This window comes from Alcanivorax sp. DSM 26293, assembly GCF_900107995.1.
Classification (GTDB): domain Bacteria; phylum Pseudomonadota; class Gammaproteobacteria; order Pseudomonadales; family Alcanivoracaceae; genus Alcanivorax.
In genome coordinates this window covers 2,501-59,000 of sequence record NZ_FNUM01000007.1, presented here as the reverse complement: position 1 = coordinate 59,000, position 56,500 = coordinate 2,501, and the positions used below count along the sequence as shown (strand labels likewise).

Below are 56,500 nucleotides of genomic sequence, written 5' to 3'. Positions count from 1 at the left end.
GAGCTGGAGAAGCTGAAGCGGGAAGATCGCCCGCGCATTACGGCTGCCATTGCCGAAGCTCGTGAGCATGGCGATCTGAAAGAAAACGCGGAATACCATGCGGCCCGTGAGCAGCAGGGTTTCTGCGAGGGGCGGATCAACGAGATCGAGTCAAAGCTGGGCGCCGCGCAGATCATCGATATCACCGAGCTGGAAAACACCGGCAAGGTGATCTTTGGCGTGACCGTCACCATCATTGATGTGGATACCGACGAAGAGAAGGTTTACCAGATCGTGGGTGACGACGAAGCCAACATCAAGCAGGGCAAGTTGAGCGTCAATTCTCCCATCGCCCGCGGCCTGATCGGCCGGGAAGAAGGTGATGTGGTGCAGATCGATACTCCCGGTGGCACCCGCGAGTATGAGGTCGACAAGGTCGAGCACATCTGAGTTGCAAGTTGAAAGGTTCAAGTTGCAAGGGAAAAGAAAAGGCGACGTTTAACGTCGCCTTTTTCATAAGGCCTGCGGGGAAGTCAGGCGGCAGTTATGCGTCCTGATAGCGCAGGATATTGGATAGTTTCGGGTTGGGTTTCTGTGCCGGTCGGTAGAGCAGGGCAATGTTGCCGATGCGCTGGATCAGCTCGGCGCTACCCTTTTCGCTCAGGGCCTGGACGATGGCAGCCCGGTCGTCACGGGTTTCCGCATTGACCTTAACCTTGATCAATTCGTGGTCTTCCAGGCGCAGGTTCAGCTCTTCGATAAAGGTTTCGGTAAGGCCTTTGCCACCGAAAATGAGCACGGGCTTTAGGTGGTGGCCAATACGGCGCAGCCGTTTGATGTCCTGTTGCGATAGCGGCACGGTGTGGCTCCAGAGCTGCAAGGTGTCGCCAGCGGGGCGACACAGGAAATAAGGGAATGTCCGGGTTGCCCCGACAGTGGGCGTATTCTACGGGTTAGCAAATTGAAAAGCAGCCGTTACGCACAGGAACGGCAAACCGGGTGGGTGAGGTAATCTCTTATGGCGAAATCGAGCCGTTCCAAAACCAGCAAGGCCTGGCTCAAGGAGCATTTCAGCGACCAGTGGGTGGCGAAGGCCCAGGCGGAGGGCTACCGCTCCCGCGCCAGCTTCAAGTTGCTGGAAATGCATGAGAAGGACCGCCTGTTCCGGCCCGGTATGACAGTGCTGGACCTGGGGGCCGCGCCGGGCGGCTGGTCCCAGGTGGCGGGCCGGCTGATGGGTTCACACGGCACTGTCATCGCCAGCGATATCCTTCCCATGGACGCCTTGCCGGATGTGACCTTCATCGAAGGGGATTTCCGCGAAGATGCGGTGTATGAGCAAATCCTGGCGGCCCTCGGGGATCGCAAGGCAGACCTTGTAATGTCCGACATGGCCCCCAATATGAGTGGTAACAAGGGCGTGGATCAGCCGCGGGCCATGTATCTGGCGGAGTTGGCGCTGGATATGGCCGAGCGGGTACTGGAACCGGATGGCCAGTTTCTGGTCAAGGTATTCCAGGGCGAAGGGTTTGACGAGTACCGGCAAATGCTGCTGCAGCGCTTTGACCGGGTTGTCAGCCGCAAGCCGGCCGCCAGCCGGGCCCGATCCACCGAGGTGTACCAGCTGGCAAGTGGTCTGAAATAAGCCGTAAAATGGCCGTTTTGCTGTCCGAACCGGCATTACTCAGGGTTCGGCAAATGGTGTAAGGTGTAAGTTCGTTATTGTGCGCGTCAAGCGCCCGGAATTGATCGAGGTCTCCCTTGAACGACATGACCAAGAATATTGTGCTGTGGCTGGTTATCGCCGGCGTCCTTTACGTTGTGGCGTCCAGCATCAGCACCCAGCCTGCAACAACCAGTATTCCCTACTCTGACTTCATCTCGCGGGTAGAGAGTGGTGACGTGCAGGAAGCCAAGATCGGCGAAAGTGCGATTACCGGCACCTACAAGGATGGCAGCCAGTTCAAGACGGTCAAACCGCCGACTCTGGACACCAACCTGATGCCCACGTTGATCCAGAACAAGGTGAATGTGGTGGGTGTGGAGCCGGAGCGCCAGGGTTTCCTGATGCAGCTGTTCCTGTCCGTACTGCCGATTCTGATCATCCTGGCTATTTTTATCTTTTTCATGCGCCAGATGCAGGGCGGGGGCCGAGGTGGCAGTGGCCCGATGACCTTTGGTAAATCCAAGGCGAAACTGCTGGGCGAAGACCAGATCAAAACCACCTTCGCCGATGTGGCGGGCGTGGAAGAGGCCAAGGAAGAGGTGCAGGAGCTTGTGGAGTTCCTGCGCGATCCGGCCAAATTCCAGCGCCTGGGCGGCAAGATTCCCCGCGGTGTGCTGATGGTTGGCTCTCCGGGTACCGGTAAGACCCTCCTCGCCAAGGCGATTGCCGGTGAGGCCAAGGTACCGTTCTTCAGTATTTCCGGCTCTGACTTCGTGGAAATGTTCGTGGGTGTGGGTGCCAGCCGTGTGCGCGACATGTTCGAGCAGGCCAAGAAGCATTCTCCCTGCATTATCTTCATCGACGAAATTGATGCGGTGGGGCGCTCCCGTGGCGCCGGCCTGGGCGGTGGTCACGATGAGCGTGAGCAGACGTTGAACCAGCTGCTGGTGGAAATGGATGGCTTTGATGGCAATGAGGGCATTATCGTGATCGCCGCCACCAACCGTCCCGACGTGCTGGACCCGGCGCTGTTGCGCCCGGGCCGTTTCGACCGTCAGGTAACGGTGCCGCTGCCGGATATCCGTGGCCGCGAACACGTGCTCAAGGTGCACATGCGTCAGGTGCCTATCTCCGAAGATGTGGACCCCAGTGTGATTGCCCGTGGTACTCCCGGTTTCTCCGGCGCGGACCTGGCCAACCTGGTCAATGAAGCTGCGCTGTTCGCTGCCCGTGCCAACAAGCGCATGGTGTCCATGGAGGAGTTCGAGAAAGCCAAGGACAAGATCCTGATGGGCGCCGAACGCCGCTCCATGGTGATGAGCGAGAAAGAAAAGCTGAATACTGCCTATCACGAGGCGGGTCATGCCATTGTCGGGCGTCTGGTGCCGGAACATGATCCTGTCTACAAGGTCAGCATCATTCCCCGTGGCCGGGCCCTGGGTGTGACCATGTACCTGCCGGAAGAAGACAAGTATTCCCAGTCCAAGCGCGGTCTGGAATCTTCCATCTGTTCGCTCTACGGCGGTCGTCTGGCCGAGGAAATGACATTGGGCTTCGACGGTGTCACAACCGGTGCCTCCAACGACATTGAGCGTGCTACCAAGCTTGCCCGTGCCATGGTGACCAAGTGGGGGCTGAGCGAGAAGCTGGGCCCGCTGGCCTACGAGGAAGAAGAGGGTGAAGTCTTCCTGGGCAAGCAAATGTCCCAGCGCAAGAGCATGTCCGAGCAGACCGCTGAAGAGATTGACCGCGAGGTGAGGGCCATCATTGATAGCTGCTATGGCCGAGCCAAGCAGATTCTCGAGGACAACCGCGACAAGCTGGACCTGATGGCGGAAGCCTTGATGCAATACGAAACCATTGATGCCGGTCAGATCGACGACATCATGGCTGGCCACAAGCCTCGTCCGCCGAAAGACTGGCGCGATCAGGGGCCGGGCAATGGTGCCGCCACCGGCGATAAAGAGCCGGGTGACGATGCCATCGGTGGGCCTGCCAATACTCACTGATCCATGATTGAAACGCTGACCTGTGGGGCGCGGACACTAGACCTGTCCGCGCCTGTCGTTATGGGGATACTGAATGTAACCCCGGATTCCTTTTCCGATGGTGGCCGCTTTACCGAGCGGGATGCTGCCCTGCGTCAGGCGGAGCGAATGCTGGCGGATGGTGCGGCCATTATTGACGTGGGCGGCGAGTCCACCCGTCCCGGTGCGGCACCGGTGTCCGAGCAGCAGGAACTGGACAGGGTGGTGCCGGTCGTCGAGGCGCTGACGTCGGAGCTTGATGCCCTTGTGTCTGTGGATACCAGCACTGCCGCAGTGATTCGTGGTGCCGCGGCAGCAGGCGCAGGCATGATCAATGATGTGCGTGCCCTGCGCCGATCCGGGGCCCTGGGCGCTGCGGCTGCCAGCGGGTTACCTGTGTGTCTGATGCACATGCAAGGAGAGCCCGGCAACATGCAGGACGATCCCCGTTACCAGGACGTCACCGCCGAGGTGGTCGATTTCCTGCGCCAACGTATTGCCGCCTGTGGGCAGGTGGGCATTCCCCGCGAACGACTGCTTGTCGATCCGGGTTTTGGCTTTGCCAAAACCGTGGCGCACAACCTTACGCTAATGCATGAAATGGCCGCTTTGCAGGAATTGGCACTGCCAATTCTGATCGGTATTTCACGCAAGTCTCTGTTTGGTAAACTGCTCGGCCGGGACGTGAATGAGCGATTGCCCGCCAGTCTGGCAGCGGCCGTGATGTGTGTTGAGCGCGGTGCAATGATCGTTCGCGCACACGATGTGAAGGAAACCGTGGATGTGGTGCGTTTCGCACACGCCGTTCGGCAATCAGTCGATAGTGAGCGCACAAAATAACTGCACAAGGAGTCGTCATGGCGCGTAAATATTTCGGGACAGATGGTGTGCGGGGCACGGTAGGGGAGTTCCCCATTACTCCGGATTTCGTGCTCAAACTGGGTTGGGCGGCCGGTAAAGTGCTGGCTGCCCGCGGCGGCAGCAAGATTCTGATTGGCAAGGATACCCGTATTTCCGGGTATATGTTCGAGTCGGCCCTGGAAGCGGGCATTTCTGCGGCGGGTGTTGATGTGCGTCTGCTCGGCCCTCTGCCGACACCGGGCATTGCCTATCTGACCCGGACGCTATCGGCCCAGGCAGGTATTGTCATTTCCGCCTCCCATAACGCCTACACCGATAACGGCATCAAGTTCTTTGGCGCGGACGGCCGCAAGCTCAGTGATGATATCGAGCTGGAAATCGAGCGGCTGCTGGATGAAGAGATGTCGGTCGTGGCCACTGACCAGCTTGGCAAGGTGCGCCGGATTGATGATGCCCGAGGTCGGTACATTGAATTCTGCAAGAGCACGGTGCCCGGGCTGAACCTGAATGGCATGAAGATTGTGGTCGATACCGCCAATGGTGCGGCGTACCACATTGCCCCGGATGTGTTCGAGGAATTGGGCGCTGAGGTGGTGGCCCTGGCCAACACGCCGGACGGCTTCAATATCAACCGCGATTGCGGCTCCACGCATCCGGAAAAGCTGCAGCAGCGTGTGCTTGAGGAAAAAGCGGACCTCGGGGTGGCGCTGGATGGTGATGCGGACCGGCTGATCATGGTGGATCACAGCGGTAATCTGGTGGACGGCGATCAGCTATTGTTCGTAGTAGCCCGCGATCGCAAGGAGAGCGGGGCGGAACTGCCCGGCGTAGTCGGTACCCTGATGTCCAATTTCGGTCTTGAGCTGGCCCTGCAGGCGCTGGATATTGAGTTCGTGCGTGCCAAAGTGGGGGATCGTTATGTGATGGAGCAGCTTGACCAGCGTGGTTGGTTAATCGGTGGCGAGTCTTCTGGCCATCTGGTTTGTCTGGATCGCACGTCCACCGGAGATGGCACGGTTTCAGCCTTGCAGGTTCTGGCGGCGCTGTCACGTCGAGACCAGAGCCTGGCGGAGGCGGTGGCGGATGTGGCCTTGTTGCCCCAGACGATGATCAACGTGAGAGGCCCCAATCGTGACGGCTTTATGGACAAGCCCGAAGTCAAAACGGCCATGGCGGAAGCCGAAAAAGCGCTGGCCGGTAATGGCCGCATCCTGCTGCGGCCTTCCGGCACCGAGCCTTTGGTGCGGGTGATGATCGAGGGCAAGGATCCGGACAAGGTGGCTGCCCTGTGTCGCGAGCTGGCGGATGTGGTGGAAAAGGCGATTGCGTAATCGCCCTTGGCCTTGCGCCATTTTTCTATTCAAGGAAATGACAAATGAAATCAAGAACACCGCTGGTTGCCGGTAACTGGAAAATGAACGGGCGGGAGGCACTTCTGTCTGAGATGGCGGAAGCGTTGAGCAGCTATGAGGGTGTGGCGCAGGTGTTGATCTGTCCGCCCTTTCCCTACCTGGCTGCGGCCAGAAGCCAGCTGCCGGCGGCCATCAAGGTGGGTGGGCAGAATCTGAGTGATCAGGATGACGGGGCTTTCACTGGCGAGGTGTCCGCAGCCATGCTTGCGGAGGTGGGCTGCAGTCACGTGATTGTGGGTCATTCCGAGCGCCGTGCCCTGTACGGGGAAACCGATGCGGTGATCGCCGACAAGTTTTCTCGCGCCCAGGCCGCGGGCCTGGTTCCGATCCTCTGTGTGGGAGAAACCCTGGAAGAGCGTGAAGCCGGAAACACGGAATCCGTGGTCTGTGGACAGTTGCAGGCGGTGATTGATGCCGTAGGTATTGCGGCTTTCGGTAAGGCGGTGGTGGCCTATGAACCTGTGTGGGCCATCGGCACCGGCAGGACTGCCAGCCCGGAGCAGGCCCAGGAAGTGCACGCCTCGTTGCGGGCGTCATTGGAAAAAAACGATCCGGATATCGCTGAATCGCTGTGCTTGCTTTACGGCGGCAGTGTAAAGGCGGATAATGCCGCCCTTCTGTTTGCCCAGTCAGACATCGATGGGGGTCTGATAGGCGGGGCATCGTTAACAGCCGACAGTTTTATTGCTATCTGTCAGGCGGCGGAATAATAGAGTCATTATGGATATTGTTGTTCACGTAGTGCATGTACTGGCGGCCCTTGGCCTGATCGGTCTGGTGCTGATTCAGCACGGTAAAGGTGCCGATGCCGGAGCCTCTTTCGGTGGCGGGGGATCGCAGACCGTATTTGGCAGTGCCGGGTCAGCCAATTTCCTGACCCGTGCCACGGCGCTGCTGGCGGTGGTGTTCTTTGTCACCAGCATGGCGCTGGCCTGGATGGCGCGCCAGGAAGCCGAGGGTGTGCGCAGCTTCTTGCCGGAACTGGAAACTCTTGAGCAGCAGGAAGACGATGTGCCCGCGGCTCCAGTGGATTCTGATGTGCCCGCCACTCTGTCAGAGGTGCCTGTGGCATCCGATGAGGTGCCGGCGCAAAAAGAGGTTTCGGATGTGCCTCAAGCTGGGGTAGAATCCCCGGCCCCGACTGAAGTGCCTCAGTCGGAGCAGTAAGTAAAGCGTTCTTTGCCGAAGTGGTGGAATTGGTAGACACGCTATCTTGAGGGGGTAGTGAGCTTCGCTCGTGCCGGTTCAAGTCCGGCCTTCGGCACCAATTTGGAAGAGAGGTCCTGAGTGGATCTCGGTCCGGCCAGACAGCGTTTGACTGTCTTGATCGGGGTGATGGCGGAAGTCTGCGATCACCAAAAACGGCACAATGGGGTTGTGTATGCCGGCCTGGTTTCTGCGACAAAAAACGTCGCCAGCCGTGTCGGTAATGCGGGCACAGGAGTGCTTGCAACTGCACAGAAGGGGCGTGCTCCTTGTTGTGCTAAGGCAGCGAAAAATAAATGTTTTTTTCGTCTTTGCCTTGACAGAGTGAGCGCCTCTAAGTACTATTTGCGCTCGATATTTGAGGCCGGTTGAGCAGCTTTAGCGAGTCAGGCTCGGTCAGCTGGAACCAAAAGATCTGCACGCACCAGAATGCAGATCGAGTGCCGAGGGGCGCTTACGGTTCAACGGTTTATTGCGGGGTGGAGCAGTCTGGTAGCTCGTCGGGCTCATAACCCGAAGGTCGTAGGTTCAAATCCTGCCCCCGCTACCACTTAGAAGAACCGGCTACGGCGGGTTCAAAGCGGACAAAAGGCCCCTCTAGCAGGGGCCTTTTGTTATCCGCAGCAGTGGAATGGGCGGTGGATGTGCGGTCGATTGCATGGCTTCCTTGCAGTGGCTGTATTGTCCCCAGGCCCATTTTTTGTTTGTACTGTCGGAAAGGACATGTCGAAACGCGTAGAGCAATTGACGGAGCTGCTGGCTCCGGTCGTTGAGGACTTGGGCTTCGTGCTTTGGGGTATTGAACATATCCAGGGGCGCGGGGCTGTTTTGCGTGTCTATATCGACCACAGCGACGGTATCACAGTAGATAATTGCGCGGCGGTGAGTCACGAAATCAGCGGCGTGCTGGATGTGGAAGATCCAATACCTGGCGAATACAACCTGGAGGTGTCTTCGCCGGGCATGGATCGGCCCATGTTTGATATTGCGCAATATGCCGACTATATCGGTGAAGATGTTCAGCTGAAGTTGCTGGCGCCGGTATCAGGCAAGCGTAAAATGACGGCGGCCATTGTGGCCGTGGATGGCGAAACGCTGGTGGTGGAGCTTGATGGCGACACTCTGCGTATTCCTTACAGTCAGGTAGATCGTGCCCGGTTGCAGCCTCGCTTCGACTGAGCACGCCCTGAAGAACTTTGTCTTTGTAAAGGCTTGGCCATGAACAAAGAGATCCTGCTGGTAGCGGAAACCGTATCAAACGAAAAAGGCGTCAGCCGTGACGTGATTTTCGAGGCCATCGAGCTGGCACTGGCGGCCGCTACCAAAAAACGCTTTAAGGAAGAAGACGTGGAAATTCGCGTGGATATTGACCGGGTATCCGGTGATTCCCGCACGTTCCGCGTATGGCACGTCGTACCCGACGAAGAGCTTTATGAATTCGGTAAACAGCTGACCCTTGATGAAGCCCATGAGCAGGATCCGTCTCTGCAGATTGGTGACACCTGGGAAGAAGAGATCGAATCGGAAGCCTTCGGTCGTATCGGTGCCCAGACTGCCAAACAGGTTATCGTGCAGAAAGTGCGCGAAGCCGAGCGTCGCCAGATCATCGAAGAGTATCGTGATCGCATTGGTGAGTTGATCAGCGGCATCGTCAAAAAAGCCAACCGGGATTCCATCGTTCTGGATCTGGGCGGGAATGCGGAAGCGTTGATTACCCGCGAGCACATGATTCCCCGTGAAGCGGTGCGTCAGAATGACCGAATCCGTGCGTATTTGCTGGGCGTGAACGAAGAAAACCGTGGCCCGCAGCTGTTTGCCAGCCGAGCCTGCCCGGACATGCTGGTCGAGCTGTTCAAGATTGAAGTGCCGGAAATCGGTGAAGAGCTGATCGAAATCAAGGGCGCTGCCCGAGATCCTGGCTCCCGTGCCAAGATTGCCGTGAAAAGCAATGACCAGCGTATTGATCCGGTCGGTGCCTGCGTGGGTATGCGCGGTGCCCGTGTTCAGGCGGTCTCCAATGAGCTCGCCGGTGAACGTATCGATATCGTCCTGTGGGACGACAACCCGGCACAGTTGGTGATCAATGCCATGCAGCCGGCGGAAGTGGCTTCCATTGTTATGGATGAAGAAAGTCACTCCATGGATATCGCGGTGGAAGACGAGTCCGCTCTGGCTCAGGCCATCGGCCGTAGCGGCCAGAATATCCGTTTGGCCTCTGAACTGACTGGCTGGGAACTCAACGTCATGACCCTTGACGATGCCCAGAACAAACAGGAAGAGGAAGCTGCCCAGGCACTGGAAACGTTCATGAAAGAACTGGACGTGGACGAAGATGTTGCCGGCATTCTGGTGGATGAAGGTTTTACCACCCTGGAAGAAGTGGCCTACGTGCCGGAAGAAGAGATGCTCGCTATCGACGGGTTCGATGAAGATATCGTCGACGCCCTGCGCCAGCGCGCCAAGGATGTCCTGCTGACCAAAGCCCTGGTATCCGAAGAGAAATTCGAGCTGGCCGAGCCTGCTGAAGACCTTCTCAATATGGAAGGCATGGATCGTGACCTGGCTGTGGAACTGGCATCGCGCGGTATCCCCACCATGGAAGATCTGGCCGAACAGGCGGTGGATGATTTGATGGACATCAGTGGCATGAGCGAAGAGCGTGCCGCCGAGCTGATCATGACTGCCCGGGCCCCCTGGTTCGCTGATGAAAATGAAGCCGGGGCGTAACGGCCTTTAATCCTGGCGGATTGGACGCGGGCACCAACAGCAGGGTGTTGAAAAGGCCATAAGGTGCTTTTCAAGCTATCTTCGCGGTATGGCCCGCAAAGATAAGCACACAATGCGCTGACCGGAATGTGCCGGGCAGCGCGGTCATTCGCCCCGAGGGCAATGGCCCAGGCTATTTTCAATAGCCTGCTAGAGACGGACAGGAGAGTGTTGCTGACATGGCAGAAACGACCGTAAAGAAACTGGCCGACATCGTAGGGACCCCCGTCGAGAAACTGCTTTCGCAGATGAAAGACGCCGGGCTACCCCATGGCGATGCCAGCGAAGTGGTCTCCGATGAGCAGAAGCAGCAGCTTCTTGCCCATCTGCGCAAGTCCCATGGTGCCGCGGATACCGAAGCCAAGAAGATTACCCTCAAGCGCAAGTCCACCAGCACTATCAAGACCACCGGTGCGGCGGGCAAATCCAAGACCGTTAACGTGGAAGTGCGCAAGAAGCGCACCTACGTGAAGCGCGAAGCGCTTGAGGAGCAGGAACGCGAAGAAGCCGAACGCAAGGCGGCGGAAGAGGCTGCGCGTCTGGCGGAAGAAGAGAAACGCAAGGCGGAAGAAGCGGCCAAGCGTCAGGCCGAAGAAGAAGCGGCCAGCAAGAAAGAGGAAGAAGCCAAGGCTCGTGCGGAAGCCGAGCGTAAGGCTGCAGGTGAAAAGGCGGCGGAAGAAAAGACCAAGCGTGTCTCCGTGCCCAAGACGGCAACCGCCAAGAAGCCAGCCAAGACCGAAACCCCGGAAGAGAAAGCCAAGCGCGAGGAAGCGGAACGCAAGCAGCGTGAAGCGGATGAGGCCAAGCGCAAGCAAGAAGCCGAAGCTCGCAAGAAAGCGGAAGAAGAAGCCGCTCGCCGTACTGCTGAAGAAGCGGCGCGGATTGCTGCTGAGCTGGAAAAACGTGGCGATCAGGAAGAGAAAAAGCCTGAAGAAGAGGAAGACAAAGGGTCTTCCATTGTTGTTGCCGCCCAGGAAGCCAGTTATCAGCGTGAAGAGCGCCAGTCTCGTCGTCGTCGCCGCAAGCCGAAATCGGCGGGCGTTGCTCATGGGCAGATGAAGAGCTCCATGAACAAGCAGCACGGCTTTAAAACCCCGACGGAGAAGAAAATCTACGAAGTCGAAGTACCGGAAACCATTACCGTGGGCGATCTGGCCCAGCGCATGAACATCAAGGCCAAGGAACTGATCAAGGCCATGATGAAGATGGGTGAAATGGCGACGGTCAACCAGTTTATTGATCAGGAAACCGCGTTTTTGCTGGTGGAAGAAATGGGCCACAAGGCCGTCGCCAGCAAAGGTCAGGAAGAAGTTCTCGAAGATCACCTGGCCGATATGGTCAACCGTGACGATGTGGACCTGAATGATCGTGCGCCGGTAGTCACCATCATGGGGCACGTGGACCACGGTAAAACCTCCCTGCTGGATTATATCCGCAAGGCCAAGGTGGCCGACGGTGAAGCGGGCGGCATTACCCAGCACATCGGTGCTTACCACGTACAGCATGAGAAGGGCATGATCACCTTCCTGGACACCCCGGGTCACGCCGCTTTTACGGCCATGCGTGCGCGTGGTGCCAAAGCCACTGATATCGTGGTGATTGTAGTCGCCGCAGACGATGGCGTGATGCCGCAAACCGAAGAGGCGATCAATCACGCCAAGGCATCCGGTGCCCCGATCATCATTGCCGTGAACAAGATTGATAAAGAGCAGGCAGACCCGGACCGGGTTCGTAACGAGCTGGCCACCAAGGACGTGATTCCGGAAGAGTGGGGCGGTGAATATCAGTTCATCAACGTATCCGCGCACTCCGGCCAGGGCGTGGATGACCTGCTGGATGCCATCCTGCTGCAGTCAGAATTGCTGGAACTGAAATCGCCGGCCACCGGCTCGGCCACCGGTGTGGTGATCGAATCGCGCATTGAAAAAGGTCGCGGTACCGTTGCCTCCATTCTGGTGCAGGCAGGTGAGCTGAATATTGGTGACATGCTGCTGGCCGGTGCGCACTTCGGTCGCGTGCGGGCCATGGTGGACGAGAACGGCAAGCCGATCACCTCTGCCGGCCCCTCCATCCCGGTGGAAGTGCTGGGCCTGGACGGTGCCCCGGAAGCGGGTGAACAGGTACAGGTTGTTCCCGACGAGAAGAAAGCCCGCGAAGTGGCCGAGTTCCGTCAGGAGCGTGACCGTGACCTGAAGCTCAAGCGTCAACAGGCGTCCAAGCTGGAAAACCTGTTTGCCAACATGGGCAGTGAAGAAATCAAGACCGTCAACATCGTTCTCAAGACCGATGTGCGCGGTTCCCTGGAAGCCCTCACCGGTGCCCTTAATGATCTGGGCACGGAAGAGGTGAAGGTGAACCTTGTGTCTGCCGGTGTCGGTGCGATCAACGAGTCAGACGTCAATCTGGCAATGACCAGTGAAGCCGTGCTGCTGGGCTTCAACGTCCGTGCTGATTCCAAGGCCAAGAAACTGTGCGAGCAGGAAGGTCTGGATCTGCGCTACTACAGCGTCATCTATGAGCTGATCGACGACGTCAAGTCGGCCATGAGCGGCCTGCTGGCGCCGGAGAAGCGCGAAGAGATTCTCGGTACCGCCCAGGTTCGCGACGTGTTCCGTTCCTCCAAGTTCGGTGCCGTGGCTGGCTGTATGGTTATCGAAGGTACCTTGTACCGCAATCGGCCGATCCGCGTGCTGCGCGACGATGTGGTGGTCTTCGAAGGCGAGCTGGAATCCCTGCGTCGCTTCAAGGACGACGTCCAGGAAGTTCGCAACGGCATGGAGTGTGGTATTGCCGTGAAGAGCTACAACGACGTGAAGGAAGGCGACAAGATCGAAGTCTTCGAAGTGAAGGAGGTGGCGCGCTTCCTTTAAGGAGCGTGCCCCGTTAACCATGAGTCGCCATCGTCGCCCGCAGGGCTTTAACCGCACTGATCGGATTGCCGACCAGATACAGCGTGAGCTGTCGCGGTTATTGCAGTTTGAAATGAAAGACCCGCGGGTAAACCTGGCCACCATTCAGGATGTGACGGTGTCCCGGGACCTGTCCTTTGCCGACGTGTATTTCACGTTGCTTGGCAAAGGAGAGGAAGAGGGCGCGGAAGCGGAAGCCGTGCTGGTGAAAGCCAGTGGTTTCCTGCGCAGCAGCCTGGCGCAAAGCCTCAATACCCGCACTACCCCGAAATTGCGTTTCCATTACGACATGACCCCGGAGCGGGCGGCCCATCTTTCCCAGCTGATCGATGACGCCCGAGCGGAAGACCGGGAATTGCGTCCGGACAACGACGAAACCGAAAACGATTAGTGTAGCGGAGCTGTCAGGTGGCAAAACGTCGTCCCCGTGGCCGTAACGTCAACGGCATTCTGCTGTTGGATAAAAACAGTGGCGTCAGCAGTAATGGTGCCCTGCAGATGGCCAAGAAAATGTTTGCGGCAGCCAAGGCCGGCCACACCGGTAGCTTGGACCCACTGGCTACCGGGATGTTGCCGATCTGTTTTGGTGAAGCCACCAAGTTCAGCCAGTTCCTGCTGGAATCTGACAAGAGCTACCGGGTGACCGCCAAATTAGGCGTGATCACGGAAACCGGTGATGCGGATGGTGAGGTAGTCAGAACCGCCGACGTAACCGCCAGCCCGGCCCAGATTGAAGATGCCCTGATGTCCTTTAAGGGGGATATCGAGCAGGTGCCGAGCATGTATTCGGCGATCAAGTATGATGGCGTGCCGCTCTACAAGCTGGCCCGCGAAGGCAAAACCGTGGAGCGCAAAGCGCGCCCGGTAACGATTTATGATATCCGCATCCTGCGAATCGAAGGTGATGAGCTGGAATTCGAGGTGGATTGTTCCAAAGGCACCTATGTGCGCTCGCTGGTGGAAGATACCGGTGAAAAGCTGGGTTGTGGCGGCCATGTGACGGCGCTGCGCCGCTTGTCAGCCGGCCCCTACCCGGCGGAACGCATGCTGACCCTGGAGCAGCTGGGCAAGATCAAGGAAACCGGTGGTTTTGAGGCAATCGACGAGCTGCTCTTGCCTTTATCTACCAGCGTGGCAGACTGGCCGCGCATTGAGCTGGGTGACAATGCTGCCTATTACCTGCAGCAGGGTCAGCCAGTGATGAGCTCAGACCGTCCCGCGGACGGCTGGGTCAGTATTTACCAGGCATCCAGTGAAGAATTTCTGGGTGTCGGTGAAGTGCTGGAAGACGGGCGCATTGCGCCGCGTCGACTGGTATCGGGCTAGGGAGCCTCTGTATAACTCCTTGCATGCTCAGTCTTTCAGGCTGGCTCGCAATCTAGGCGCGATTTTGAAGGTGTATGTCCATCCATCAAAAAAGCGCAACAACGAGTGCGGGCCAGCCTGAAAGACCCGGAGGGCGCGGCCTGAAGGGCACATCTGCTGCGCTTTGTCGCTAGGAAAGGGAACCACCCTGTCCGTCGCGACAAAACACAACAGCTGAACCCTTCAGGCCACGCTGAGTACGCAAGGAGTTATAAAGAGGCTCCCCGAGCCCAATGAGCGACGGCAGCTATAAATATGCATGGCTGACCGCGTCTTTTTATTGAGCATATTGGAGAAATAGCATGGCATTAACCACTGAACAGAAAGCGGAAATCCTGAAAGAGCACGGCCAGAAAGAAGGCGATACCGGTTCCCCGGAAGTGCAGATTGCTCTGCTGAGCGCCAACATCAACGGCCTGCAGGACCACTTCAAGGGTCACAAGAAGGATCACCACAGCCGTCGCGGCCTGATCCGCATGGTAAACCAGCGTCGTAAGCTGCTGGACTACCTGGCCAAGAAGGACCGTACCCGTTACCTGCAGCTGATTGAAAAGCTGGGTCTGCGTCGTTAAAAGACAGCAGATCGGGTAACCCCCAACAGAAGCTCGGCAGCCGCCGGGCTTCTGTTGTTTCTGGCCTGCGGAAAATCAGGCGGTAAGATCGCGCCAAGGTATCGTGGGCCAGAGGGCTCAGGCGTGTCTCCAGGCCAATTTACGGTTGGGCCAGGCGCCCTGGCGGGATATGATGCCCGGGCAAAAGATGAATTGTTATCAGAGGCATGGGCCTCGAAGATTGTCGTGAAGAGAGAAGAGACGAGATATGTTCAATAAAATCACTAAACAGATTCAGTTCGGCCGTGACACGGTAACCCTGGAAACCGGGCAAATTGCCCGCCAGGCCACCGCCGCTGTCATGGTCCGTATCGGTGACACCGAAGTGCTGGTCACCGTAGTAGGCAAGAAAGAAGCGGATCCCAGCAAGAACTTCTTCCCCCTGACCGTTAACTACCAGGAAAAGACCTACGCCGCCGGCCGTATCCCGGGTGGCTTTTTCAAGCGTGAAGGTCGTCCCAGCGAAAAAGAAACCCTGACCTGCCGCCTGATTGACCGCCCCATTCGCCCGCTGTTTCCCAAGGGCTTCATGAATGAAGTGCAGGTCGTTGCCACGGTCATGTCCGCTGACAAGAACCAGGATCCGGATATCGCCGCCCTGATTGGCACTTCGGCCGCCCTGTCCATTTCCGGTATTCCGTTTGGTGGCCCTATCGGCGCCGCCCGCGTGGGCTTCAAGGATGGCATGTACATCCTCAACCCCAGCCGCAGTGAGCTGGAAGAATCCGCGCTGGACCTGGTGGTTGCCGGTACCGAGCCTGCCGTATTGATGGTGGAATCCGAAGCCAAGGAGCTGTCCGAAGACCAGATGCTGGGTGCGGTGCTGTTTGGTCACATGGAGATGCAGCCGGTTATCCAGGGCATCAAGGAATTTGCCGCCGAAGTGGGCACCCCGAAGTGGGATTGGCAGGCACCTGCCGAGAATACCGAGCTGAAAAATGCCATCAAGGAAAAGTTCGAAGGCGCTCTGGCTGAAGCCTATACCATCACCGAGAAGATGGCCCGTTACGCCAAAGTGGGCGAGCTGCGTGATGCCTGCGTAGACGCGTTTGCTACCGGTGAAGAAGGTGCTCCGGAAGCCGGGGAAGTGAAGGAGCTGTTCGGCAAGGTCGAGAAATCCGTGGTCCGTGAAGCGGTCGTGTCCGGCAAGCCACGTATCGACGGTCGCGCCCTGGATGCGGTGCGTGCTATCGAGTGTCAAGTGGGCGTGCTGGCCAAGACTCACGGTTCCGCCCTGTTCACCCGTGGTGAAACCCAGGCGATCGTTACCGCCACCCTGGGCGGCATGCGTGATGCCCAGTTTATCGATGCACTGGAAGGGTCCCGTCAGGACCACTTCATGCTGCAGTACAACTTCCCTCCCTACTGTGTGGGCGAAACCGGCATGATCGGCTCTCCCAAGCGTCGCGAGATCGGTCACGGCCGTCTGGCCCGTCGCGGTGTGGAAGCGGTCGTGCCCAACGAAAAAGATTTCCCGTACTCCATTCGCGTGGTGTCCGAAATCACTGAGTCCAACGGTTCCTCCTCCATGGCGTCCGTCTGTGGCACCTCCATGGCGCTGATGGATGCCGGTGTACCCCTGGCCGCGCCGGTGGCCGGTATCGCCATGGGCCTGGTGAAGGAAGAAGACGGCCGCTTCGCGGTACTGTCCGATATCCTCGGTGATGAAGATCACCTGGGCGACATGGACTTCAAGGTGGCCGGTACTGCCCGTGGCGTCACCGCCCTGCAGATGGACATCAAGATCGAAGGCATCACTGAAGAGATCATGGAAAAGGCGCTGGAGCAGGCCAATGCCGGTCGTATCCATATCCTCGGTGAAATGGCCAAGGCGATTGCTGAGTCCCGCACCCAGGTATCTGACAATGCGCCGACCCTGCTGACCCTGAAGATCAACCCGGACAAAATCCGTGACGTGATCGGTAAAGGCGGCGCCACCATCCGTGCGCTGACCGAAGAGACTGGCTGTACCATCGATCTGGAAGACGATGGCAGCGTGAAGATCTACGGTGAGACCCGCGAGAAAGCGGAAGAAGCCGTGCGCCGTGTGGAAGAGATCACTGCCGAAGCGGAAGTGGGTGCTATCTACGAAGGCAAGGTCACCAAGGTGGTGGATTTCGGCGCATTCGTGGCGATCATGCCCGGTACCGAAGGTCTGCTGCACATCTCCCAGATCGCTGAAGAGCGGGTGGAGAAGGTGTCTGACTACGTCAATGAAGGCGACCTGATCAAGGTGAAGGTGCTCGACGTGGATCAGCGTGGCCGTATCAAGCTGTCCATGAAGGAAGCGAAGGAAGACTAATTCTTCCTTTTCCCCATTCAAAAAGGCCGGCTTTTGCCGGCCTTTTTGGTTTTGGAAAAGTCGGTTTCTGATTGTGGCGGAATTGTTGCAAAAAAATGTTATGCAAATAGAATGCGCGACTTGGTCTGAAAATTAAATCTATGGAAGGGAAATAATAATGAGGAATGTCGCGTTTCTCTGCCTGCTTGCTCTGGCAGTATTCAGTTCAACAGGTTGTACATCGCTGAGCCGGGCTGATGAAGTTCGTTTGCGTGAGCTCAATGCTGTCGGTATTCAGGATACCGAGGTGAAAGTAAAGCACCCGGGCGTGGCTGGTGGCCTGAACCTGTTGCCGGGTTTCGGTAATTTCTATTTGGGCATTGGGACGAACGAAGGTGCCCAGTGGACGTATGGCTTTCTGAATCTGTTGTTCTGGCCAGCATCCGTTATCTGGGGTGTTCCACAAGGGGCCATTGATGCAAATACGATTAATAAGAAAGAGACGGTCTACTATTACACCTATGACCCGCATGGGAAGAAGGAATTCAAACAGCTAGAGGCCTCTCTGGCAGACCAGATGCTCGATGAGCAAGCCTCATTGTAAGACTGGATAGAATGAAAAAAGGCAGCCAGATGGCTGCCTTTTTTGTGTGTGGGAAACGGCCGGATGGCGGGGCTTACTGATTCAGCCGGGTATCGATCAGCTGATCCACCACCGCCGGGTCTGCGAGGGTGGAGGTATCGCCCAGGCTGTCCAGCTCGTTGGCGGCGATCTTGCGCAGGATGCGGCGCATGATCTTGCCGGAACGGGTTTTGGGGAGGCCGGGGGCGAAGTGGATCAGGTCCGGTTTGGCGATGGGGCCAATTTCCTGGGTCACCATATCCCGAAGCTCCTTGACCAGCTCCTCGCTGCTTTCCTTGCCGGCCATCAGCGACACGTAGGCATAGATACCCTGGCCCTTCACATCGTGTTGGTAGCCAACCACGGCAGCTTCGGAAATGCTGGTATGCAGTACCAGGGCGGACTCGATCTCGGCGGTGCCCAGGCGGTGGCCGGAGACGTTGAGTACGTCGTCCACCCGACCGGTGATCCAGTAGTAACCATCCTCGTCGCGACGGGCGCCGTCACCGGTGAAGTAGTAGCCCTTGTAGGCACTGAAATAGGTATCAATCAGCCGCTGGTGATCGCCATAGACGGTACGGATCTGGCTGGGCCAGCTGGCCTTGATGGCCAGATTGCCGGAGGTGGCGCCCTCCAGCTCGTTGCCGTCCGGGTCCATCAGCACGGGTTGCACCCCGAACATGGGCAGGGTGGCAGAGCCGGCTTTCAGATCCACGGCACCCGGCAGCGGTGCGATCATGATGGCGCCGGTTTCGGTCTGCCACCAGGTATCCACGATGGGGCAGCGGGACTCGCCCACCACCTTGTAATACCACTCCCAGGCTTCCGGGTTGATAGGTTCGCCTACCGTGCCCAGCAACTTCAGGCTGGCCCGGGAGGTTTTGGTGACCGGCTCGTCGCCCAGGCCCATGAGGGCGCGAATGGCGGTGGGTGCGGTGTAGAAGATATTCACCTTGTGCTTGTCCACCACTTGCCAGCAGCGTGAGGCGTCCGGGTAAGTGGGGACGCCCTCGAACATCAGGGTGGTGGCACCATTGGCCAGCGGTCCGTAGACAATATAGCTGTGCCCGGTGATCCAGCCCACATCGGCGGTGCACCAGTAGATGTCACCCTCGTGATAATCGAACACATATTTATGGGTCAGTGCAGTGTTGAGCAGATAGCCGGCGGTCGTGTGGACGACGCCTTTGGGCTTGCCCGTGGAGCCGGACGTGTAAAGGGTGAACAGTGGGTCTTCCGCTTCGACCCATTCTGGTTCGCAGTCGCTGGAGGCTTCCGCCATGGCCTCGTGGTACCAGACATCCCGGTCTGCCTGCCAGTCCACATCGCCGCCGGTGCGTTTGACCGTCAGGCAGGTATGCACGCTCTCGATCCCGGCCATGGCCTTGTCGGCATTCACTTTCAGGGGGACGGTTTTGCCACCGCGGACCCCTTCGTCGGCGGTGATGACGGCACAGGCACCGGCATCCTGAATGCGATCTTTCAGGGCTTCCGGGGAGAAGCCGCCAAACACGACGGAGTGAATGGCGCCGATGCGGGCGCAGGCCAGCATGGCGTAGGCGGCTTCGGGAATCATCGGCATGTAGATCACCACGCGATCGCCTTTCTTGACGCCACGGGTTTTCAGCACATTACCGAATTTGCTGACTTCCTCGAATAGTTGCTGGTAGGAAATGTGCTTGTCCTGATCCGGCTCATCGCCTTCCCAGATAATGGCCGTCTGGTTGGCCCGTTCTGGCAGATGTCGATCGACACAGTTGTAGCATACGTTGAGGGTGGCGCCCTTGAACCAGGCAGCACGGCCTTCGTGGAAGTCCCAGTCACTGACCGTGTCCCAGGGGGTTTTCCAGTCCAGTAATTCCCGGGCCCGGTCCGCCCAGAAGGTATCCGGGTCATTGATGGACTGGGCATACCATGTCTCGTAGGTATCGCGATCCATCAGGGTCTGGGCTTTGAAATCTGCGGGAACAGGGTGAATGTGGGTCTTGGACATCAGGGCCTCCTTGGGATACTGCCAGTGGGGAGCGCGCTTCAGGGGCTCCCGGCTTTCCCTTGATTATTGTGTGACGCTTCCCGGCTGGCTATTCAACCATGGTCGAAGGGGGGAAACGGCTAGGTTGCTACCAAGAGTAAACAATGTGTTGGTCAATGGCCAAGGACAGAACAGTGAACGACCGCAAATGCATGGCGGCGGGTGGGGAAGGGGCACGGGAAAGCGGAGGCATAAAAAAACGCCGGCAAAAGCCGGCGTTTCAGGAATTCCTTTTCAGGTTCCGGTATCAGGCGACCTGTACCGGAATCGCGTTGCTGGTGCCTTTGACTTCGTTGCCTTCCGCCATGTAGATCAGGCTAGGCTTGAAGTTGACCAGTTCGGCGCTGGAATAGCTGGCGTAGGCGCAGATAATCACCCGGTGGCCAGGCTGGGCTTTATGCGCAGCGGCACCGTTGACGGAGATGATCTTGGAACCGGCTTCGCCACGAATGGCGTAGGTTTCAAAGCGCTCACCGTTATCGATGTTATAGATCTGGATCTGTTCGTATTCCAGGATACCCGCCATGTCCATCAGGTCACCGTCAATGGCACAGGACCCTTCGTACTCAAGTTCCGCGTGGGTGACTCGAGCCTGATGGAGTTTTGCTTTCAGCATGGTGCACTGCATCTTGGTTACCTCTTGCGCTACCCGAAGCCTGCAGACACACGGTGTTGCCACCACACAGGCACTTCAAGGGGCCGGAAGTATGCATGAATCACCGGTCACGCACAACGGCCAGACTGACATTGTCTATCAATCGAGTATTCCCCAGTTTGGCGGCCACAGCGACCACCAGATCGGTATCCCCGGCGCTGGCGGGCGCCAGGCTGCGCGCGTTGGCGACAGTCAGATAGTCCACCTGGAAGCCGGCCTGGTTCAGGCTGTCCCGGTAGCGCTGTTCCAGGGCCCGATAATCCTGTTCGCCGCCTTCAATATCGGCTTTCAGGGTTTGCAGGGTTTGGTATATCTGTGGCGCGAGTGTGCGCTCACTTTCGGTCAAAAAGCCATTGCGTGAACTGCGCGCCAGACCGTCACTCTCCCGACTGGTGGGGGCGCCGACGATCTTGACCGGAAACAGCAGTTCTTCGCTCATGCGGCGAAGAATGGCCAGTTGCTGAAAGTCCTTTTCGCCGAATACGGCCACATCCGGCTGAACAATGTTAAACAGTTTGGCCACCACCGTGGTAACGCCCCGAAAGTGACCTTCCCGGCTGGCCCCGCACAGATGCTCGCCCAGAGCGTCCACGTCTACCCAGGTCTGGTTCTGGCCAGAGGGGTACATCTCGTCCACGGAGGGGGCAAAGAGCAGGTCTGTGCTCGCGTCCACCAGGGCAGCGGCATCCGCGTCCAGGGTGCGCGGGTAGCGGTCGAAATCCTCGTTGGGGCCGAACTGGGTCGGGTTGACGAAGATGGAGACCACCACCACGTCGCAACGGGCACGGGCTTCCTTGATCAGGCTGATATGACCGTCATGGAGGTTGCCCATGGTGGGCACAAACCCCACGGACAGACCTTTCTGGTGCCAGCCGCGCACATATTCACGAACCTGGGAGACAGTATGGACGGTTTGCATCGGGAATCCTCGGGTAAGAAAGCTGCAAGCCACAAGCTTCAAGCTACAAGGCGCGGGGGAGGCCAGTGCTGACTGACTGGCTCCCTGCCCGCGATTTTTTGCCGGGGGATTCTTCCCCAAGCGTTTGTGCGCGGACCAAAATGCTGCAGTTTTACGATGTCCTGACCCGCGTTGTAGCTTGAAGCTTGTAGCTTGCCGCTGGTTTTTCTAGAAACAATGCTCATCGGCAGGAAAGCTGCCGTCTTTCACTGCCTGGTCATAGGCCTGGAAGGCGGCACGAATATCGCCGGTTTCCGCCATGAAATCCTTCACGAAGCGGGCCGGTTTGCCGGGGCTGATGCCGAGCATGTCGTGCATCACCAGCACCTGAGCGTCGCACTCCGGGGCTGCGCCGATGCCGATGACCGGCACGCTCACTTCCTGGGTAATACGGGCGCTGAGCTCCCGGGGCACGCACTCCAGCAGCAGCATGGCGGCGCCGGCCGCATCCAGTGCTTTGGCCGCTGCCAGCAGTTCGCTGGCGCCGGCGTCATCCTTGCCCTGGACCCGGTAGCCGCCGAGAGCGTTCACCGCCTGGGGAGTCAGGCCCAGATGGGCGCAGACCGGGATGCCATTGCGATTGAGGATCTCGATGCTGTCCGCCAGCCAGGCGCTGCCTTCCAGCTTGACCATATTGGCGCCGGCCTGCATGAGCGCCGTGGCGGTTTCCAGCGCACGTTCCAGGGTGGCGGCCCCCATGAAGGGCACATCAGCAATGATCAGGCTGCCCTGATTGCCCCGGGCCACGCATTCCGTGTGGTAGGCCATCTGTTCCAGGGTCACCGGTACCGTGCTGCTCTGGCCCTGTATCACGTTTCCCAGGGAGTCCCCCACCAGAATGGCGTCTACGCCGGCTTCCGAAATCAGCCGGGAAAAACAGGCGTCGTAAGCGGTGAGTACGGAAAATTTCTCGCCGTCCTGTTTGCGTTTATGCAGGGTGCGGATGGTTACTGACATGGGAAACCTCCCAGGGAAATTCAGTTGAAAGGTGAAAGTTGAAAGTTGAAACGCGGTCAAGTCTGAAGCTGTGTACAGGTTGTGCCCGCGAGGCTGTCAAAAGTGTCGCGGGCAGGGCGTCATCAGAGAGGCGACATGCTATTCCGCGCTTTTGAGCTTTCAACTTTGAACTTTCAACTCAGTCGACCAGCGGCCGGGGGTTAAAATAGTGGCGCCCGGAACGGATGTCCAGCAACTCGCTCACCAGTTGCTGGTAGTCGCGATCGTGGTTGACCAGATCAATCTCCGCCGCATTGACGATCAGCAGCGGTGCGCGGTCATAAAAATGGAAGAATTCGGTGTAGGCATCGCTTAGACGGTCCAGGTAATCGCTCTGGATGCCCTGCTCGAAATCGTTGCCACGGCGCCCGATGCGCTGGCGCAGTACCTGGGAAGGCGCCTGCAGATAAATCACCAGATCCGGTTGTGGTGCATCGAGAGTGAGGTGGTCATCCACATTGCGGTATAGCTCGAATTCATCATCGTCCAGAGTGACCCGGGCAAACAGCCGGTTCTTGTCGATCAGGAAGTCGGCGATACGGGGCCCGGCGAACAGGTCCTGCTGCTGGATCTGGCGTAACTGGTCGGCACGCTGAAACAGGAAGAACAGCTCGGTTTGCAGGGCATAACGGGCCGGGTCTTGATAAAAGCGGGTGAGGAAGGGATTGTCGCTGGCCTGTTCCAGCAGCAGGTCATAGCCAAAGGTCATTGCCAGGCGTTTCGCCAGGCTGGTCTTGCCGGCACCAATAGGCCCCTCTACCGCGATAAAGCGCGGCAGCGTGCGGGCCTGGCGACGTTGTTCAATGCGTTCGGTTAGGGTTTTGTCATTCGATGAGTGCATCGCGATCCAGCTCTGCCAACGGTGAAATCGGTTGTTCAGCTACCTGACCGAGAAAACTACGCAGTGCGGTGCCATCCGGCAAGAGGGCATGAGGGCAAATTTCCAGGAGCGGTTCCAGGACAAAAGCCCGCCGGGTCATTTGCGGGTGGGGAACTTGCAGATCGTCACTGTCAATGTGGCTGTCGCCGATCAGCAGGATGTCCAGATCCAGGGTGCGTTCGCCCCAATGGCGCAGGCGTTGCCGGCCCGCCGCCAGTTCCAGGGCCTGCAGGGTATGCAGTAGGGCGTGGGGGGAGAGTGGGGTGTCAATGTCGGCCACGGCATTGACGTAGTCCGGCTGGTCCCGGGGGCCCACAGGAGCGCTGGCATACAGGCGCGAATGGTGACACAGGGTCAGGCCGGGTAGCCGTTGCAGCGCCCGCAGGGCCGAGATCAGCCGCTGCGAGGGGTGGTCCAGATTGCTGCCAAGGCCAATGAACGCGTGCATAAGGGCTCTCGGTTCTGATCAGGAAAGGGCAGGCTGGGAGTTGCGAGAAGCGAGTTTCGAAAACCAACACCGGGTTGCCTTTCGAAGCTCGCTCTTCCTCGCTCGCCTTGTTTTGTCAGCCTTCCGCTGCCGGCTTTTTCCGCCGCCGTCGTCGTTTGTTGCCACCGCCGGACGGGTTGCCCAGCTGGCTGATCATCTGCCGGCGGCCCTGCTCATCCTGTTCCTGGTAGCGGGTCCACCAATCGCCAAGTCCCGGCTTGATTTCGTCGGCCTGCTCGCGCAGCAACAGGAAATCATAGGCGGCGCGGAAGCGGGGATGTTCCATCAGGGCATCAGCGCGCTTGCCGGCACGTTTATCCAGACGCAGCTGCAGTTCCCACATTTCTCGCATCACTGTGGAGAAACGTCGCGGGATGGCGGTGTGCTTGATCTGCTGATTGAGGGCACGGGTGGCGCTCTTGTGCAGAGCCTGGGCCGGCGGCAGACCGCTGGAAAGGTAGTGCCCCATGCGCTGCTGAATCACCGGCCACAGCAGTACTGCATAGATAAAGGCGGGGGTGACCGGCTTGTTATCGGCCAGGCGTTTGTCGGTATTGTCCATGGCAGCCAGCAGCATGGCCTCCCAGATGTTCCCTTTTTCACCCTCCAGCGCTTGCTGGGTTTCCGGAAACAGGAAGCGAAACAGGCCCAGGTGCTGGAGTTGCTCGTAGGACTCCCGGGCATGGCCGCTGAGGAACAGCTTTAGCACCTCATCGAACAGGCGGGCGGCGGGGACTTGCAGCAGTAACTCGGCCAGTTCCGGAATCGGATCGCCGGTGGCAGGGTCGATGTGAAAGCCCAGTTTGGCGGCAAAGCGGGCGGCGCGCAGCATACGGACCGGGTCTTCCCGGAAGCGGGTCTCCGGGTCGCCAATCAGGTGGATGACCTCTTGTTCGATATCATCCAGGCTGCCGACAAAGTCATGCAGAGTGAAGTCGGCGATGTTGTAGTACAGCGCGTTGATGGTGAAATCCCGCCGCAGGGCATCTTCCTCGATACTGCCCCAGGTGTTGTCGCGCAAGACCAGGCCGGTTTCCTCGTGGGCGTGATGCTGGTCCCGGTCCGGGTTGTCCTCGCGATTCATGGCACGGAAGGTGGAGACCTCGATGACCTCGCGGCCAAAACGCACATGCACGATCTGGAAACGACGACCGATGATGCGGCTGCGCTTGAACAGGCGATTCACCTGTTCCGGCGTGGCATTGGTGGATACGTCGAAATCCTTGGGCTCGCGACCGCAGAGAATGTCCCGCAGGCAACCGCCCACCAGATAGGCTTCAAAGCCGGCCTTGTGCAAGCCATAGAGCACATCCAGTGCAGCGCGAGACACCTGTTTGCGGGAGATGGGATGTTGGTCGCGGGGAATGACTCGCGGTTCGAACGTTCTGCGGTTTTTTGGGGAACCCTTCTTAAACCAGTCAGTCATACGTTCCAGGAACTTGCAGGGCATGCGTCAGTATTAGCCTCAAGGTGTGCAATAAAGCGGCGATAGTAGCACTTTTTCTCGTCTATTGAGATACTGGCCGGTTTGGGCGTGGCCCAGAAAGTAAAAAGGAGCCACAACCGAAGTTGTGACTCCCATATTTTGCGCTGATTCTGTTGTTATTATTGTTTGTGTTGTTTTCTGCCTTGTCGCTGCAATCATCAGTTGCAGCAGCATTGCATTGGCTCGTGAAATTATTCTTCTTCTTTCTTGTTGTTATTGTTGAGCCTGTACGCCGATGTTTTTTTTGTTAGCTGGCGTGGGATTCATAGTGCCCGTCACACCGGGGCAATGCAACAAAGAGTGAATTCCTTAAAAAACAAAGACTTGTGATCAATAATTAAAATAACCGTAAATAGTTTCACGAAATTTGTAACCTTGGTGTTACCTGCCTGTGTAGCGCGGTAACACTTATGCCCATCGCGGCTCTTTTGTCAGGAAATCCAGAACGGGGTGTGGGCATCAGGGCGCAATATTTTTTACATGGCCTGGCGCAAATCCCGTCTCGCCGGTTCTCTGGCCCGGACAAGCGGTTAATTAGCGGCGACCACCGGCTTTTTTGCGGGGAATGCCCAGTCGCTGCCGGCGCTCCCACAGGCTCTTGCGACTGATGCCCAGTTTCTGGGCCAGCTCGGTTTCGGTCATGCTGTCCTGATTTTCCATGACAAAGCGGGTGAAATAATCCTCCAGGGACAGGTCTTCACTGGGATCCAGGCTGGCGCGGCTCACTCGCTGCGGGGTGCGGTTGGGGTTCAGCCCCAACTGGGAGGGGCCGATGCCGTCTTCTTCAGTGAGAATAATGGCTCGCTCGATCACGTTTTCCAGCTCCCGCACATTGCCGGGCCAGCTGTACCCGACCATGGCCTGCCAGGCCGCATCGGTAAAGTAGAGGTCGTGGCGATTGAGTTTCTCGCAGCCGCGTGCGAGCAGGGCGTTGGCCAGGCTTTGCAGGTCATCCTGGCGCTCGCGCAGGGGAGGAAGGGTCAGTTCCATCACATTGAGCCGGTAGTACAGATCCTGACGGAAATGGCCCTCAGCAACCCGGCCGGGTAAATCCAGCTGGCTACTGGCAAGGATGCGCACGTCCACCTTGCGCGGTGACAGGGAGCCCTGGCGATGTATTTCGTGATGGGTGAGCAGGGTCAGCAGACGGCTTTGCACATCGCTGTTCAATTCACCGACTTCGTCGAGAAACAGGGTGCCGCCATCGGCTTCTTCGATGCGCCCGGCGCTTTCTTCATCGCCGAACAGTTCCGTCAGCTGCAAGTTTTTTGGCAGTGCGGCGCACTGTACCGAGATCAGCGGGCCGCCACCCCGTTCGCTTTGCTCATGGAGGGCGCGGGCGGTCAGTTCCTTGCCGGTGCCGGACTCGCCCATGATCAGCACCGGTGTATTGGTGGGGCCTACCCGCTGGATGCGATGCTTGAGCTCCTGCATGGCATCGCTGGTACCGATCATATTATGCACCGGGTAGCTGCGTTCCATATCCCGACGCAGAGCGCGATTGCCTCTATTCAGACGACCTTCCTTGAGCACCCGCTCAACGGCCAGCAGCATTTCATCGTGATCGAAGGGCTTGGGAATATAGTCCACCGCACCCTGGCGCATGGCGTCTACCGCGGAGCGCAGGCTGGCATAACTGGTCATGATCAGCACAGGGGTCGCGCCGGCACTGGCAATCAGGGCGGTGCCGGGCTCGCCGGGCAGGCGCAGGTCGCTGATGATGAGATCAAACTGATTGAGGTGCTGCTCCCGGGCCTGCTCCACGGAGTCGGCTTCTGCCACGGAGTGTTCGTGGCGTACCAGCAGTTTGCGCAGCGCACCGCGAATCACCGGTTCATCTTCAACAATCAGGATGTGACTCATGTATCGCTGGGTCCTTACTTGTCGGGTTGAGCAGGATACTACGTTTCCGGGTGCCCGGGGTCAGCAGCGTGTTGCTGGTGCACAGGCAGGCTGACCACAAAGCGGGTGCCGCCGTCATCGTTGAGCGGGCTTTCTACTCGAATGCTGCCCTGATGCTCTTCAATAATACTGTACACAAGCGCCAGCCCAAGGCCTGTCCCGCGCCCCGGTGGCTTGCTGGTGACGAAGGGTTCGAACAGGGCGTCGCGCAGGTTGTCCGGGATGCCGTGACCCTGGTCTTCCAGCAGAATATCGAGGAAATCCCCACGGGGCTCACAATGCACGGTGACCGGCAGTGCCTTTTCGCTGGCATCGGCGGCATTGCCAAGCAGGTTGATAAACACCTGCAACAACCGCTGCGGATCACCTTTGACCCAATGGCTGGCCGGGCAGTGGTTCTCGAACGGCTGCTGGCGATGATCCGGATCCAGCAGCAGTAATGAAATGGCTTCGTCCACGGTATCGCGAAGGTTCACCGGCACCTGTTCGCTGAGCTTGATGCCGCCGGAGTGGCTGAAGGTCACCAGGGATTCCACAATGCGGGTGATGCGTCGGGTCTGCTCAAGGATCTGGTCGCAGGCTTCCTGTTGTTCCTGCGGGTCGCTGTCTTCATCCAGATTCTGGGTCAGGCAGGCAATAGCGGTAACCGGGTTGCCAATTTCGTGGGCCACGCCGGCCGCCAGTCGGCCGATGGAGGCGAGTCGTTCGTTATGAGCCAGGTGGGCCTCCATGTGGCGCAGTTCGGTAATGTCCTCGATCACCAGTACCTGGCCCCCGGCCTGTTCGGCAGTGCCGGCCCCCATCACTTCGGACTTGTGCAGGCTCAGCCAGCGGGTCTGATTGTCCACTTCCAGGGCCTGTTGGGGCTGGTGGGGGTTGTCGTCGTGACTGAAGCGGGTGAAGAAATCGCCCCAGGGTGCATCCAGATCCGCCAGTCGTGACCCGATGGTGTTCTCGGCGGTGATGCCGGTGAGACTTTCCATGGCCCGGTTCCAGCCGATGATTTCCCGGTCAGCCCCCAGGGAAATCACCCCCATGGGCAGTTCCAGAAGAGTCTGACGATGGAAGCGGCGCAGGCCGTCCAGCTCCGCCGCCAGCCCGGACAGACGATCCCGGTATTGCTCCAGGCGGGATTCAATGAACTGGATATCCTCGCTGGAATGCTGCTCTTCCTCCGGCAGGTAAGGCAGGTGGTCGTCGATCAGTTGGTGAGACACCGAAGGGCCAAGCAGACCGGACAGGTTGGTTTCCAGCTGATCACGCAGACGGCGCAGGGCATAGGGGCGGGTTTCCGTGCGCGGCAGGTGCAGATCCCGCAGGGACATTTCCACCTCCCGGGTGGCCGTGATGGGCCCCAGGGGCTGGCTCATGGCATCAATAAAATCGTCCACGCTCTTTGCTTCCAGCTCCCAGCGATAGGGGCGGCGCAGGCTGTCGACCGCACAGGCCTCGGCGGCGTTCTTCTCCGATCGGGACATGGGCGTGACGATGGATACGATGGCATAGATCAGCGCATTGGCGGTGACCGAGGCAATGGCCACGTGGTGCCATTGACTGGCGCCGCTCTGGAAGCGCATGCCCAGCAATTCCATCAGTGGCTGGAACTGCCAGTTCGGGTAGGCGATGGGAACCAGCAGCAACATGATCCACAGGATAAAGCCGACCAGCAGCCCGGCGAACAGGCCGTTGCGGTTGCCGGAGGGCCAGAACAGGGCGCCAATCAGTCCGGGGACAAATTGCAGGGTGGCCACAAAGGTGAGCACTCCCAGTTCCACCAGGGTGTGATCGGTGCCGGTGAAGCGGTAGAAAAGATACGCCAGGGCCAGAATGGCGGCGATCAGGATGCGCCGGGTCCAGAGCAGATTGCGATACAGGTTCTGGCCCTGCAGCGGGCTGGCGGGCAGTACCAGGTGATTCAGGCACATGCCGGACAGCGCCAGGGTGGCCACGATCAGCATGCCGCTGGCCCCGGCCAGGCCGGCAATATAGCCGAGCACCGCACCGTGGCCACCGCTAATCATGCCGATACCCAGGGCGTAATAATCCGGTGGGGTGGGGGCATTGCCGGCAGCTGCGGCCCACAGGATGACCGGCACGCACAATGCCATCAGCAGGAACATCAACGGCAGCGCCCAACTGGCGGTGATCAGGGCGCGGGGGTTCATGTTTTCGGTAAAGGCCATGTAGAACATGTGCGGCAGCACCACGGCGGAGACAAAGAACGCCATGATCATGGAATGCCAGGTACCGTCCTGCAGGGGGTAGTAGAGCCGCGCCAGCATTTCCGGGTGGTCATCCAGCCAGGCGTTGAGGCTGGCGGGCCCATCGAACACGCCATACAGGCCGAGCAAGGCCACTGCGCCGAAGGCCAGCAGTTTGATCAGCGATTCCATGGCAATGGCCATCACCAACCCTTCGTGCTTCTCCCGGGCGGTGGTATGGCGGGCGCCGAACAGGATGGCGAAGATCACCATCATCAGGCAGAAGCCGGCGGCCAGGTCGCGGGGGTCGGCGGTGCCACTGAGGATCTGGATGGATTCTGCGACCGCCTTCAGTTGCAGCGCGAGCAGGGGCAGTACCCCGATCAGCATGATCAGGGTCGTCATGGCGCCAGCCAGTCGGCTGCGGTAACGGAAGGCAAACAGGTCCGCCAGGGAGCTGAGCTGGTAGGTCGTGGTCAGCCTCAGAATCGGTGCCAGCAAAATCGGGGCGAGCAGAAAGACCCCGGAAATCCCCAGAAAATAGGACAGGAAGTTGTAGCCGTACTGGTAGGCATAACCCACTGAACCGTACACGGCCCAGGCACTGGCGTAGACCCCCAGCGACAGCACATACACCGCCGGGTGGCGTACCCAGTGAGCCGGCAGCCAGCCACGCTCGGTGATCCAGGCCACCGCAAACAGGAACAGCAGGTAGCAACCGGCAATCAGGATCAGATCGCTGACACTATAGACCATCGACATCCTTGCTCTTGGCAATCCAGTAGCTCAGGGCGATCAGGCCCAACCAGATCAGATAGGGGCGATACCAGGCGCGCCCACCTTCGCTCCACCAATCGATGATGGCAGGAGAAAGCAGGTAGGTGCCGAGAATGAAGATGATCAGCAGTCGGTCGGTATACATAGGTGGTTTAACCCCTCCGGGCCGATGAGCATACGCCAGGGGGTGAGGCGTGTAAAAGCGGGGGCTGAGTTGAAAGTTCAAAGTGTAAAGTTGCAACGCGGGCCAGGTCGAAGACCTGGCGAGGTCGTGCCCGCGATTCATGGCAAGGGCGCAGGCACGGACAAACAGAAATCACGAAACCCTCTCGCGCTTTTAAACTTTCAACGTTGAACTTTTAACTCATCGGGCAATGGCTGCTGTCGGCCCGCGGGCCACTGGTGATCGGGGTAGTGCGCCGTGCCCCATGCCAATAGTACTGCGGGGCGTTCGTCTTGCAGGTCTGAGGGCGGCTGCAGTCCCAGGCAGTGAAGGGCGGCGGTGAGTAGCTGGCTGGCTCGAGTGGGGTCCAGGGCCTCACTGCCGGTGGATTTGGACAGCTTCAGGTTCCGGCCGTCGCTGACCACCGGCAAATGCGCATACTCCGGCGCAGGCCTGCCCAGGCATTCCAGCAGCCAGCGCTGGCGCAAGGTGGAATCGAGCAGGTCCGCACCACGCAACACATGGGTAATACCATCATCCGCATCGTCCAGGGCGCAGGCCAGCTGATACCCGAACAGGCCATCGCGGCGACGAATCACGAAGGCGCCACCGTCCTGGTGCAGGTTGTTGCTGATTCGCCCCTGAATGCCATCCGGGTAGTCCAGCTCCCGGTCGGGAACCTGCAGGCGGATGGCGGTATCCTCGGCGGCGGGCACACTGGCACTGATGCCGGGATGGTTATGGTTGAGGGCGGCCAGTTGTTTGCGGGTCAGGCGACAGTGAAAGGCGTAGCCGCGGTCGAGCAGGGCATCCACGGCTTCCTGATAGGCGAAGTGGCGCTGGCTCTGGTAACGCACGGGCCCATCCCAGTGCAGGCCAAAGGTTTCCAGCTGACGCAGAATGGTATCGGCGGCACCGGGCACTTCCCGGGGCGGGTCCAGATCGTCCACGCGGATCAACCATTCACCGCCCGCGTGGCGCGCTTCCAGCCAGCTGGCCAGCGCAGCCACCAGGGACCCGAAATGCAGGGGGCCGGAGGGGGTGGGGGCGAAACGTCCGCGATAAACCATAGTTGACAGTTGATAGTTGACAATTGACAGCGGAAAACAGTGCCAAGCAGATAGCAAAGCAGGGCGCTTTGCGCCCTGCTAGCTGTCAACTATCAACTGTCCACTGTCAACTGGGGAGGTTATCCGGCCAGCTGCTTTTCCTTGATCTCCGCCAGTTCCTTGCAGTCGATGCACAGGTCGGCGGTGGGGCGGGCTTCCAGGCGACGGATGCCGATTTCAATGCCACAGGCTTCGCAGTAGCCATAATCGTCCTTGTCGACCAGATCCAGCGTCTTCTCGATCTTCTTGAGCAGCTTGCGCTCGCGGTCACGGGTGCGCAGCTCCAGGGCAAACTCTTCTTCCTGGGTGGCGCGGTCAGCAGGGTCAGGCAGGTTCGCCTGCTCATCCTGCAGGTGGTGCATGGTGCGATCCGCTTCTTCCATCAACTCCTGGCGCCAGGCCAGCAGAATCTGGCGGAAGTGCTCCCGTTGTTTCTCGTTCATGTACTCCTCGTTTTTGGCCGGCATGTAGGGTTTGAAACCATGCATTTGGGCCTGCGAGGAAGATGAGGCGGTTTTCTTTTTCACGTTTGCTTTTACCTGAGCAGAAGTGGTGGATCGGCTCGGCGAAGTCCCTTTGCCGGCAGTCGCGGTCCGTGCGTTACCGGTGTTCGATGCGTCTCTGGCAGCGGCCCGGGCCGCTGCGGATGCCTTCCCGGAGGTCGGCAGTTTTGTTCTAGGTGCAGCCGGTGCTGCTTTTTTGGCTGCCGGTTTCTTGGCAGCGGGCTTGCTGGCCTTCGCCGGCTTGGCGCTGGCAGCAGTGGATTGGGTTTTCGCGACGGCCTGTTTCGCCGCTGGCTTGCGGACTGCCTTTTGAGCGGCAGGCTTACTGGTCGGCGCTTTCGCTGCGGCCTTTTTGGCCGGGGCTTTTGGGGTGGCTGTTTTCTTGGCTGCCGGTTTGGCGGCGGTCGCTTTTTTGGCCGGTGCCGGTTTCTTGGCAACGGCTTTCTTGGGCGCTGCCTTCTTCACGGCGGCCTTCTTGGCCGGTGCCTTTTTGGCGGCTGGCTTGCTGGTGACTTTCTTTGCGGCCGCTTTTTTGGCTGGGGTCTTTTTGGCTGCAGGCTTTGCCGCCACCTTCTTCACCGTGGCTTTCTTGGCAGGAGCCTTCTTTGCAGCGGCCTTTTTGGCTGGTGCTTTGCGGGCAGCAGTGGATGAGGTGGCTTTTTTGCTGCTGGAAGCAGACCCGGTGGTTTGTTTTTTAGCCGCCTTTTTCGGGGCTTTCTTTTTGCCGGTGGCCATTTTGATTAACTCCCTTAGCATCTTCTCGACTCTCTATCCTGTGCCACTATCCCTAGGGTCTGCTTGATATCACCAAGCACGGGCGTAATGTAATCTTTCGACCTTACCCCTTCCGGGTAAGTCTTGTCACCAGTTGGTGAAAATCTGGCCGATTATAGCCATGCCACCCCTATAGGAAAGAGGAATCTTGTGAGCACGCTGTCGCATTTCGCCAAACAGATCCCGCCTTTTCACGTAATGGCACTGCTGGAGCGAGCCCAGCAACTGGCCGCTCAGGGACACGATGTGATCCATCTGGAAGTGGGCGAGCCGGATTTTGAAACTCCGGCGCCGGTGCTGGAGGCCATTGCCGAGGCAACCCGTGAGCGAGGCACCGGCTACACGCCGGCGGCAGGATTGCCTGCTTTGCGCCAGGCCATAGCGGATGATTACCGGGACCGTTTTGCCGCTACCGTATTGCCGTCACAGATCGTGGTGACGCCAGGGGCTTCCGGTGCCCTGCAGCTGGCGCTGGCGGCGCTGATCAATCCCGGGGACGGTGTATTGCTGTGTGATCCGGGTTACCCCTGCAATCGCCAGTTTGTGAATCTGGTGGGGGGGCGGCCTCAGCCACTGGTCTTGAAGGCGGACAATCATTTCACGCTGACCCGCAACGACTTGCTGTCGGCCTGGCAGTCGAATACCCGCCTGGCCATGGTCGCCAGCCCGGATAACCCCACCGGCAACATGTTGTCGCTGGATACCCTGCAGGCCATGGCCGAAGGGGCCGTGGAGAAAGGGGGGCTGTTGCTGGTGGATGAAATCTATCAGGGGCTCTGTTACCGCGGGCCGGCGGAGTCGGTGCTGTCGCGTACCGATCAGGTGATGGTGATCAACAGCTTCAGCAAATACTTCTGCATGACCGGTTGGCGGCTGGGCTGGCTGGTGGCGCCGGAGCCGCTGGTGCCGGCCATTGAACGGTTGGCCCAGAACCTGTTTCTGGCACCGTCCACGCCAGCGCAGCACGGTGCCCTTGCCGCCTTGCAGGAGCCGACGCTGACGATTCTGGAGCAGCGTCACCAGCTGTTTGCCCGTCGCCGCCAGTGCCTGCTCAATGGCCTGGCGCATCTCAAACTGCCGGTGGTGTCCAATGCCGACGGGGCGTTTTATGTGTATGTGGATGTGAGTGCCTGGACCGATGACAGCTTTGCCTTCTGTGCAGACCTGCTGGAAAAGGAAAAAGTGGCCATGACGCCGGGGCTGGATTTCGGTGCCGGCCATGACCCTCACCGTTATGTTCGTCTGGCCTATACCTGCGCCGAGTCCCGTCTAGTCGAAGCCCTGCACCGCTTGGGCCGTTACCTGGAGCCCCTGTGAAGTTTGATCCCCCCCTGGAGCGCGTCACCCTGCTGCGCCGCTACAAGCGGTTTATGGCCGATGTGGTGCGCGCCGATGGCCGCGAAATGACCGTGCATTGCCCGAATACCGGCTCCATGAAGCACTGCGTACTGGGAGAGCCCCAACTGGCGCTGATCTCCGACAGCGGTAACCCCAAGCGTAAATATCGTCACACGCTGGAGGCGGTGCAGGTGGCCCACGGCCATTGGGCGGGGGTGAATACCAGTCGCCCCAATGCGCTGGTGGAGGAAGCCATTCGTGCCGGCGCTGTTACCGGGCTGAACCCCGGCAGCGGAGTGGAACGGGAAGTGAAATACGGTGACAGCCGCTTTGATCTGGCACTGGGAGAGCGCAGCGATCCCCATACCTTTGTGGAAGTGAAAAATGTCACGCTTGGCCCCGGGCCAAATGATCCGGATGACGGTGTCATTGCCTTCCCGGATTCCGTGACCGAGCGGGGCCAGAAGCATCTACTGACCCTCATGGAGGTGGTGGCGTCCGGCAAGCGGGCGGTGCTGTTTTTCTGTGTGCAGCACAGTGGGGGACAGGCCGCCCGACCGGCGGATGAAATCGACGCCCGCTACGGGGTGCTGCTGCGGGAAGCGGTGGAGAAGGGGGTGGAGGTACTGGCGTGGAAGGTGGCGTTATCCGCCGATGGTTTTCGGCTGGAACACCCGTTGCCAATACAGTTGTAGGAGTTCCTCTCGAGGGACGAACCAGGTGCCGGCGTGGAAAGCACCTGCAAGGCCAGCAACGTCGTTTCTGTGAAACAGGGCGTCTCTAGAGTGACCTGGCAGCCCCTGCCTCGCCTTTTTCCTCGCTTGGCCTCGGCTTCGTCCCTCGAGAGGAACTCCTACAGCAGCGGCTTTAGAAGACACGGCGCCAACCCTATCGCGCCGCGAGCGGCGCTCCTACGGAAACGCGTTTTCCTCTACAACGGGGTCTGCAAACTACGTAGCTGCTGTTGCAATAAGGTCACCTGATCCCGCCAGTAACTCATGGATTCAAACCAGGGGAATGCCGGCGGAAAGGCCGGGTCGTCCCAGCGTCTGGCCAGCCAGGCGTCGTAGCAGATAATGCGCCGGGTGCGTAGCGGTTCGATCAGGGCCGTCTGTTGCCAGGGGAAGGGCAGGAAGGTGTCGTAGCCGCGGGCCAGCACCCGAAGCTGGTGTTGTTGTTCGTCCTGCTCGCCGGACAGCAGCATCCAGATGTCCTGCATGGCTGGCGCCCGCAAGCTGTCATCCAGATCCACGAAATGCGGTTTGTCGTCGCGCCACAGGATATTGCCGGTATGACAGTCGCCGTGCACGTTGAGTAGTGGAAATTCCACCTCGGCCAGGTGTTGTTCAATCTGTTCCAGCAGCTGGCCGCACACATCCCGATACTGACTGCGGTAATTCAGGTCCACCACGTCATTGATCAGGAAGGTGCTGGCGGCGCGAATGTCGGCCAGCGGGTCCATGGTGTGGCGGAGCTCATAAGGCCGATCGCTGCCGCAGGCATGCCAGCGGGCCAGGGTGCGACCAAGCTGTTCCAGATGGTTGTCGTTATCCAGCTCCGGCGCATGGCCGCCGGCTCTGCGGAATACCGCAAAGGCAAAGCCGTCGCAGTGAAACAGGGTGGTGCCGTTCTTTTCGATGGGGGCAACCACCGGCAGGTCCCGCGCCACCAGGAACAGGCTGAAGGCATGTTCTTCCAGGATCTGTTCATCGCTCCAGCGCTGTGGACGGTAGAACTTGACGATGACCGGCGGGCCCTCTTCCTGGCCCACCTGGTAGACCCGGTTCTCGAAACTGTTCAGCTGCAGCAGGCGACCGTCGCTGAGGAAGCCGGCGGCGTCCACGGCGTCGAGCATGTAATCCGGGGTGAGGTCATCAAAAGGATGGCTCATAAGCGGCTCAGGCCGGCACCTCGACGGGGCCAAGCCACACCTCGTCACCACGCACTTCAAGGGGAACCGGGATCAGCTTGTCGCCACTGCAGGGGCCGGACAGGCAGTCGCCACTATCAATCTCGAACAGGGCGCCGTGGTTGGCGCACATGATGAACTGGTTGTCACTGTCCATGAACTGGTCCGGCATGAAGTTCAGCTCGATGCCCAGGTGCGGGCACCAGTTGACGAAGGCACGTACCAGCCCATCGTGTTTCACCACGACCACGGGTTGGCCGTCTTTCTGGAATTCCCGCGCACTGTCGTCGGGAATGTCGATCAGGTTGCAAACGTGTTCCATGTGATCACTTACCTAAAATATCTTGGCGAATCTGCTGGTGGGTCTCGGCGCTAAGGCGCGGGCCGAATTCTGTCACCAGGCGGGCGGCGGCAGCAGCAGCGAGGTTGCCGGCGGTAACAAAATCATGGCCATGGGTGATGGCATACAGAAAGGCCCCGGCAAACATGTCGCCGGCGCCGTTACTGTCGATGGCCTTGACCGGCAAGGGAGCAATGCTGTGGGTATGCTCACCATCCCATACCAACGCGCCTTCGGCGCCCAGGGTGATGACGGCGGAGCGGCAGACGCTCTTGAGTTTTTCCAGGGCGGCCTCGGGGCTGTCGGTATCCGTGTAGCTGGTGGCTTCCGCGTCGTTGCAGAACAGCAGGTCCACGCCGTCGCCCAGCATCTCGGACAGGCCGTCCTTGAAGAACTGCACCATGGCCGGATCGGAGAATGTCAGGGAGGTTTTGACACCGTGCTTTTCTGCCAGCTGGCGTAGTTTGATGGCTGCCGCCCGGGAGCTGTCACCACTGACCAGGTAACCTTCCAGATAGACATAGTGGCTGGCGGCAATGGCGGCTTCGTCCAGTTCTGCCTCGGACACCTGGCTGGAAATGCCCAGGAAAGTATTCATGGTACGCTCTGCGTCCGGGGTCAGCATGACCAGACACTTGCCGGATATACCGCGGTCGCGGCTGCCGTTCATGTTGGTGTCCACGCCGGCGGCGGTCAGATCGTTGACGAAGATATCGCCGGTGGCATCGTCGGCAACCTTGCAGGCGTAATAGCCATTGCCGCCGAAATAGCGGGTGGCCACCACGGTGTTACAGGCAGAGCCGCCACTGGTTTGCTTGTGAGGCTCGGCTTCGTCTGCCAGGGCGGCAATCAGTTCTGCCTGGCGGGCTTCGTCCACCAGTGTCATCAGGCCCTTGCCCACATCCATGCGCTCAAGAAAGGCGTCGCTGACCTCGATCTCCGTGTCCACCAGGGCGTTGCCGAGGGCATAAACGTCGTATTTTTTCGTCATGGATGCTCCGTGTTCTGATTCAGAAAAGGCAAGGCGGCTATTATGGGCGCCTCGGGTCCGGTTGCAAAATTTACTCAAATTCCCGTGAAGGGAACGGATACGTCCCGACAGACTCATAAAACACTCACACTTTTCTCTATACTCCGGCCCATGGCAAAAAAAGCGAAAAAGTCCCCCGCGCGATCGCGGCGGCAACCAAATCGGAAAAAACGCAGCAACGGCGCGCAGCGTCGCTGGTTCAGCTGGCCCTTTGTGGGCAAGGTGGCGCTGGTGTCACTGGTGCTGGGGGCCGCCGGGCTGGCGTATCTGGATGCGCTGGTCCGTGAGCGTTTTGATGCCCATGTCTGGCAACTGCCGGCCCGGGTCTATGCCCGGCCAGTGGAGCTCTATGAAGGCCGGGTGCTGTCCCGCGAGGATATGCTCAAGTTACTGGACCTGATGCGCTACCGGCGCGACTCACGGGCGTCCACCCCGGGGAGCTATGCGGTGCAGGGCAGCAGTCTGTTACTGCATACCCGCGGTTTCAGTGACAGTGATGGCGGGGAGAAGGCCGAACGTATCCGGCTGAGCCTGTCTGGCGGGCAGATACGATCTCTGGAGGCCGGCGGCGACCGTCTGGCCCGTCTCGAACCCCTGCAGATTGGCAGTATTCACCCCCAACACGCGGAAGACCGGGTGCTGGTGCCGCTGGGCAAGGTGCCGCCCTTGTTGGTGGACATGCTGATTGCCACGGAGGATCAGGCGTTCTACGACCACCATGGTATTTCCCTGCGTGGTCTGGCCCGGGCCATGCTGGCCAACATCAAGGCCGGTCGGCTGGTACAGGGCGGCAGCACCCTGACACAGCAGCTGGTGAAGAATTTCTGGCTTACTTCCGAGCGCACCTTGTCGCGCAAGCTGCTGGAAATGCCCATGGCCATGTTGCTGGAGCTGCATTACAGCAAGGAGCAGATTCTTGAGGCCTACCTGAACGAGGTGTACCTGGGTCAGGACGGTGCCCGTGCCATTCATGGTATGGGGCTGGGCGCCCAGTTCCTGTTCGGGCGCCCGCTGGAAGAGCTGGAGCCTCATCACCTGGCCACGTTGGTCGCCCTGCTCAAGGGGCCCAGCTGGTATGACCCGCGCCGTCACCCGGAACGTTCCCTGGATCGCCGCAACACGGTATTGAAAGTGGCCATGGACGAGGGCGCCTTGTCGAAAGCGGATTACGACAAGTACAGCAACCGTTCGCTGGAAGTGGTCCCCCGCGGTGCCTCGGCGCTGTATGCGTTTCCTGCCTTTATTGATCTGGTGCGTCGCCAGCTGGCCAGGGATTACCCGCCGGAGGTGCTCAGCGATGAGGGGCTGCGTATTCACTCCACTCTGGACGTGCTGGCACAGCTGGCGGCGGAGGGCGCCCTCCGTGACCACCTGAACCGTCGCGATCCTGACGAGAGCAAAAAACTGAATGGCGCCGTGGTCGTGGTGGCCCCGGCCCAGGGGGATGTGCTGGCCCTGGTCAGCAATCGCAGCTCCCGGGAGGCGGGTTTCAACCGTGCCCTGGATGCCCAGCGTCCCATCGGATCGCTGGCCAAGCCGGCGGTGGTGTTGTCGGCGGTGAGTCAGCCCAAGCAATGGTCCCTGGCGACCCAGGTGGAAGATGGGCCTGTGCAAGTGACGCTGCCCAACGGCACCACCTGGTCACCGCAAAACTTCGACAACCAGTCCAGGGGTGCCATGCCGGTGGTGGATGTGCTCACCTACTCCCGTAATCAGGGCACGGCCCGGCTTGGGCTGGATGTGGGCCTGGACAGGGTGGCTGACACCATGAAGACCCTGGGAGTGACCCGCAATATTCCCCTCTACCCCAGCATTCTTCTGGGGAGTCTGGAACTGACCCCGTTCGAGGTGGCGATGATGTATCAGCCGCTGTCCACCGGGGGCTTCAGTACCCGCCTGCGTTCCATCACCGATGTGCTCGACAAGGAAGCCAAGCCGCTGGCCCGCTACCCGGTCAATACCGATGAGGTGGTGGACGCCGGGCCGGCTTTCCTGACCCAATGGGCCATGCAGCAGGTGGTCGAGAAGGGGACCGGGCGTGCCGCCCGGGCGTCGCTGCCTGAAGCGCTCAAGGTGGCCGGCAAGACCGGCACCAGTAATGATTTTCGTGATGCCTGGTTTGCCGGTTTTTCCGCCAACCATCTGGCGGTAGTCTGGGTGGGTCGGGACGATAACCGCAATGCGGGCATTACCGGGTCCAGTGGTGCCTTGCCGGTCTGGGCGCAGTTGATGGGCAAACTTCCCCAGCGCAGCCTGTCACAAACTCCGCCCGCCGGCGTGGAGTGGGTGTGGATGAACCCGGACGGTCGCCGCACCAGTGCCGAGGGCTGCAGCGAGGCCCGCCGCTATCCCATGCTGGAAGTCTCGATTCCCCAGGAAAGCGACGGCTGCGGGAAGGTGAAGGAGACCGGCAAGGGCATCAAGGGCTGGTTCAAGGGGCTGTTTGACTAGTGACGGTTAACCGATCCCGGGGACAACGCGAATTTCACCGGGCATGCCTCGTTTTCTGAGAGGTTGCCCGCCGCCGCAACGCGCGATCAAAGTGGCGCGTTTCAGGGATGTTGAGGATGTGGACAGTGAAAAGACTTATTCAACTGGTGTTGATCAGTGTGGTGCTCGCAGGGTGCGCGGTTCGGCCCGCGGTTGAGGAACCGGCGGAACCGATGACCGCCAGCCAGGAACTGGAAGGCTCGCCGGCACTGGGGTTGTTGAACCGGGCGGAACAAGCCCGTCAGCAGGGCCAGACATCGGTGGCGGAGCGTTATCTGGAGCGGGCTCTCAATATCGCCCCGGATTCATCCTGGCTGTACAAAGAGCTGGCAGGCCTGCGGCTTTCCGAGGGCGATCCCCGGGGGGCGGAAGGCTTCGCACTAAAGGCGTTGCGTCTGGCCCCGGACCATGATGACTACCGCGCCGGCTTGTGGGACCTGGTAGCCACTGCCCGTGACCGCCAGGGCGACAAGGCGGGGGCCCGCCAGGCCCGCGACAAGGCCGGGGAACTGCGCAATCCGAAGGCCAGGCCGGTATGACACCCGCCGTAGAGGCGGCAAAACAGGCCGGCATGCCTTTTCAGGTGTACCGTTACGAGCATGATCCCAAGGCCGAAAGCTACGGACTGGAGGCGGCGGAAGCCCTGCAGCTACCTGCGGAAAAAGTCTTCAAGACACTGCTGACCCTGGTGGATGCACAGCCGGTGGTCGCCATGGTGCCAGTGGCCCATCAGCTGGACCTGAAATTTCTCGCCATGGCCCATGGCGGCAAGAAAGCCGCCATGTGTCCAGCGGACAGGGCACAACGGCTCACTGGCTATGTGCTAGGCGGCATCAGCCCGCTGGGGCAGAAGAAGCGGCTGCCGTTGTACCTGGACAGCAGCGCCAATGGACAGGACCGGATATTCATGAGTGCCGGGCGGCGGGGGCTGGAAATCGCCATGGCACCGACGGATCTGCTGGTGTTGACCGGGGGGCATAGCGCGCCATTGGTTCGGGTTTGACGGGCCGCGCGGTGTGGTTGGGCACGGCCGGGTGGTGGAAGAATCGGGTTACGGATGACAGTTGGGGGATGGACGATGGGAAAAATGGTGGTGTTGGTGGGGGTGCTGGTCCTTTTGCTGGTGCAGTTCCGGGGAGAATTGCGTGAGGCCATGGGGCTGCCTGCCGAACCGGGTATGGCGATGCCTGCCACACTGGCGGCGACCAACCGTCAGCCGGATCTGATTATGTATTCCACGCCAACCTGTGGGGTGTGCCGGCAGGCCCGACGTTATTTTTCTGAACGTGGCATTGCCTATGAAGAGCGGGATGTGACACGCAATTCCCGTTACGAAGAGGAATGGCGCCGTCATGGGGGGCGCGGTGTGCCGTTGTTCCTGATTAACGGCACACCGTTCTCCGGGTTTAATCCGCAGGTGATGGACCAGCGTCTACGCTAGCGTGCCTGCGGGCTGGCAGCTCGCCGACACGCGTGCGGCGCGGTGTGGTTATACCGTCGCAAAGGCCTTGCGGGCCGCGGCAATGGTGGCCGCGATATCTTCATCGCTATGGGCTGCTGACACAAAGCCTGCCTCAAAGGCGCTGGGGGCCAGGTAGATGCCCTGGTCCAGCATGGCATGGAAGAAGCGGTTGAAGCGTTCGCTGTCGCAGGCCATCACGTCTGCAAAGCCGCTGATGCGACTTTGATCCGTGAAAAACATGCCGAACATGGCCCCCGCTTGCGCGGTGGTGAAGGCGACCCCCTCCGCATGGGCGGCTTCGGTCAGGCCGTCCAGCAGGCGGGTGGTCTTTTCGGCCAGGGCGTCATGGAAGCCGGGTTCACTGAGCAGGTTCAGGGTGGTCAGCCCGGCGGCCATGGCCACCGGGTTACCGGACAGGGTGCCGGCCTGGTAGACCGGACCCAGCGGCGCCAGGTGTTCCATGATGGCTTTTTTGCCGCCGAAGGCGCCCACCGGCATGCCGCCACCGATGATTTTGCCCAGGGTGGTCATGTCCGGAGTCACGTCATAGAGCGCCTGGGCGCCGCCCAGGGCGACCCGGAAACCGGTCATCACCTCGTCGAAGATCAACACGGAGCCATGGTCGTCACAGTACTGGCGCAGGGCCTGCAGGAATGCCTTGGTGGGGGGCACGCAGTTCATGTTGCCGGCTACCGGCTCGACGATGACGGCGGCAATCTGGTCGCCGTATTCCTGGAAGGCCGTCTCCACACTGGCGGCATCATTGTAGTCCAGTACCAGGGTGTCACCGGTGACGGCGGCGGGCACACCGGGGGAGCCGGGGATGCCCATGGCGCCGGAACCGGCTTTTACCAGCAAGCTGTCCACATGGCCGTGGTAGCAACCCTCGAATTTGACGATCTTGTCGCGGCCGGTGTAGCCCCGGGCCAGGCGGATGGCACTCATGGTGGCTTCGGTGCCGGAGTTGACCATGCGCACCATGTCCATGGAGGGCACCAGTTCGCAGACCTTGTCCGCCATGGCCACTTCGGTGGCGGTGGGGGCGCCAAAGCTGAGGCCGTTCTGTACGGCGGCCTGCACGGCGGCAATCACCTGGGGATGGTTATGACCCAGAATCATTGGCCCCCAGGAACCCACATAGTCGATGTAGCGATTGTCGTCTTCATCGTACAGGTAGGCGCCGCTGGCGGAATGGAAAAACACCGGGGTGCCGCCAACGCCCTTGAAGGCGCGCACCGGGGAGTTAACACCGCCGGGAATATGTTTCTGTGCCTGACGGAAAAGCTGTTCAGAGTGCTTGCGGCTCATGGTGTGTCCTCTTGCTTTGGCTGTTGGCGACGCCTGGCATCGCAGGCCGCGCGGGCGGCGGTGTGCACCGGGGCGCACACTGGAAATTACGGTTGATGGTGTCGCTGGAGCATGAAGGGCCCATGACAGGGTCTGGGCCAGGTTCAGGCGTTTTCATTCCGAGCCGGGGATGTTGGCGCAGCGAACGATTACCGAACTTTCCACATGGGTCACCCGGATCCGCCACGGGAAAGTGGCGGCATTATGAGGGGTGAGTGGCGGCTTGGCCAGAGAAGGGGCGGGTTTAGGGTCTGGCCGCTGCCGGCACCAGGTTCTCGATCCAGTACTGCTGCTCGTCATCGGCCATGCGCGGATCGAAATCCAGTCGGATATGGCGGGGGTAACCCTGTTGCGGGTGGTAGTCCACGTCCACCTGGTGCCAGCCCTTGCGCTGTTTTTCCTCTATCAGGTCAAACCAGGCTTCCACGGTGCGGGCCAGAGGGGCCCGCGCGGCATGGTCGGGACTGTCCAGTCTGGCCTGTTGGCCGTTGACCAGAACAGTCGCGGGGATCAGGGCCTGTTGGCCGCAGTAACACTGCTGGCGGACCTGGTAGCGGTAATGCTGCAGGCCCAGGTCGACCCAGCGTTGTCGGGCCTGGGTCAAAGGATCGCTTGCGCTGTCCTTGCTGCCCACCTGGCAGGCGCACAGCAAGGTTGCCAGCAGCAGCGTCATCAGCGGTTTCAGGCTCAGCATGGGGCAGTGCCTCTACGACGCCGCAGCACCAGCAGTGCCAGCAGGCCGGTCAGGAAGCCTGCGCTGCCGCCATCATCATTGAAATCCTGTGGCGGCGTGCTGTCATCGAAGGTGTTGTCATCGCCGGTTGGGGTGATCTCGTTGTTCAGGGTGATCGTCGCCATTGCCGAAGGCGTAGAGGGGCCGGCGCTGTTCAGGCTGGAAACCCGGTAGCGATAACGATTGCCCACGGTGACGCGGGTATCGGTATAGCGGGTGCTGTTGGCATTCAGCTCAGCGATGGCCTGCCAGGCCAGCCAGGTGTCGCCGTCCTGGCGCTGGCGCTCGATGCGGAAGCCGAATTCATTGTCGGCATTATCCTGCCACTGCAATACCACGGCACTGTTCTGGCGCTGTGCCTGCAGGTTGTCAGGGGCGGCCGGTACCCGTTCGAAGAGCTGCTCGGCGCTGTTACTCAGCGGCGAGGAGCCCACGGCATTGAAGGCCTGCACCTGATAACGATATAACGTGCCGGGGATGACAGAGCTGTCATCGTGGCGGGTCTGGTTGCTGCCCAGCTCGACGAGGCTCTGCCATTCACTCCAGGCCTGCCCGTTGAATTGCTGGCGCAGAATCCGGAAGCCGGTTTCGTTGTCGGCCTGGTCCTGCCAGGTCAGGCGGAGGGCGTTTTCCAGTAGGCGGCTGGTCAGGTTGGAGGGCGCTTCGGGCCGGGAGCCAAACTGGATCTCGGCCAGATTGGATGGCGCTGAAGCCAGCGTGGCGTTATGGGCAATGACGCGGTACTGGTAGCGCTCGCCGAGCACAGCGGTGCTGTCCAGATATTGCACACTGTCCGTGGCCAGGTCTTCCACAAGAGGGGTCCAGCTTGTCCAGCTGCCATTGTTGTCCCGGCGGCGCTGGACTTCGTAGCGCTGCTCATTGTCTGCCTGGTCGTTCCAGCTCAACTGGATACCGCCTTGCGCCAAGGCGGTGGTCAGGTTGGCCGGGGCAGCCGGTGTGCCCTCTACCCTGATGCTGACGACGTTTGAGCTGTCGCCGGTGATGTCGTTGCTTTCGGCAATGACGCGGTATTGATAGTTGAGATCAGTGTCGATGCCGGTGTCGATATGGGTCTCGCTGTCGGCCGGCAGGCTGACCAGCAGCGCCCAGCTGCCGTCGTTGCTGGCGCGCTCGACCCGGTACCCGGTTTCGGTAAACGCCCGGTCGGTCCAGGTCAGGGTCACCTGTGGCGGCGCCTGCTGGACCTGGGCCTGCAGGTCGTTCGGCTGACTGGAGACAATGTCATAGGTCAGAGGGGTGCTCAGTTGGTCGTTACCGGGAAGGATGTCCTTCACTTCGCTGCCAATGATCGTGGCTGTCTGTGTCAGGAGAGCGTCAGCCGGGGTGGTGCTGATGATGCCTAGTGTCAGGCTGGCAGGGGCGAAGGGCGGTGTCAGAGAGCAGCTATAGCTGCGCTGATCCGGGGCAATGCTGCAGTCACCATCCGGCAGGGTCAGTTGCTCGATCCGGGCATTGCTGAGATTCCCCTGCAGCTGGATTTGGTCTGGCGCTCGTGAGGCTTGCTGGTAGTCCAGGGTAAAGGCCAGGGCCAGGGTGGTGCCGGTGCTGTTATCAAAGCGCTCCGGGTTGGCGCTGTCAGCGCTGAATCCTGCATCCACCGGGTAGTTGAAGCAGGCATCCTGGTTGTTGAGGCTGTCGACCTTGGCCGTCATCTGGGTTACCGAGCAACGGGAAAAGCCGGTGGCGCTGGGGTCGGCAAAGCTGGACATGATATGGCCGTTGCCGCAGTAACGCTCCGGGTTGTCGACCTGGTCGGCTTCCACATTGTCGTGGTTGGCGCCGAAGTTATGGCCGATCTCATGGGCCATGACGATGGCCGTCAGGGGAATGTTGACGTACTCCTGGGTGACGCCGGTGGCGTAGCCATTGGTATTACAGAGGGTGCCCACATAGGCAAGGCCGACCGTGGAACCATCGAATTCACGACCGGACAGCAGTTCCATCAGTGGGCTCGCCGTGCTGGTGTCGGCGAAGGAAAAGCCGTGGTACTTCTCACGCAGATCCACCAGCAATTCATTGGCGCTGGTGGACTCCAGCAGCAGCTCCTCACTGGGAAATTCCACATGCAGGTTGTCGAACACCATGTTCAGATCATTGCGGTAGAAACCGTCGATGATGTTGAGCAGTTCCACCACCTTGTCCTGATAGGTATCCGGGTGCTTCTGTTGAAACAGATGGTCGACGATCAGGTATTTCTCGGGCAACAGACAGACACCGTCAACCTGATCGGTGCACATCTCTTCCAGGGTGGCCGCGGCAATGTGGTATTCGCCTGAACGCGCGCTGGCGCCTTCCCGGGTTGGCAGTTCCAGGGAGCTGTGGGTGCCATTGCCTACGCCGCAGGTGCCGGGTGCCTGCAGGCTTTGCAGGGAGCGGGCCACGGGGAGGTTGTGCTCCTGGCTGAAGGTGGTGCTATCGATAATGTGCATTTCGCCATGCAGCGACACTACCCCGGACCAGCGATCATCCAGCCGTGACAGGCGCACCCAGCTGTCCGGCACCTGTTCCAGTGTGCCGCTGTAGTGTTCGCCCCTGAGGAGTTGCCGATCCGCGTCGGACATACCGATACGGGCGGGGCTGGGTGACAGAACGGCCCGGTAACGGCTGCCATCGATAAACACGTCGGTGCTGGTTTGAGCGGATGCAGCGATTCCCTGGCTGGCGGGGATAAGCAGTGCGGCCAGCAGCAGGCCGCGCCACCGGGCCAGCGGTCGGCGAAAACGGGATGACATGAGTGATTCTCCCCCTTACTGGGTTTTTCGTATTTTTTATCTGGCTATTTCGGTGTAGTTGTTGCGGGGGATTTTGCGTCCCTGCGGGCGGGTATGTTGTGCGGCGGATCCCATTCCTGGCGATCTGGACGGGCGTACAGGGAAAGTCTTTGCTCAGCCGGTCACAAACAGGGCTGCCAGCCGACGGGCAGCCTGCTCAACGTGCTCCGGTGCCGGGCTGGAAAACAGGGCATGGATCACTGCCAGGGCGTCGGCACCCTGCTCCAGGAGGCGGCCACCGTTCTCCGCATCAATGCCGCCGATGGCGACCAGTGGAATGGCCAGCCGCTTGCGAGCTTGCTGGAGGATAGCGGAATCCGCAGGCGGGGCCTGTGGCTTGGTGCGAGAGGGGAAGAAGCGGCCGAAGGCCACGTAGTCGGCGCCGGCTTCAGCGGCCTGCTCGGCCAGAGTCAGGTCGCCATGACAGGTAACGCCGATAATTTTGCCGGGCCCGAGTCGTTGTCGCGCGCGGGCAATGCCGCCGTCACTCTGGCCGATATGGACACCGTCGGCCTCAATGTCTGCGGCCAGGGCCGGGTCGTCGTTGACCAGAAAGAGGGTGCCATATTGCCGGCACAGGGTTTGAAGCTGGCTGGCACGATGACGGCGTTGTGCCGGGGTGGCGGTCTTGTCCCGGTATTGCAGCAGGCGGGCGCCACCGCGCAGGGCTGCCTCTGCGGCGGGCAGTAATTGCCGATCGGGGATCAGGGCCGGGTCGGTGATGGCGTACAGGCCGTGGATTGCGGGGTGCTTCATCGCCGGTCTGGCACGTGCTGGCCATGGCCCGGGCGGAAGGCGTTGCGCAGGAAACGGTCCACATGGGCCTGGCCGTCTGCCACCGCATTGGCCAGGGATTCCCCGTGGCCGCGCAGGCAGGCGATGGATGACGCCAGGGTGCAACCGGAGCCGTGATAGCTGTGGGGGAGACGCTCCCAGTTCCACTGTTGCTCGCCGTCGGCGCTGAACAGGTGGTTGGTGACCTGGTCGGTGTCGTCGTGGGTGCCGGTGATCAGGGTGGCGCGCCCGGTGCGTTTTACCAGCTCGCCGCCGCAGTCAGCGACAGACTGACGCCCGGTGAGTGCCTGGGCTTCGGGCAGGTTGGGGGTCATCACGTCGCAGAGAGGCGCCAGCTTTTCCAGCATGGCCTCCGCCAGGGATTCGCTGGCCAGGCTACCGCCGGCTTCGGCGGCCAACACCGGGTCGAGAATCACGGGTACGCCGGGCAGTTGCTGCAACAGCTCGGCGATAAAGTCGATGATGGCCACGGAGCCGGTCATGCCGATTTTTACCGCCTGGAAGGAGTAATCCTCCAACAGGGTAGCGGCCTGTTGGCGCAGCAGATCCACGTCGGTGAGGCGGAAACCGCGCACGTTCTGGCTGTTCTGCACGGTGAGCCCGGTGATCAGGGTGGAGGCAAAGCCACCCAGGGCGCGAATGGCTTCAATGTCTGCATGGATGCCGGCGCCCCCGGAAGGGTCGTGGCCAGCGATGACGAGAATATTGGGTTTCATAAAAAATGCCTGACGCGGCACGCCTGACGTGCGGGCGACCTTTTAGTCCGGCGTCAGGCGTTAAGCGTTTTTCAGAATGGTCGCACTACCGCCAATATAACAATGGCCACCAGCAGAAACACGGGGATCTCGTTGAAGATCCGGTAAAACTTGTCACTTTTGGTATTGGCGTCGGCGGCGAATTTTTTCAGGTAGGCCAGGCAGACGTGGTGATAGCCGATCAGCAAGAAGACCAGCGTCAGTTTGGCGTGCATCCAGCCGAAGCCTTTATAGGCTTCCCAGTTGGCCATCAGCATCCACAGGCCCAGCAACACGGTGACGATCATGCTGGGGTTCATGATGCCCCGGTACAGTTTGCGTTCCATCACCTTGAAACGTTCCCGGCTGGCCGTGTCCTCTGCCATGGCGTGATAGACGAACAGGCGAGGCAGGTAAAAGATGGCGGCGAACCAGCAGATCACCGCGATCAGGTGAAAGGCTTTGATCCAGAGCAGGTGGTCCAGGGCGAACTGCATCATGATGTGGCAAGTCTCCGGGGTGGTGTGAGTGGAGGGATCGGGAGTCAGAGCGTAGACTATACCGACTTCCTGCCATTGTTTCGTCAACCAGCACTGATTGCCAAGGAGTCCCGTGAATAAGCGGCCACGCCACCGTCGTCTGATGCGTTACTACCTGTTTCGCACTCGCCGCGTGAGTCGTCGTCAGCTTGGCTCCTGGGAGGACTGGAAGCTGCGTGCGGTGTTCTGGATCGGCGCTGTGCTGGTGGGGTTGTTGGTGGTGGCGTTTGCCTGGGTAGCTGAACTGGCGTCGCACACCTTTAATCAGATCCACGAGCAGTCGCCACTGTTGCCCGTGCTGATCACGCCTCTGGGCATGTTGCTGATCGTCTGGTTGATGCGGCAGCTGGGCACCGAGTCCCAGGGCAGTGGTATTCCCCAGGTGCTGGTGGTGCTCAAGCAGCGCTACCACTGGCTGCGTCCCACCTTCCTTTCTCTGCGTGTGATCTTCGGCAAGTTCATTCTGACCTGCCTGGGATTACTGTGCGGCGCCAGTATCGGCCGTGAGGGCCCCAGCGTGCATATGGGCGCGGCGATGATGTATTCGGTTGGCCGGCTGGGGCGTCTGAATCAGAAATATGTGGATAATTCCCTGATCGTGGCCGGTGGGGCCGCCGGGGTGTCGGCGGCGTTCAATGCGCCGCTGGCCGGCATTGTATTCGCCATTGAGGAGCTGTCCGGCTCCTTCGAGCAGCGCACCAGCGGTACCCTGATTCTGGCGATTATCCTGTCCGGGGTGGTGGTGTTAATGATCATGGGCCACTACAGTTTTTTCGGGCACCCCCAGGGCGCCCTGGATATTACCCGGGACTGGGCGGCGATTGGTGTCACCGGACTGGTATGTGGTCTGTTCGGCGGCCTGTTCAGCCGGTTGCTGATCAAGGGCAGTCAGTTTCTTTCTCCCCATGCCAGGGCGCACCCCTACCGGGTAGTGTTGATGTGCGCGCTGGTACTGGTTTTGCTGGGGCTGCTGACCGGTGGCGCTACCTATGGCAGTGGCTACGAGCAGGCCAGTACCCTGCTGGACGGGGAGCACCCGGGCAACTGGAGCTTTGCCCTGGCCAAGATGTCCGCCACCCTGGTGTCGTACTTCACTGGTATTCCCGGCGGGTTGTTCTCACCAAGTCTGGCGGCCGGGGCCGGGTTCGGTAATGTGATCGGCAGCTTTTTTCCGACGTCCTCGCTGGTCGGAATTACCCTGGTGGCCATGGCGGCTTTTCTTGCAGGTGTGATTCAGCGCCCCATTACTTCTTTTGTGATTGTCATGGAGTTGACCGGGAACCGGCACGACATCCTGCTGCCGCTGATGGCCGGGGCGTTTCTGGCAACGGCGGTGGCCAAGGTTGTCTGGGCCCGGCCGCTTTACGACTCCCTGGCCGAGCGGCTGTCGGATGGGCGCGGTATGGCGCTGGAGAAACCCCGGGAAAAGGTGACGACGGGGGGACAGAACGGGCCGCGGGGAAGGAATCCGAGCGACAATTACCCGGATAAGTTGCCGGTCCCGGGTGGCGCCCCTATCATGCGGGGTCATTTGTTAAATGCAGCAGTTCCCTGGTCAGCAGGGTGGAGAAAGATATGGCAGAGCCCCTCAAGGTTGGCGTAGTTGGTGGCACCGGATACACCGGGGTGGAGTTGTTGCGCTTGCTGGTCAACCACCCCCATGTGGCTCTGGATGTAATTACCTCCCGGGGCGAGGCGGGTATCGCTGTGGCAGACCTGTTTCCTTCCCTGCGCGGGCGTACCGATCTGGTGTTCAGCGAGCCGGATGTGAAACGGCTGTCGGCCTGTGATGTGGTGTTTTTTGCTACCCCCCACAATGTGGCCATGCGCATGATGCCGGAATTGATGGATGCCGGGGTCAGGGTGGTGGATCTGTCTGCGGATTTCCGGCTCCGTGACCATGAATTGTGGAGCGACTGGTACGGTGAGCCCCATGCCTGCCCGGAGTTGCTGGCGGACGCCGTCTACGGGTTGCCGGAAGTGAACCGGGAAAAGCTCCGTGATGCGCGGCTGGTGGCCTGTGCCGGGTGTTACCCCACGGCCATCCAGTTGGGGTATCTGCCATTGCTGGAAAACGGCTGGATCAATCCGGACCAGCTGATTGCCAACGCGGCCAGCGGTGCCAGCGGTGCCGGCAAGGGGGCCAAGGTGCCCATGCTGCTGGCGGAGGCCGGCGAAAGCTACAAGGCCTATGGGGCCAGCGGTCATCGCCACCTGCCGGAAATTGAGCAGGGCCTGGGCGATATCGCCGGTGGGCCGGTAAAGGCCACCTTTGTGCCGCACCTGATTCCCATGATTCGCGGTATCCACGCGACCCTTTATGGCCAACTGACCGCGCAATCGCCCTCCCTGGAGGAGATCCAGGCAGCCTATGAAGCCCGTTATGCCAACGAGCCCTTCGTGGACGTGATGCCCCTTGGCAGCCACCCGGAGACGCGCTTCGTGAAAGGCGCAAACACCTGCCGGATTGCCCTGCACCAGCCACGGGGCGAGAACGTGATTGTGGTGCTGTCGGTGATCGACAATCTGGTGAAGGGGGCCTCCGGCCAGGCGGTGCAGGCCATGAATATCATGTTCGGGTTGGATGAAGGGGCGGGACTGGCAGTCGTTCCGTTGATGCCCTGATATGGCGCGCAAACCGAAAAGCCGGGCGGGCATTGATGATGTGATGCTGATGCCGGTGAGCCCGTCCCGGCAGAAAAAACGCCGCCGCCTGTGGGCAGTGACCTTGCTGATCCTGGCGGTGATGTTGTTTGTCGGGGGCCTGTGGACGGGTAACAGTGGTGCCCTGGACACCTCTGCAGCGAACCAGCGCCTGCGCAGCGATCTGAAGACAGCTCGACGGGAGCTGGAAGCGGCGCGCAATGAGCTTGCCCTGTACCGAACCGATACCGAGGTGACCCGGGAAGCCCGGGAAACCCTGCGTCAGGAGATCAAATCCCTGCGCGATCAGGCCGCCGAGCTGGAAGAGGCGGTAGTGTTTTACAAGAGTGTGATGGCGCCAGGCGCCAGCGAAGGGCTGCAAATTGAAAAAATGGTGTTGCAGCCCGATGATGACAATGGTGTCTTCCGTTACAGATTGGTTCTGGTACAAGCGGGCGATAACCGTAATTATCTGTCCGGTGATATCAATCTGACTCTGCGCGGTACCCGCGACGGTGAGCCCTTTTCCCTGACGGGCACCGACTGGTTGGACGATAGCAGTGAGACGCGCTTCCGGTTTCGTTACTTCCAGGAGCTGAATGGCCGCTTTGAGGTACCGGAAGGCGTGGAGCTGGAAGCCATAGATATAGAAGCTGAGAGCGGCGGCAGAAACCGTTACCAGACACAAAAAACCGTAAAATGGCAGTAGGAGAGACCCGTGCTTGGCCGAGACAAGAAATCTGCAACCGGCAGTTCATCCGGTTCGTCCCAGGATTACCGTAACCATACCCTGATTGCACCCAGTGCCACGGTTCGTGGCGATATTGAATTCACCGGCGGGTTGCATGTTCAGGGCACCGTGGAAGGCAATATCAATGTGGGCAAGGATGGTGGCCGTCTGATCATCGGCGAAAGCGGTGTGGTCAAGGGGGAGATTCAGGTCCCCCAGGTGATCATCAATGGTCGTGTGGAAGGGGATGTGCACGCCACTGAGAATCTGGAGTTGGCGGAAAAGGCCTCGGTGGAAGGCAATGTCTATTACCTGATGATCGAGATGGTCATGGGCGCGCGGGTCAATGGCAAGCTGGTCCGCCTGGATGACGAGCGCCGCAACCTGCCGGCACCGGATGCCACCGGCAAGAACGCCGGCAAGGCTTCTGGCAAGGAAGCCGTGGCCGAATAATTCTTGACTGTTTTAGTCGGGTACTGGAACATAATCAGCCCGTTGGCCTTTCTGGCCACGGGCCAATCCGTCACCCGTTGCAAGCGAGAGTATGACCGAAAACGCCCCGATCTCATTCACCGATGCCGCCGCCGCCAAGGTCAAGGAACTGCGTGACGACGAAGGCAATCCGCAACTGAAACTGCGCGTGTATATCACGGGGGGTGGCTGTGCCGGGTTTTCCTATGGCTTCACCTTCGATGAAGCGGTCAACGATGACGACACCATCGTTGAAAAGGATGGTGTCACCCTGCTGGTGGATGCCATGAGCATTCAGTACCTGGATGGCTCCCAGGTGGACTACGAGAAGGGATTGATGGGCTCGCGCTTTGTGGTTAGCAACCCCAACGCGGCTACTACCTGTGGCTGCGGTTCCTCGTTCTCCGTCTAGGAATACATTGCTGCCTCTGTCGTAAGCCCTCTTTGCCCAAAAGAAGCGAGTAACGAGCTACGAGTAGCGAAAGGCAAAGAGATGGAGTTGGGGTTCGAAACTCGCTTCTCGTCACTCGCTCCTGTCCTGCTGTCACAAAACCTTCACTGTTTGATCAACTTTTCGTCGTTTTTGCGGGGGAAACTACCCCCATGATGACGACTAAACCTACATTTCAACGAATGACTGCTGCTGACACCCGGGCCATGTGCTGGTTGCTTCAGCAGCCCCAGGCCGCCCGCCGGGCCCGGATGGCCCGTATGGTATCGCGGCTGGGTGATGGCCCCTTCTATGTGGCCCTGACGCTGCTGATCTGGTGGATGGATCGCCAGGGCGGCAGTGAGTTTGCCCTGACCGCCATGGCAGCGTATGCCCTGGAAGTGCCACTGTTTGTGTTGCTCAAGCATCTTATCAAGCGGCCACGACCGGCGGACGCACTGGAAAGTCTGTCTGCCTTCATCCAGCCCGCGGACCGTTTCAGTTTTCCCTCCGGACACACCGCTGCCGCCTTCGTGATGGCCTCGTTGCTCTGCGTGTTCTACCCGCCGGTGATGCTGCTGGCGCTGGGCCTGGCGGTGATGGTCGGGCTGTCCCGGGTGCTGCTGGGTGTCCATTACCCCAGTGACATCCTCGCCGGCGCTACCCTGGGTGTCAGCTGTGCCATGCTGGGTCTCTGGCTGGTTTAGCCCTTCCTCTCGACGATCCTCTCCCCGCCCAGGTCCTGCGGCCGCACATTCTTCTGGCTTCTCCCGAAAAAAGAGCGGCGCCTGAGCCGCGAACGATCCGGCCTTTATCGCACGAAAATTGGCGGCTCATACCCGCGGGGCACAGAGAGCGCCGCTCCTATGGGGTATAGCGAGGTAATGGGGGTGGATTCTTCGCGTTTCAGGGCAAGGTGACCTGGCCCAGAATGGCTTCCCTCGAGGCCCCGGTGACCACCGGCGCATTGCCGTACTGTCCTTCCAGTCGGGCCCATGCCAGCCAGGCAAAGGCGGCGGCTTCCACCCAATCCGGGTGCAGGCCCTCGCTGTCCGTGCTGGCCACCGGTACGCCCAGGTAATGTCCAAGCCGCGCCAGTAGGTGGCGGTTATGGGCGCCGCCACCGCAGACCAGCAGTTGTTGCGGGGCGAAATCCGCCAGGGCATCGCTGATGCTACGGGCGGTCAGGTCGGCCAGGGTGGCCTGGACCTGTTGGGCGTCGTAGTGATCCGGCAGCTGTCGTGTCAACCATTCGCCATGGAAGTGTTCGCGGCCGGTGCTCTTGGGGGGTGGCAGCCGGAAGTAGGGATCATCCAGCAGTTGTTCCAGCAGCGTCGGGTCTGGCTGGCCGCCAGCGGCCCAGTCCCCGTTGCGGTCGAACGGCTGCTGGTGGTGCTGGCGGATCCACAGGTCCATCAGCACATTGCCCGGGCCGGTATCAAAGCCGCCCAGCAAGGTGTCACCGTCCAGTAGCGTCACGTTGGCCATGCCGCCAATGTTGGCAATGGCGCGCCGCTGGCCAGTGCGGGCAAACAGTTGCCGATGGAAAGGGGGCACCAGAGGAGCGCCCTGGCCGCCCAGGGCCATGTCCTTGTTGCGGAAGTTGGTGACCACGGGGATGCCGGTTTCCACCGCCAGGGTATCTGGGCAGCCCAGTTGCAGGCTGAAGCCGCCATCGCCCGGCCGGTGGCGTACGGTCTGGCCGTGACAGCCAATGGCACGAATCTGCTCTGGCTTCAGGCCGGTCTGTTCCAGCAAGGTCCGGCAGGCCTGTGCATAGCATAAAGAGAGTTGGCGGCTGACAGCGCCGGCACGATCAATCTCATTGTCGCCGGGCTGGCAGAGGTCCAGCACTGCCTGCTGCAGGTCCGCGGGCAAGGGCAGGTTGAGCGTGGATTGCAGGAAAAATTCGCCGCTGCCAATCTGCACCAGCACCGCGTCGATGCCGTCCACGCTGGTGCCGGTCATCAGACCGATCAGGTAATCCCCGCGGGAATCAGAAGACATCGCTGCTGGCCAGGGTTGACGCTTCCGAGAACAGGGTCATCTGTGCCTTCAGGCGATTGGCGGCAATCAGGAACTCCGAGCGTTCATTGTCATTGATGCCCCGCGCCTTGGGGAGGGGAACGGTGAGCGGGTTGCGGTGCACGCCGTTGATGCGGAATTCATAGTGCAGGTGAGGGCCGGTGGCGAGCCCGGATGCTCCCACATAACCAATGGTTTGGCCCTGCTTGACCCGTTTCCCCACCCGGATGCCTTTGGCAAAGCCGCGCATGTGTGCGTAGAGCGTGGTGTAGATCTGCCCGTGTTTGAGAATGATCACGTTGCCATAGCCGCCTTTGACCCCGGCAAAGATGACCTTGCCATCCCCGGCGGCCTTGATCGGAGTGCCGGAGGGGGCGGCATAGTCGATGCCCTTGTGGGCGCGAATCCGGTTGAGCACAGGATGCTTGCGGCTCAGGTTGAAGCGGGAACTGATGCGGGAAAAGGCCACCGGCGTGCGGATGAACTCCTTGCGCATGGAGTCCCCCTTGATATCCAGGTATTCCACATCGCCGGAACGGGTTTCGTAGCGGAAGGCAGTAAGATGCCGGTCCTGGTTCCAGAATTCGGCCATCAGGATGTCGCCCTCGCCGACTTTCTCACCGTCCAGATACAGCTCTTCATAGATGATCCGGAAGCGGTCGCCACGACGAATGTCGAGCACGAAATCCACGTCCCAGGCAAACAGGTTGGCCAGTTGCATGGTGAGTTTGTCGCTGATGCCCGCTGCGGCACCCGCCAGGAACAGGGAGTCGGTGATCTCGGCCTCGGCAAAGCGCGTTTGTTTCTGGTACTCACGCTGGCTCAGGCGGGTTTCCCAGCCGCCGCCTCTGAGGCGGGCGGTAAGGGTTTCCACTTTGGAGGGGTGGTACTGCACCCGGGTCAGCCTGTCGTCCTCCACGGTTACTTTCAGCGTTTCCCCGGGCCGGATCTTGGTCAGCCGTTTCAGTTTGTCGTCACTGTTGATCAGGGCAAAGACCTGGCTGGCACCCACTCCCAGCGGCTGCAGCAGCGATGACAGGCTGTCACCGGCTTGCACGGTTAGCGTCTGCCACTGGGGAGTGTCAGGGGCTGGTGGCTGGGGATCGGGTTTGCGGGCTGGTTTGGCTGGCAGGGTGATGGTCTTGGCCTGTTGGCGGGGCTCCTCCGGAGCACTGTCCGGACGAAGGGCGATAAGGATGACGCCGCCCAGCAAGGCCATGCTCAGCAGTAAATGGGTGCGAGGGAACTGGCGCACCAGTCTGCCAGCATAAGATAGGAGTTCTTTCATGGAGAATGTGGGGGACCTGGTTGGATAAAAACTCGGACGTACCCAGGGGGAGGGCACGGCGAAAAACTGGCCTGCAAAGATACCTGCCTTCTCTGGCCGCGTTCAAGTGCTACAATAGCCGGCTTTCTCGCAGGGGTTCTTTTCTGCGCAAACAGTACCCGGACAGTATAGAGGTAGGCATGGCCACGGTGGACGAACAACTGGCGCTCATTTCCCGCGGTGCGGATGAAATCATCCAGGAAGACGAATTGCGGGAAAAGCTGGCCTCCGGCCGGCCCCTGAGGATCAAGGCGGGCTTTGATCCCACGGCGCCGGATCTGCATCTGGGGCACACCGTGCTGATCAACAAGATGCGCCAGTTCCAGGAGCTGGGGCATGAGGTGATTTTCCTGATCGGGGATTTCACCGGCATGATCGGCGACCCCACCGGAAAAAGCGCCACCCGCCCTCCGCTGACCCGCGAGGATGTGCTGCGCAATGCGGAGACCTATAAAGAGCAGGTGTTCAAGGTTCTTGATCCGGCGAAAACCCGGGTGGTGTTCAATTCCGAATGGATGAATGAGGTGGGTGCCGCCGGCATGATCAAGCTGGCCGGGCAGTACACCGTGGCGCGGATGCTGGAGCGGGATGATTTCGACAAGCGCTACAAGGGCAATCAGTCCATTGCCATCCATGAATTCCTCTACCCGCTGGTACAAGGGTATGACTCTGTGGCCCTGGAGGCCGATGTGGAGCTGGGGGGGACTGACCAAAAGTTCAATCTGCTGATGGGGCGA

General features: G+C 60.1%; 55 protein-coding genes and 2 tRNA genes (2 of these 57 cut by a window edge). 32 read left to right on the top strand and 25 right to left on the bottom strand.

Going from position 1 to position 56,500, the window contains the following annotated elements; translation table 11 throughout:
• Positions 1-429, top strand: partial view of a transcription elongation factor GreA gene (gene greA / locus C4S63_RS13045; protein WP_082810870.1) — the 3' portion only. Its footprint begins 48 nt before the window's first position; the window shows 429 of its 477 coding nt (coding positions 49-477); its start codon lies beyond the left edge, outside the window; the stop codon is at positions 427-429.
• Between the two features lie 94 nt (positions 430-523).
• Here greA and C4S63_RS13040 read toward each other — a convergent pair whose 3' ends face one another.
• Positions 524-838 (bottom strand): YhbY family RNA-binding protein, encoded by a 315-nt coding sequence (locus C4S63_RS13040; RefSeq protein WP_062817190.1) that lies wholly within the window; start codon positions 836-838, stop codon positions 524-526.
• 159 nt (positions 839-997) lie between these two features.
• On the opposite strand from C4S63_RS13040, the gene rlmE reads away from it, so the two are divergent.
• The 16 genes from rlmE (at position 998) to C4S63_RS12960 (ending at position 17,687) form a co-directional block, all read left to right on the top strand.
• On the top strand, positions 998-1,624 hold the full coding sequence (gene rlmE / locus C4S63_RS13035; protein WP_062817082.1) for a 23S rRNA (uridine(2552)-2'-O)-methyltransferase RlmE: 627 nt from the start codon (positions 998-1,000) through the stop codon (positions 1,622-1,624).
• A 125-nt stretch (positions 1,625-1,749) separates the two neighbouring features.
• Positions 1,750-3,654: an ATP-dependent zinc metalloprotease FtsH gene (ftsH, locus tag C4S63_RS13030; RefSeq protein WP_197461919.1), complete on the top strand. Its 1,905-nt coding sequence runs from the start codon at positions 1,750-1,752 to the stop codon at positions 3,652-3,654.
• Between the two features lie 60 nt (positions 3,655-3,714).
• Positions 3,715-4,512: a dihydropteroate synthase gene (folP, locus tag C4S63_RS13025; protein WP_103917818.1), complete on the top strand. Its 798-nt coding sequence runs from the start codon at positions 3,715-3,717 to the stop codon at positions 4,510-4,512.
• 17 nt (positions 4,513-4,529) lie between these two features.
• Positions 4,530-5,864, top strand: a complete 1,335-nt coding sequence (gene glmM / locus C4S63_RS13020; RefSeq protein WP_103917817.1) for a phosphoglucosamine mutase — start codon at positions 4,530-4,532, stop codon at positions 5,862-5,864.
• A gap of 44 nt (positions 5,865-5,908) precedes the next feature.
• Positions 5,909-6,655, top strand: coding sequence for a triose-phosphate isomerase (gene tpiA / locus C4S63_RS13015; protein ID WP_103917816.1), 747 nt, complete (start codon positions 5,909-5,911; stop codon positions 6,653-6,655).
• Positions 6,656-6,665: 10 nt separating this feature from the next.
• Entirely contained in the window at positions 6,666-7,112 is a 447-nt protein-coding gene (gene secG / locus C4S63_RS13010) for a preprotein translocase subunit SecG (RefSeq protein WP_062817077.1), read from the top strand.
• 14 nt (positions 7,113-7,126) lie between these two features.
• Positions 7,127-7,212, top strand: a tRNA-Leu gene (locus C4S63_RS13005).
• Between the two features lie 412 nt (positions 7,213-7,624).
• Positions 7,625-7,701 (top strand) — tRNA-Met (locus tag C4S63_RS13000).
• A 173-nt stretch (positions 7,702-7,874) separates the two neighbouring features.
• Positions 7,875-8,330: a ribosome maturation factor RimP gene (gene rimP / locus C4S63_RS12995; RefSeq protein ID WP_063509598.1), complete on the top strand. Its 456-nt coding sequence runs from the start codon at positions 7,875-7,877 to the stop codon at positions 8,328-8,330.
• A 39-nt stretch (positions 8,331-8,369) separates the two neighbouring features.
• Positions 8,370-9,878, top strand: coding sequence for a transcription termination factor NusA (nusA, locus tag C4S63_RS12990; protein WP_062817074.1), 1,509 nt, complete (start codon positions 8,370-8,372; stop codon positions 9,876-9,878).
• 218 nt (positions 9,879-10,096) lie between these two features.
• Complete coding sequence (infB, locus tag C4S63_RS12985) at positions 10,097-12,787, top strand: translation initiation factor IF-2 (protein ID WP_062817073.1); 2,691 nt, start codon at positions 10,097-10,099, stop codon at positions 12,785-12,787.
• 19 nt (positions 12,788-12,806) lie between these two features.
• Positions 12,807-13,217 (top strand): 30S ribosome-binding factor RbfA, encoded by a 411-nt coding sequence (rbfA, locus tag C4S63_RS12980; protein ID WP_062817072.1) that lies wholly within the window; start codon positions 12,807-12,809, stop codon positions 13,215-13,217.
• Between the two features lie 17 nt (positions 13,218-13,234).
• Entirely contained in the window at positions 13,235-14,152 is a 918-nt protein-coding gene (gene truB, locus C4S63_RS12975) for a tRNA pseudouridine(55) synthase TruB (protein WP_062817071.1), read from the top strand.
• 341 nt (positions 14,153-14,493) lie between these two features.
• Positions 14,494-14,763, top strand: a complete 270-nt coding sequence (rpsO, locus tag C4S63_RS12970) for a 30S ribosomal protein S15 (RefSeq protein WP_062817070.1) — start codon at positions 14,494-14,496, stop codon at positions 14,761-14,763.
• A gap of 247 nt (positions 14,764-15,010) precedes the next feature.
• On the top strand, positions 15,011-17,104 hold the full coding sequence (gene pnp, locus C4S63_RS12965) for a polyribonucleotide nucleotidyltransferase (RefSeq protein WP_103917815.1): 2,094 nt from the start codon (positions 15,011-15,013) through the stop codon (positions 17,102-17,104).
• Between the two features lie 157 nt (positions 17,105-17,261).
• Complete coding sequence (locus tag C4S63_RS12960; protein WP_063509602.1) at positions 17,262-17,687, top strand: hypothetical protein; 426 nt, start codon at positions 17,262-17,264, stop codon at positions 17,685-17,687.
• Between the two features lie 73 nt (positions 17,688-17,760).
• On the opposite strand, the gene acs is transcribed toward C4S63_RS12960, so the two are convergent.
• The 13 genes from acs to dksA form a co-directional block, all read right to left on the bottom strand.
• On the bottom strand, positions 17,761-19,698 hold the full coding sequence (gene acs / locus C4S63_RS12955; RefSeq protein ID WP_103917814.1) for an acetate--CoA ligase: 1,938 nt from the start codon (positions 19,696-19,698) through the stop codon (positions 17,761-17,763).
• Between the two features lie 286 nt (positions 19,699-19,984).
• A complete protein-coding gene (gene panD / locus C4S63_RS12950; RefSeq protein ID WP_035248421.1) occupies positions 19,985-20,365 on the bottom strand; it encodes an aspartate 1-decarboxylase in 381 nt (126 codons plus the stop codon).
• Positions 20,366-20,453: 88 nt separating this feature from the next.
• Positions 20,454-21,311 (bottom strand): pantoate--beta-alanine ligase, encoded by an 858-nt coding sequence (gene panC / locus C4S63_RS12945; protein WP_063509604.1) that lies wholly within the window; start codon positions 21,309-21,311, stop codon positions 20,454-20,456.
• Between the two features lie 207 nt (positions 21,312-21,518).
• Complete coding sequence (gene panB / locus C4S63_RS12940; protein ID WP_103917813.1) at positions 21,519-22,307, bottom strand: 3-methyl-2-oxobutanoate hydroxymethyltransferase; 789 nt, start codon at positions 22,305-22,307, stop codon at positions 21,519-21,521.
• Positions 22,308-22,485: 178 nt separating this feature from the next.
• The gene (locus tag C4S63_RS12935) at positions 22,486-23,187 is read right to left on the bottom strand and encodes a deoxynucleoside kinase (RefSeq protein ID WP_062817064.1); all 702 of its coding nucleotides are present in this window, start codon (positions 23,185-23,187) and stop codon (positions 22,486-22,488) included.
• Positions 23,171-23,674, bottom strand: coding sequence for a 2-amino-4-hydroxy-6-hydroxymethyldihydropteridine diphosphokinase (gene folK / locus C4S63_RS12930; RefSeq protein WP_103917812.1), 504 nt, complete (start codon positions 23,672-23,674; stop codon positions 23,171-23,173). The genes C4S63_RS12935 and folK overlap by 17 nt, the downstream gene beginning before the upstream one ends.
• 115 nt (positions 23,675-23,789) lie before the next feature.
• On the bottom strand, positions 23,790-25,139 hold the full coding sequence (pcnB, locus tag C4S63_RS12925) for a polynucleotide adenylyltransferase PcnB (RefSeq protein WP_235000018.1): 1,350 nt from the start codon (positions 25,137-25,139) through the stop codon (positions 23,790-23,792).
• 39 nt (positions 25,140-25,178) lie between these two features.
• Positions 25,179-25,373, bottom strand: coding sequence for a hypothetical protein (locus C4S63_RS17300; RefSeq protein ID WP_146063382.1), 195 nt, complete (start codon positions 25,371-25,373; stop codon positions 25,179-25,181).
• Positions 25,374-25,733: 360 nt separating this feature from the next.
• The gene (locus C4S63_RS12920) at positions 25,734-27,062 is read right to left on the bottom strand and encodes a sigma-54 dependent transcriptional regulator (protein ID WP_103917810.1); all 1,329 of its coding nucleotides are present in this window, start codon (positions 27,060-27,062) and stop codon (positions 25,734-25,736) included.
• Positions 27,063-27,100: 38 nt separating this feature from the next.
• Positions 27,101-30,058, bottom strand: coding sequence for a sensor histidine kinase (locus C4S63_RS12915; protein WP_290526302.1), 2,958 nt, complete (start codon positions 30,056-30,058; stop codon positions 27,101-27,103).
• Positions 30,048-30,224: a hypothetical protein gene (locus tag C4S63_RS17455; RefSeq protein WP_007149317.1), complete on the bottom strand. Its 177-nt coding sequence runs from the start codon at positions 30,222-30,224 to the stop codon at positions 30,048-30,050. Before C4S63_RS17455 ends, C4S63_RS12915 begins: the two co-directional genes overlap by 11 nt.
• A gap of 200 nt (positions 30,225-30,424) precedes the next feature.
• Positions 30,425-31,312, bottom strand: a complete 888-nt coding sequence (gluQRS, locus tag C4S63_RS12910) for a tRNA glutamyl-Q(34) synthetase GluQRS (RefSeq protein WP_103917809.1) — start codon at positions 31,310-31,312, stop codon at positions 30,425-30,427.
• A gap of 119 nt (positions 31,313-31,431) precedes the next feature.
• Positions 31,432-31,839, bottom strand: a complete 408-nt coding sequence (dksA, locus tag C4S63_RS12905) for an RNA polymerase-binding protein DksA (RefSeq protein WP_063527162.1) — start codon at positions 31,837-31,839, stop codon at positions 31,432-31,434.
• 64 nt (positions 31,840-31,903) lie between these two features.
• Here dksA and C4S63_RS17395 point away from each other — a divergent pair, with 64 nt between their 5' ends.
• The 4 genes from C4S63_RS17395 to sfsA all read left to right on the top strand — a co-directional run bounded on the left by C4S63_RS17395 (position 31,904) and on the right by sfsA (position 34,661).
• Positions 31,904-32,167, top strand: coding sequence for a hypothetical protein (locus C4S63_RS17395; protein WP_063526560.1), 264 nt, complete (start codon positions 31,904-31,906; stop codon positions 32,165-32,167).
• A 57-nt stretch (positions 32,168-32,224) separates the two neighbouring features.
• A complete protein-coding gene (locus C4S63_RS17390) occupies positions 32,225-32,656 on the top strand; it encodes a hypothetical protein (protein ID WP_160052773.1) in 432 nt (143 codons plus the stop codon).
• Between the two features lie 122 nt (positions 32,657-32,778).
• Positions 32,779-33,945, top strand: coding sequence for an aminotransferase class I/II-fold pyridoxal phosphate-dependent enzyme (locus C4S63_RS12890; RefSeq protein WP_235000017.1), 1,167 nt, complete (start codon positions 32,779-32,781; stop codon positions 33,943-33,945).
• A complete protein-coding gene (gene sfsA / locus C4S63_RS12885) occupies positions 33,942-34,661 on the top strand; it encodes a DNA/RNA nuclease SfsA (RefSeq protein WP_103917806.1) in 720 nt (239 codons plus the stop codon). Before C4S63_RS12890 ends, sfsA begins: the two co-directional genes overlap by 4 nt.
• Positions 34,662-34,897: 236 nt before the next feature.
• Here sfsA and C4S63_RS12880 read toward each other — a convergent pair whose 3' ends face one another.
• The 3 genes from C4S63_RS12880 to C4S63_RS12870 are packed head-to-tail and all read right to left on the bottom strand — an operon-like array spanning position 34,898 to position 37,206.
• A complete protein-coding gene (locus C4S63_RS12880) occupies positions 34,898-35,857 on the bottom strand; it encodes a serine/threonine protein kinase (RefSeq protein WP_103917805.1) in 960 nt (319 codons plus the stop codon).
• Between the two features lie 7 nt (positions 35,858-35,864).
• Entirely contained in the window at positions 35,865-36,197 is a 333-nt protein-coding gene (locus C4S63_RS12875; protein ID WP_103917804.1) for a Rieske 2Fe-2S domain-containing protein, read from the bottom strand.
• A gap of 4 nt (positions 36,198-36,201) precedes the next feature.
• A complete protein-coding gene (locus C4S63_RS12870; RefSeq protein ID WP_103917803.1) occupies positions 36,202-37,206 on the bottom strand; it encodes an adenosine kinase in 1,005 nt (334 codons plus the stop codon).
• Between the two features lie 270 nt (positions 37,207-37,476).
• Here C4S63_RS12870 and mrcB point away from each other — a divergent pair, with 270 nt between their 5' ends.
• The 4 genes from mrcB (at position 37,477) to C4S63_RS12850 (ending at position 41,176) form a co-directional block, all read left to right on the top strand.
• Positions 37,477-39,696, top strand: a complete 2,220-nt coding sequence (gene mrcB, locus C4S63_RS12865) for a penicillin-binding protein 1B (protein WP_235000016.1) — start codon at positions 37,477-37,479, stop codon at positions 39,694-39,696.
• Between the two features lie 125 nt (positions 39,697-39,821).
• Entirely contained in the window at positions 39,822-40,274 is a 453-nt protein-coding gene (locus tag C4S63_RS12860; protein ID WP_235000015.1) for a tetratricopeptide repeat protein, read from the top strand.
• Positions 40,271-40,738, top strand: coding sequence for a Cys-tRNA(Pro) deacylase (gene ybaK, locus C4S63_RS12855; protein ID WP_062817051.1), 468 nt, complete (start codon positions 40,271-40,273; stop codon positions 40,736-40,738). Before C4S63_RS12860 ends, ybaK begins: the two co-directional genes overlap by 4 nt.
• 75 nt (positions 40,739-40,813) lie before the next feature.
• Entirely contained in the window at positions 40,814-41,176 is a 363-nt protein-coding gene (locus tag C4S63_RS12850; protein ID WP_160052771.1) for a glutaredoxin family protein, read from the top strand.
• 48 nt (positions 41,177-41,224) lie between these two features.
• Here the strand turns inward: C4S63_RS12850 and hemL are convergent, their stop codons facing one another.
• The 6 genes from hemL to hemJ all read right to left on the bottom strand — a co-directional run bounded on the left by hemL (position 41,225) and on the right by hemJ (position 48,095).
• Entirely contained in the window at positions 41,225-42,505 is a 1,281-nt protein-coding gene (gene hemL / locus C4S63_RS12845; protein ID WP_103917800.1) for a glutamate-1-semialdehyde 2,1-aminomutase, read from the bottom strand.
• A gap of 283 nt (positions 42,506-42,788) precedes the next feature.
• A complete protein-coding gene (locus C4S63_RS12840; RefSeq protein ID WP_103917799.1) occupies positions 42,789-43,238 on the bottom strand; it encodes a DUF6174 domain-containing protein in 450 nt (149 codons plus the stop codon).
• Entirely contained in the window at positions 43,232-46,030 is a 2,799-nt protein-coding gene (locus C4S63_RS12835; RefSeq protein WP_103917798.1) for a M12 family metallo-peptidase, read from the bottom strand. The genes C4S63_RS12840 and C4S63_RS12835 overlap by 7 nt, the downstream gene beginning before the upstream one ends.
• 153 nt (positions 46,031-46,183) lie before the next feature.
• Positions 46,184-46,825 (bottom strand): thiamine phosphate synthase, encoded by a 642-nt coding sequence (gene thiE / locus C4S63_RS12830; protein ID WP_103917797.1) that lies wholly within the window; start codon positions 46,823-46,825, stop codon positions 46,184-46,186.
• Entirely contained in the window at positions 46,822-47,580 is a 759-nt protein-coding gene (locus C4S63_RS12825) for a hydroxymethylpyrimidine/phosphomethylpyrimidine kinase (protein WP_103917796.1), read from the bottom strand. The genes thiE and C4S63_RS12825 overlap by 4 nt, the downstream gene beginning before the upstream one ends.
• A 71-nt stretch (positions 47,581-47,651) precedes the next feature.
• A complete protein-coding gene (gene hemJ, locus C4S63_RS12820) occupies positions 47,652-48,095 on the bottom strand; it encodes a protoporphyrinogen oxidase HemJ (RefSeq protein WP_062817188.1) in 444 nt (147 codons plus the stop codon).
• A 115-nt stretch (positions 48,096-48,210) separates the two neighbouring features.
• Between hemJ and C4S63_RS12815 the strand changes: the two genes are divergently transcribed.
• The 6 genes from C4S63_RS12815 to C4S63_RS12790 all read left to right on the top strand — a co-directional run bounded on the left by C4S63_RS12815 (position 48,211) and on the right by C4S63_RS12790 (position 53,118).
• Positions 48,211-49,740: a chloride channel protein gene (locus tag C4S63_RS12815; RefSeq protein ID WP_235000014.1), complete on the top strand. Its 1,530-nt coding sequence runs from the start codon at positions 48,211-48,213 to the stop codon at positions 49,738-49,740.
• Positions 49,713-50,762 carry an N-acetyl-gamma-glutamyl-phosphate reductase gene (gene argC / locus C4S63_RS12810; protein WP_103917795.1) on the top strand — a complete coding sequence of 350 codons (1,050 nt, stop codon included), beginning with the start codon at positions 49,713-49,715 and terminating at the stop codon, positions 50,760-50,762. Before C4S63_RS12815 ends, argC begins: the two co-directional genes overlap by 28 nt.
• Before the next feature lies 1 nt (position 50,763).
• Positions 50,764-51,489: a DUF6776 family protein gene (locus C4S63_RS12805; protein WP_103917794.1), complete on the top strand. Its 726-nt coding sequence runs from the start codon at positions 50,764-50,766 to the stop codon at positions 51,487-51,489.
• Between the two features lie 9 nt (positions 51,490-51,498).
• Positions 51,499-51,963 (top strand): polymer-forming cytoskeletal protein, encoded by a 465-nt coding sequence (locus C4S63_RS12800; RefSeq protein WP_062817041.1) that lies wholly within the window; start codon positions 51,499-51,501, stop codon positions 51,961-51,963.
• A gap of 91 nt (positions 51,964-52,054) precedes the next feature.
• On the top strand, positions 52,055-52,393 hold the full coding sequence (gene erpA / locus C4S63_RS12795) for an iron-sulfur cluster insertion protein ErpA (RefSeq protein ID WP_062817040.1): 339 nt from the start codon (positions 52,055-52,057) through the stop codon (positions 52,391-52,393).
• Positions 52,394-52,584: 191 nt separating this feature from the next.
• Positions 52,585-53,118 carry a phosphatase PAP2 family protein gene (locus tag C4S63_RS12790; RefSeq protein WP_231874223.1) on the top strand — a complete coding sequence of 178 codons (534 nt, stop codon included), beginning with the start codon at positions 52,585-52,587 and terminating at the stop codon, positions 53,116-53,118.
• Between the two features lie 199 nt (positions 53,119-53,317).
• On the opposite strand, the gene C4S63_RS12785 is transcribed toward C4S63_RS12790, so the two are convergent.
• Entirely contained in the window at positions 53,318-54,418 is a 1,101-nt protein-coding gene (locus C4S63_RS12785; RefSeq protein WP_103917793.1) for an anhydro-N-acetylmuramic acid kinase, read from the bottom strand.
• Positions 54,408-55,724, bottom strand: coding sequence for an OapA family protein (locus tag C4S63_RS12780; protein WP_103917792.1), 1,317 nt, complete (start codon positions 55,722-55,724; stop codon positions 54,408-54,410). The genes C4S63_RS12785 and C4S63_RS12780 overlap by 11 nt, the downstream gene beginning before the upstream one ends.
• Before the next feature lie 179 nt (positions 55,725-55,903).
• On the opposite strand from C4S63_RS12780, the gene tyrS reads away from it, so the two are divergent.
• Positions 55,904-56,500, top strand: partial view of a tyrosine--tRNA ligase gene (tyrS, locus tag C4S63_RS12775; protein WP_103917791.1) — the beginning only. The gene runs 603 nt beyond the window's last position; the window shows 597 of its 1,200 coding nt (coding positions 1-597); its start codon is at positions 55,904-55,906; the stop codon falls past the right edge of the window.

Bases quoted from the DNA above. Each gene is read 5' to 3' on its own strand.
- panC (WP_063509604.1), bottom strand. From the start codon at position 21,311: ATGCAAACCGTCCATACTGTCTCCCAGGTTCGTGAATATGTGCGCGGC.
- C4S63_RS12875 (WP_103917804.1), bottom strand. From the start codon at position 36,197: ATGGAACACGTTTGCAACCTGATCGACATTCCCGACGACAGTGCGCGG.
- C4S63_RS17455 (WP_007149317.1), bottom strand. From the start codon at position 30,224: ATGTATACCGACCGACTGCTGATCATCTTCATTCTCGGCACCTACCTG.
- C4S63_RS12920 (WP_103917810.1), bottom strand. From the start codon at position 27,062: ATGAGTCACATCCTGATTGTTGAAGATGAACCGGTGATTCGCGGTGCG.
- acs (WP_103917814.1), bottom strand. From the start codon at position 19,698: ATGTCCAAGACCCACATTCACCCTGTTCCCGCAGATTTCAAAGCCCAG.
- gluQRS (WP_103917809.1), bottom strand. From the start codon at position 31,312: ATGGTTTATCGCGGACGTTTCGCCCCCACCCCCTCCGGCCCCCTGCAT.
- C4S63_RS12785 (WP_103917793.1), bottom strand. From the start codon at position 54,418: ATGTCTTCTGATTCCCGCGGGGATTACCTGATCGGTCTGATGACCGGC.
- nusA (WP_062817074.1), top strand. From the start codon at position 8,370: ATGAACAAAGAGATCCTGCTGGTAGCGGAAACCGTATCAAACGAAAAA.
- C4S63_RS12880 (WP_103917805.1), bottom strand. From the start codon at position 35,857: ATGAGCCATCCTTTTGATGACCTCACCCCGGATTACATGCTCGACGCC.
- rpsO (WP_062817070.1), top strand. From the start codon at position 14,494: ATGGCATTAACCACTGAACAGAAAGCGGAAATCCTGAAAGAGCACGGC.
- C4S63_RS12825 (WP_103917796.1), bottom strand. From the start codon at position 47,580: ATGAAACCCAATATTCTCGTCATCGCTGGCCACGACCCTTCCGGGGGC.
- C4S63_RS12960 (WP_063509602.1), top strand. From the start codon at position 17,262: ATGAGGAATGTCGCGTTTCTCTGCCTGCTTGCTCTGGCAGTATTCAGT.
- C4S63_RS12840 (WP_103917799.1), bottom strand. From the start codon at position 43,238: ATGCTGAGCCTGAAACCGCTGATGACGCTGCTGCTGGCAACCTTGCTG.
- C4S63_RS12915 (WP_290526302.1), bottom strand. From the start codon at position 30,058: ATGGTCTATAGTGTCAGCGATCTGATCCTGATTGCCGGTTGCTACCTG.
- ybaK (WP_062817051.1), top strand. From the start codon at position 40,271: ATGACACCCGCCGTAGAGGCGGCAAAACAGGCCGGCATGCCTTTTCAG.
- pnp (WP_103917815.1), top strand. From the start codon at position 15,011: ATGTTCAATAAAATCACTAAACAGATTCAGTTCGGCCGTGACACGGTA.
- infB (WP_062817073.1), top strand. From the start codon at position 10,097: ATGGCAGAAACGACCGTAAAGAAACTGGCCGACATCGTAGGGACCCCC.
- rlmE (WP_062817082.1), top strand. From the start codon at position 998: ATGGCGAAATCGAGCCGTTCCAAAACCAGCAAGGCCTGGCTCAAGGAG.
- hemJ (WP_062817188.1), bottom strand. From the start codon at position 48,095: ATGCAGTTCGCCCTGGACCACCTGCTCTGGATCAAAGCCTTTCACCTG.
- dksA (WP_063527162.1), bottom strand. From the start codon at position 31,839: ATGCATGGTTTCAAACCCTACATGCCGGCCAAAAACGAGGAGTACATG.
- C4S63_RS12870 (WP_103917803.1), bottom strand. From the start codon at position 37,206: ATGACGAAAAAATACGACGTTTATGCCCTCGGCAACGCCCTGGTGGAC.
- rimP (WP_063509598.1), top strand. From the start codon at position 7,875: ATGTCGAAACGCGTAGAGCAATTGACGGAGCTGCTGGCTCCGGTCGTT.
- folK (WP_103917812.1), bottom strand. From the start codon at position 23,674: ATGCACGCGTTCATTGGCCTTGGCAGCAATCTGGACCACCCCTCGCAG.
- C4S63_RS12835 (WP_103917798.1), bottom strand. From the start codon at position 46,030: ATGTCATCCCGTTTTCGCCGACCGCTGGCCCGGTGGCGCGGCCTGCTG.
- C4S63_RS17300 (WP_146063382.1), bottom strand. From the start codon at position 25,373: ATGCTGCTGCAACTGATGATTGCAGCGACAAGGCAGAAAACAACACAA.
- panB (WP_103917813.1), bottom strand. From the start codon at position 22,307: ATGTCAGTAACCATCCGCACCCTGCATAAACGCAAACAGGACGGCGAG.
- tpiA (WP_103917816.1), top strand. From the start codon at position 5,909: ATGAAATCAAGAACACCGCTGGTTGCCGGTAACTGGAAAATGAACGGG.
- thiE (WP_103917797.1), bottom strand. From the start codon at position 46,825: ATGAAGCACCCCGCAATCCACGGCCTGTACGCCATCACCGACCCGGCC.
- ftsH (WP_197461919.1), top strand. From the start codon at position 1,750: ATGACCAAGAATATTGTGCTGTGGCTGGTTATCGCCGGCGTCCTTTAC.
- C4S63_RS12935 (WP_062817064.1), bottom strand. From the start codon at position 23,187: ATGCACTCATCGAATGACAAAACCCTAACCGAACGCATTGAACAACGT.
- C4S63_RS12805 (WP_103917794.1), top strand. From the start codon at position 50,764: ATGGCGCGCAAACCGAAAAGCCGGGCGGGCATTGATGATGTGATGCTG.
- argC (WP_103917795.1), top strand. From the start codon at position 49,713: ATGGCAGAGCCCCTCAAGGTTGGCGTAGTTGGTGGCACCGGATACACC.
- glmM (WP_103917817.1), top strand. From the start codon at position 4,530: ATGGCGCGTAAATATTTCGGGACAGATGGTGTGCGGGGCACGGTAGGG.
- C4S63_RS12850 (WP_160052771.1), top strand. From the start codon at position 40,814: ATGGGAAAAATGGTGGTGTTGGTGGGGGTGCTGGTCCTTTTGCTGGTG.
- hemL (WP_103917800.1), bottom strand. From the start codon at position 42,505: ATGAGCCGCAAGCACTCTGAACAGCTTTTCCGTCAGGCACAGAAACAT.
- C4S63_RS12790 (WP_231874223.1), top strand. From the start codon at position 52,585: ATGATGACGACTAAACCTACATTTCAACGAATGACTGCTGCTGACACC.
- secG (WP_062817077.1), top strand. From the start codon at position 6,666: ATGGATATTGTTGTTCACGTAGTGCATGTACTGGCGGCCCTTGGCCTG.
- erpA (WP_062817040.1), top strand. From the start codon at position 52,055: ATGACCGAAAACGCCCCGATCTCATTCACCGATGCCGCCGCCGCCAAG.
- pcnB (WP_235000018.1), bottom strand. From the start codon at position 25,139: ATGACTGACTGGTTTAAGAAGGGTTCCCCAAAAAACCGCAGAACGTTC.
- panD (WP_035248421.1), bottom strand. From the start codon at position 20,365: ATGCAGTGCACCATGCTGAAAGCAAAACTCCATCAGGCTCGAGTCACC.
- folP (WP_103917818.1), top strand. From the start codon at position 3,715: ATGGGGATACTGAATGTAACCCCGGATTCCTTTTCCGATGGTGGCCGC.
- C4S63_RS12780 (WP_103917792.1), bottom strand. From the start codon at position 55,724: ATGAAAGAACTCCTATCTTATGCTGGCAGACTGGTGCGCCAGTTCCCT.
- rbfA (WP_062817072.1), top strand. From the start codon at position 12,807: ATGAGTCGCCATCGTCGCCCGCAGGGCTTTAACCGCACTGATCGGATT.